Genomic DNA, 57,671 nt, shown 5'->3' with positions numbered 1-57,671 from the left:
TTGGGGTCCACCGGATTCGCCGTACCCCATTCCGCGGCGACCGGGGGCCGCCCGCCCGACGCCCCGACGCCCTCGCCGACGTCCGGCCGGCCGACGACCAGCGCGGTGACGGCGGCTCCCGCCACCGCGCCGCCGACGAGCAGCCAGACCGCGAGGCGTCCACCGCGACCGCCACGCCCGCCGCGCCGGTCACGGTCGTCCCGACCGGCCGGTGCGGCTACGGGTACGGGTACGGGTGCAGGAGCGGCGACCGAGGCGGCGGGAGCGGGGGCGGCGGAGGCGGCGGGGACCGTGCCCGCCCGGCCGCTCCAGGCGGCGTCGGACAGTTCCCAGAGGGCGAGCAACCGGTCGGCCGGCTCGCGCGCCAGCGCGCACAGCACCGTGACCGCCGTCCTCGGCACGGGCTTCGTACCGTTGAGGTAGCGCTGCCAGGACGACTTGCTGTACGGCGTCCGCGCGGCCAGCGCCGCCAGACTCAGCCCCGTACTCTCCCGTAACGCGCTCAACTCCGCGGCCAGCCGGGCACATTCGGCGGCCACCGGTCGTGCCCCGCTCATCGGCGCAGCTCCCCCCAGGTGTCGGGGCCGACGATGCCGTCGTCCACCAGTCCGCGCGAGGACTGGAACTTCCGTACCTCTTCCTTGGTGCCCACGCCGTACAGCCCGTCGATCTCTCCCGGGTCGAAGCCGTGCTTGCGCAGCAGACACTGCACCTCGACGACGTCGCGGCCGTTGCCGTTGAGATCGACCAGGGCCTCGCGGGTCACGCTGTGCCCGGCGTAGGCGGCGCCGTCCTTGCGGTCGTTGGTGCATTCGTACGTACGACCGGGGGCATAGGAGATGGCTGTGGGCGCGCGCGCCGGCTCGTCGTCGTCCGGCGCGAGCAGTAGCCCGGCGCCGAAGGAGGCGGCCATGGCGACGAGTGCGCCGACGACCGCCCACCACAGCGGAACCACGCGCCGGGGCCGGGAAAGGGACCGGGACGGCGGCTCGCCGGCCTCTCCGCCTTCCTCTTCCTCCGGCCCTGCTTCCGTCTTCTCGGTCTCCGCCGTCTCCGGCCCTGCTTCCGTCCCGGGCGCGGCCCGCCCGTTGGCCTCGGCGGCCACCTCGTGCAGGACGAGCAGCCGGGTCGGATCCGCCCCGCACGCCCTGGCCAGTTCTTCGACGGCCCCCCTGGGCACCGGCTGCTTCCCGTTGAGGTAGCGCTCCCAGGAGGAGCGGCTGTATCCGGTCTTCGCCGCCAGCCCGGTGAGTCCGAGACCGGATCGGTCCTTGAGCCGCCGTAGTTGCACGAGAAGCTGTAAGTCCTTCTCCGGTAACTCCGAAGGCAATTCCTTCCAACGCGGCATGTCCACCTCATGCGTTATCGGATGTCCGGGGTCCCTCCCCACACCCTGTCCTCCCCAGGGCGCCCCCCACCGAACGCGCGGTTCCCCGCCCCACCGCGTTCCGGCCACCTCCGTACCCCTCCCGGAGCACGCCGGACCGTCCCACAACGTCCCACCGCGTCCCACGGTGCGACGCGTCCCCGCAGGTCAACACGGCACCCGTCCCAGGAGGGCCCATTTCCCCGGATCGGTCTGGCGGCGGATCGACGTGACGCGGAACAGTCTGTGGTGCACACCGGGCGGCGCGGTCCACCCCGCGCCGCCCCCTTCACATCAACGGGGAGAACTCGAATGAACGTACGCAGGAACATCGCTCTCGCCGCCACCGTGGCAGCCTTCAGCGGCCTCGCCGTCGCCGGGCCGGCCACTGGCGCCTTCGCCTCCTCGCAGGGCGAGCGGGCGCAGACCGCCGTGAGCCAGGAGGCGGGCGTGCTGGCCGCCTGCCCGAAGGGCGAGTACGCACACAAGGCGCTCGCGGGCGGCGTCCGCGGCTGGACGGCGAACTACAGCAACACCATGACCGCCGTCATCGGCGTGGGCAACTCGGGCAACCATGTCACCGAGGCGCAGTGCATGCTCGTCGGCTGGGGCTTCGACCCGAAGGGCGTGGACGGCGTCTTCGGGGCCGGCACCGCGGCAGCCGTCAAGAAGTTCCAGAGCGACCAGAAGATCTCGGCCGACGGCGTCGTCGGCAAGAACACCTGGAGCCGACTGCGCAACCCCAAGTGATCCGCCTCATCGCGTGATCGCACCGCACACCACGGCGGCCCGTCCTCCTCGGGGGAGAGGACGGACCGCCGTCACGCGTGTACGGGGCCGATCGCCGGCCCGCGGCGACCTGCCACCGCCACTGCCACCGCTTGCGCTACCGCTACCGCACGGTGAAGTGCAGGGTGTCCTCCAGGAACGGGATCTCCAGCCACGGCTTCGGCTGTGTCATCAGCGAGAGCAGCACGATCGCCACGCCGAGCAGCCCGTACGTGAGCATGTCGGTGAAGCGCGAGCGCACGGCGAGCATGCCGACGGACGGCAGGACACGCCGCAGGACCGCGCCGCCGATGAGGGCGATACCGATCAGGATCGTGCCGATACGGAACGCTTCCGCGAAGGGGTGCAGGCCGACGATCAGCAGCCCGAGTCCGGTCGTCCCGAGCACGCTGAGCAGCGGCCACTGGCGGGCGGGCGCCGGGGCGTCCCGGGGCGCGGCACGGCCGCCGCCCTCGGGGGGCGCGGTGTCGCGGGTGAGCGAGAACCGCCTGCCGGGCTCGGCCTCGTCGGTCTCGCCGGCCTCGGCCGCCTCGCCGGGCGCGTCCGGGGTGTCGGCCGTATCGGAGCCGTCCGCGGCCTCGGGACGGTGCTCGTCGGCAGCCTCGGCCCGTTCCGTACCGCCCGTATCGCCCGTATCGCTTGTGCCGCTCGTACCGCTCGTACCGGTACGCGCACCGTTGCCCGTGTCCGCGTCCGGACCCGTGTCCCGGCTCGTGCCAGCACCCATCATTCGGCGTCCTTGAGCGTACGCTCCGCCGCCTCGACGACATTGACGAGAAGCTGCGCGCGGGTCATCGGCCCGACGCCGCCCGGGTTGGGCGAGATCCACGCCGCCACGTCCGCGACGCCCGGGTGGACATCGCCGACGATCTTGCCGTTCTCGTCCCGGCTGACGCCGACGTCGAGGACGACCGCGCCCTCCTTGACGTCCTCGGGGTTGATGATGTGCGGCACGCCCGCCGCCGCCACGATGATGTCGGCCTGCTTGAGCAGCGCCGGCAGGTCGCGGGTGCCGGTGTGGCACTGGGTGACGGTCGCGTTCTCGGTCTTACGGGTCAGCAGCAGGGGAATCGACCGGCCCACGGTGATCCCGCGCCCGACGACCACGACATGCGCGCCGTTGATCTCGACGCCGTGGTGGCGCAGGAGCTGGATGATGCCGTACGGGGTGCAGGGCAGCGGCCCCGTCTCGTTGAGCACCAGTCGGCCGAGGCTCATCGGGTGCAGCCCGTCGGCGTCCTTGGCCGGGTCCATCAGCTCCAGCACCCGGTGGGTGTCGATGCCCTTGGGCAACGGCAGTTGCACGATGTAACCCGTGCACTCGGGGTTGGCGTTCAGCTCAGCGACGACCGCCTCGATCTCCTCCTGCGTGGCGGTGTCGGGCAGCTCGCGCTGGATGGAGGCGATGCCGACCTGCGCGCAGTCGCGGTGCTTGCCGTTGACGTACCAGCGGCTGCCCGGGTCGTCCCCGACCAGCAGGGTCCCGAGTCCGGGCGTGACACCCCGCTCCTTGAGGGCCGCCACGCGGACGGTGAGATCGGACTTGATCACGGCTGCGGTGGCCTTGCCATCGAGAATCTGGGCGCTCATGCCCCCATCCTCGCGGAAGACCCCTCCCCGGTTCCAATCCGCGTCCTTGTGCGACCACGGTCCGGTCCCGATCCGACCGCGGTCCGGTCCCGATCCGACCGCGGTCCGGTCCCGATCCGACCACGGTCCGGTCCCGATCCGACCGCGGTCCGGCCGTGGTCCGACCGCGCTCGCACACGTACCCGCACGCTCGCCACGCGTAGCGCACACGCCCGCACACGCATCCGCACGAGACGTTGCACTTGCACAACACCTGTGAAGGCGACTGGACAAAACCGTGTGTTGATAACACGATTGCGTCGCAGTGCGGCCGGCGTCGGGGGGCAGACCGCTCAGACCGCTCAGACCTGAGATTTTCCTCCACGCGGGCCATTCCGTCCCCGCACCACCAACGGAGGAACCCCGTCATGAGCTTCGGCGACCCGAACAACCCCTACGGCCAGCAGGGCCAGCAGCCCGGTTACGGCCAGCCCCAGGGTCCGCCGCCGGGCCAGCAGCCGGGGTACGGCTACCCGCAGGGCCAGCCCCAGCAGCCTCCCGGCTACGGCTACCCGTCCCCGCCGCAGGCTCCCATGGGGTTCGGCTACCCCGGTGGCCAGATGGAGATGCCCGGTCTGATGAAGGCCGCGCGCGTCATGCTCTTCATCTTCGCCGGTTTCCAGATTCTCGCGGGGCTCATCATCGGCGTCGCCTTCGGTCTCCTCAGCGACGCCGCCGACTCGATGGACTCGTCGGGCGCCGGCGCCGGGGCCCTGGCGGGTATCGGCATAGGCGCCGGCGTGGCGCTCCTGGCCATCGGCGCCCTCTCGATCTTCCTGGGCGTCAAGTTCGCCACCGGCGGCACCGGTATCCGTGTGACGACGATCGTCTACGCCTCGCTCGCGCTCCTCGGCGGCCTCGGCAACCTGGCCAACGGCGGTTCCGGTGCCTTCGGCGGGATCATCTCGCTCGCGTGCAGCGGGGTCATCCTGGCCGCGATGGTCAACGGCCAGGCGTCCGCGTGGTTCAACCGCCCGCGCTACTGACGCGTCGCCAGTGCGCCGCTTAGGAACGCGCCGCTCAGGCACGCCACGTACAGCAGAACCGCCGAAGGCCGCGGTCTCCCGGAAGGGAGAACGCGGCCTTCGGCGTCGGCCGGTCCACGCGGGCCGCGGCGCCGCCCCGTGCCCGGTCATGGGTCGGTGCCCGGTCATGGGTCGGTGCCGGTGGGCAGGTCAGTGGAAGAAGTGGCGCGTCCCCGTGAAGTACATGGTCGCGCCCGCCTTCCGCGCCGCCTCGATCGTCAGCTCGTCGCGGACCGAGCCACCCGGCTGGACCACGGCCCTGACGCCCGCGTTCAGCAGGATCTCCAGCCCGTCGGGGAACGGGAAGAACGCGTCGGACGCGGCGTACGCGCCGCTCGCCCGCTCCTCCCCCGCCCGCTCCACCGCGAGCTTCGCGGAGTCGACGCGGTTGACCTGGCCCATGCCGACGCCCACCGAGGCGCCGCCCTTGGCGAGCAGGATCGCGTTGGACTTGACCGCGCGGCACGCCTTCCAGGCGAAGGACAGTTCGCGCAGCTCGGCCTCGGAGAGCGCCTCGCCGGTCGCCAGCGTCCAGTTCGCCGGGTCGTCACCGTCGGCCTGGAGCCGGTCGGTGACCTGGAGCAGCGTCCCGCCGTCGATCGGCTTGACCTCCACGGAGGCGGCCGGGGCCTCGGGGCAGCGCAGCACACGGATGTTCTTCTTGCGGGCCAGCACCTCGACGGCGCCGTCCTCGTACCCCGGCGCGACGATGACCTCGGTGAAGATCTCCGCGACCTGCTCGGCCATCGCGACGGAGACCGGGCGGTTGACGGCGATCACGCCGCCGAACGCGGAGAGCGGGTCGCACTCGTGCGCCTTGCGGTGCGCCTCCGCGACATCGTCGCCGATGGCGATCCCGCACGGGTTGGCGTGCTTGATGATCGCGACGCAGGGCTCGGAGTGGTCGTACGCGGCACGGCGCGCGGCGTCCGTGTCCGTGTAGTTGTTGTACGACATCTCCTTGCCGTGAAGCTGCTCCGCCTCCGCGAGCCCGCCCTCACCGGCGGTGTAGAGCGCGGCCGGCTGGTGCGGGTTCTCGCCGTAGCGCAGCACGTTCTTGCGCGCGTACGTGGAGCCCAGGAAGTCGGGGAAACCGGAGTCGTCGGCCGCGGCGTAGTCGTCCGCGAACCAGGAGGCCACGGCCACGTCGTACGCCGCGGTGTGCTGGAACGCCTCCGCCGCGAGCCGCTTGCGCGTCGTCAGGTCGAAGCCGCCGTCGCGTACGGCGCCGAGGACGTCCGCGTACCGCTCGGGGCTGGTGACGACCGCGACCGAGGGGTGGTTCTTGGCGGCGGCGCGGACCATCGAGGGGCCGCCGATGTCGATCTGCTCGACGCACTCGTCGGGGGTGGCGCCGGAGGCGACCGTCTCGCGGAACGGGTACAGGTTCACGACGACCAGGTCGAACGGCTCGACCCCCAGCTCGGCGAGCTGCTCGCGGTGGGAGTCGAGGCGCAGGTCGGCGAGGATCCCGGCGTGGACGCGCGGGTGCAGCGTCTTGACGCGGCCGTCGAGGCACTCGGGGAAGCCGGTCAGCTCCTCGACCTTGGTCACCGGCACACCGGCGGCGGCGATCCTCCCGGCGGTGGAGCCGGTCGAGACGAGGGTGACGCCCGCCTCGTGCAGACCGCGTGCCAGCTCCTCCAGGCCCGTCTTGTCGTAGACGCTGACCAGTGCGCGGCGGATGGGCCGCTTCGTGCCCTGATTATTCACCGACGTATACCTTTCGTCCCTCGATGCGATAGCCGTGCCGGGCCAGTGTCCCCACGGCCTCGACGAGCAGGCGTCGCTCGACTTCCTTGATGCGCTCATGGAGAGCGTCTTCGTCGTCCTCGTCCCGGACCTCGACCACGCCCTGCGCGATGATCGGGCCGGTGTCGACACCGTCGTCGACGAAGTGGACCGTGCAGCCGGTGACCTTCACGCCGTGGGCGAGCGCGTCGCGTACGCCGTGGGCACCGGGAAAGCTGGGGAGCAGCGCGGGATGCGTGTTGACGCACCGGCCGCCGAAGCGGGCCAGGAACTCCTTCCCCAGGATCTTCATGAAGCCCGCCGAGACCACGAGGTCCGGCTCGTACGCCGCTGTCGCCTCCGCGAACGCCGCGTCCCACGCCTCGCGTGTCCCGTACTCCTTCACCCGGTGCACGAAGGTCGGCAGCCCGGCGCGCTCGGCGCGCTCCAGACCGGCGATGTCCCCGCGGTCGGCCCCGACCGCGACGATCCGGGCGCCGAAGCCCTCGGGGTCGTCGCCGATGGCGTCGAGCAGGGCCTGCAGATTCGTACCGGATCCGGAGACCAGGACCACGAGCCGGGCCGGGGCGGCGGAGGACCGGGGGGCGGGGGGCGGGGAGGCCACAGCGGGCGCCTTTCTCGGAGCGAGCACAGCCTCGCGGGGCGTGCGGCGTTGTACGGACGGCGACTTGGCGTGGTCGTACGGCTTTGTGTGGTCGTACGAACGAGTCACGTTCCCCGATACGGGGAACTCTACGAAGGAGCCGACCGTCAGCAACGATACCGGCACACCGAGCGGCCCCCACGGGACGGGGGCCCGGCCGGGAGGTAGCGTCTGGGGACAGGGTTCGTCTCCGGGACGGGCCCGTACAGGACAAGACCCCCGCGCGACGGGTCTGAGGGGAAGACGTTCACCACATGCAGGACCGACGCCGCCGCACGGCACTCCACCTCCCGCCGCCCTCTGGGCCGGTGCTGCTGCCGCGGGAACGCCAGTCCTCCTCCACCGGCCCTTCGTCGGGCTCCCAGGAGCCCCAGGGATCGTCCGGTACGTCCGGTACCTCCGGCGCGCCCGGCTCCAACGGCGCGTCCGGTGCCTCCGGGGCCGGCGGTTCCTCCGACGACAATCCGTTCGCACCGCCGCCCGAGGGCAGGCCCGACCAGCCGTGGCAGCCCCGGCGCCCCGAGAACGGCGACGGACAGGACGGGCAGGACGGCGACTCCGGCGGCTCCGGCCGCGGCGGCTGGGGCAGCCAGTGGAGCAGCCGCCAGCCCGGCCGCTCCTCGGGAGGCTTCGGCAGCCGCCCCAGCGGTCAGGGCAACGGACAGAACGGGCCGAACGGAGCGGCCAACGGCCAGGACGGCTCCGAGACCGGCCGCGGCGGTGGACCGCGCTGGGACCCGACGGACCCGGCCCAGCGCCGCGCCCGCTACGCCCTGCTCGGCGGGATGTGGGCCTTCTTCTTCGCGCTGTTCGACCTCCCCGAGATCGCCCTCCTCCTCGGCGCACTCGCGGTCTACTGGGGCGCCAGCGCCCTGCGGGCCAAGGCCAAGAAGCCGTCGGACGGCACCTCCGCCCCCGGCGCCGGACAGCCGGCCCCGACGGACGGCCCCGACCAGGCGGGGCAGCCCGCCCCGTCCGGTCAGATCGCGACCAGGTCGCTGACCACGGCGGCGGTGAGCGGACTGGTGACGGCCGGACTCGCCCTGGCGATCGTGGCGACGACCTTCACCGTGCAGCTCGTCTACCGCGACTACTACACCTGCGTGAACGACGCGCTGACGAAGACGGGGCAGCTCTCCTGCAACGATCTGCTGCCGCGTTCCCTGGAGCCCGTCTTCGGCGTCAAGGAGTAAGGGCAGAGGAGCAAGGGGGTACGGGAGTACGGGGCAGGAGGTCAGGAGGCACCCTCCTGGGTGTGGTCGATCCGCGGCTGATCGGTCCCGGTCCGGTCGGTCCGGGGCGGGTGTGCCTCGGTCCGGGGCGGGTGTGCCGCCGTCCGGTCGGTCCGGGGCGGGACCGGTGGCGCCGCCGGGAAGTCGGCCATCAGTCCGCCCGACGCCTCCTTGAACGCGGCCCACCGCACCTCCCGCGCCCCACGCTCGTGCCAGGCGTCGGCCGCCAGGAAGTCGTACGGCTCGTCGTCCGGGCCTGCCCCCTCCGCCTCGTGCGCCGTCCTCGCGTCCCCGGTCTCCGGACCACCGCCCGCCCAGGGTGCGGCGCCGGGCGCGGCCGGTACGGCGTCCTGACCACGCGCCGCGGCGGTCTCCCCCGTACCGCTCCGCAGCCCCAGCCACCACAGCGGCGCCCGCCACCACGGCGGAAGCGCCGGCTCCGCGACGCCCGGAGCCACCAGCGTCGCGGCCTTCTTCCCCGCTCTTCTCCCCGTCTGCTTTCCCGTCCTCTCCCCCGCCTTCTTCCCGGCTCTCCTCGCCGCCTTGCCCGCTTCCTTCTCCGCCCTCCGCCGGGCCTTCCTCTCCGCTCGGCTCATCCGCCCCGTTTCCCGTACGTCCTTCGCCCGCCGCTTCCTGAGCCGCCAGGCCCGGAGCAGCAGCGCCGTCGGTACGCCGAGGGCCACCGTCCACACCAGCGCGGCGGCGCCCGTCAGCCACCAGACCGGGCCGAACGCGGCCAGCCGCCCGTTGCCCAGCGGCCCGCCCGCCATCGCCGCCAGGAACGCCGTCAGAACGGCACAGGCCGCACCCCCGAGTGCCGTTCCCAGCGCCGTGCTCCGCGCGCTCCACGCCTCCTCCCGTACGGCGAAGGGCGGCGCGGCCACCCGGAGGGTGAACCAGGCGATCACCGGCCCCACGACGGCGGGTACGGCCGCCACGGCCCAGTTCAGCGGCGTGCCCGGCCCCTCGGGCACCGCCGCGAGGAGCGGGAAGGACGGGAGCGCGGGGCTGCCCAGCACGCCGAACGGCGTGACCGTCGCGCCCGTACCGAGCACGAAGCCGGGGCCCAGCGCGTACGCCACTCCCCAGATCGCGGCGTTGGGCACCAGCGCCAGCCCCAGCAGCAGGAGCGCGAACCGCCCGGACCAGTCAGCGGCGAGCTGGACGAAGGACGCGTGCGCCGGGGCGCTGTGCCAGCCGAGCGAGACCCCGGCCAGCAGCGCACCACCTCCCGTCAGCAGCAAAGCGCCCGCCGCGCCGGAGCGCAGGGCGACCCGCGTCCTGGTGCGCGCCAGCGCCGTCCGGGCGCCCCGGGGCAGCCACATGGGCAGCGGTCCGAGCGGGCGCCCGCTCGCCGTCCACGCCCCCGCGGTCGCTGACAGGAGCGTCAGGACGGGCAGGGTGAGCAGCGCGCGCAGCGGATGCGCGGTGAGCGGCCCGCCCGCCGCGTAGAACACGGCGGCCCCGCCGACGAGCAGATATCCGCAGCTCACCGTGGACACGGCACCGAGCGCGGTGAGTTGCGGACGTCCCTCCTCCGGTTCGAGGGTGTCCCGCGCCGCGCGGTGGACGAGCCAGACCGGCAGGGCCACGAGCAGCAGTGGCATGACGCCGAGCGGGGCGGGGACGCCGGAGAGGGTCTCGGGGCGTACCAGCTCGATGCCGTGCGCCAGCAGCCAGAGCCCTGCCGCCACATGGAGGGCAGCGCCCGCTCCGCCGTCCGGGTACGGCGAGGCGATCCACATCGTCGTCAGAAGTACGGCGAGCGCGCCGAGTCCGAGGCCCGCGGCGATGGCTCCACGGAGGAAAGAGGCGGTCAGCGCGGCGGCGCGGCCGCGGTCGACGGCCGAGGCCGAGGACAACGGTGTGCCGCGATCGGTCAATTGGGTCACAACGCAATGTTGCCCACGACACGCGCTTTATCTGCGTAACAGGCGAATACTCGCCATGTCGCTCAATATACGCTTATGTGCTTTTTCGCCCATTACCGTGCTGCGGGGAGTCCCTCATGACCCAGAACACCACGCAGAGCACCCCGCAGCCCGCCCCGGACGGCGCTTCCGACGCGGCGCTCCCCGCCCCGAAGGAGCGGCGCCGGCTGCGCGAGGCGAAGGCGATGACCGAGAAGCAGGCGGCCACCGCCGTGGGCGTCACCCGCGCCACGATCCGGTCCTGGGAGACCGGCCGTACGACGCCACGCGGGCGCAAGGGGGAGGTCTACGCCAAGCTGCTGGCGGGCATCGCGGCCGAACTGCGGCAGACGGAGGAACGGGCGCGGCGCATCGAGAGGGCGGCGGTACGGGCGGCGCAGGAACGGTCGGCCGCGCGGCACCACCACAGCACCTCAGCGGCGGCGCCCCAGGACCGTACGGGAGCGGCACCGGCCCAGGAAGCCGAGCCCGTCGCGTCGGCAGCCGTATCCGCGTCCGCGCCGGCGCCTGTATCCGCGCCGACACCCGTATCCGAGGCCACGCCCGCGCCCATGCCCGCGACGCCGGCCGAGGCCACGCCCGCCGTGGAGCCCGGCGTGGTCCCCGTCGCGTTCAGCGGTGCGGCCGTCGCCTCGCTCACGCCCGACCAGGCGTTCGACGCGCTGTACGCGTGCACCGCGCCCGCCCTCGTACGCCAGGCGTATCTGCTCACCGGACGGCGCGCCCTCTCCCAGGAGTCCGTCGAGCGCGCCTTCCACTGCGCGTGGGAGAGCTGGCCCCGGGTCGCGGTCGACCGGGACCCGGTGGGCTGGGTGCGGGCCACCGCGCACGAGTACGCGATGTCGCCCTGGCACCGGCTGCGCCGCGCGCACCGCCGCCCCGACCCGGTCCGCGGCGAGCAGGAGAGCCCCGACGGCCGGACGCTGCGGGAGGCGCTGCTGGCCCTGCCGCCCTCGTACCGCCGCACGCTGCTGCTCTACGACGGGCTCGGGCTCGACCTGCCGGAGACCGCCGCCGAGACGGAGGCATCCACCCCGGCCACCGCGCACCGGCTGATGCGCGCCCGTAAAGCGGTCTCCGTACGCGTGCCCGAACTGGCCGACACGGATCTGCTGCACGAGCGGCTGGGCGCGCTGGTGCGCGCGGTGACCGTTCCGGAGATCGCGTCGGCGCGGGCCGTACGGGACGGCAGCGAGCGGCGGGCCAAGATCTGGACGCGCGCGGCGATCGCCTTCACGGTGCTGATCATCGGGGCCACGAGTTTCACGCTGGCCACCGCTCCGCGGCAGTACGACCCGCCGCAGTCGCCGGGCGAGCAGGTCGGCGGTGTCCCCACGCCGAGCGGTCCCGAACGGCTCAGCCCGCAGGATCTGCGCCTGCGCAATATGCTCCGCGCCGCGCCGATGAACGGTCCGCACCGGCTCGTACCCCTGGCACGCTGACCGGTCGGGCGTACCGGAGACGTCCCCCACGCGCGTGGGCCCGCACCCGGAAAGGGGTGCGGGCCCACGCGCGTGGTGGTCCGTGCGGAGGTGACGGATCAGCCGGCGAGGATGGCGCGGGCGAGCCCGGCCGTCTCGGTCGGCGTCTTGCCGACCTTCACACCGGCGGCCTCCAGGGCCTCCTTCTTCGCCTGGGCCGTGCCGGAGGAGCCGGAGACGATGGCGCCGGCGTGGCCCATGGTCTTGCCCTCGGGCGCGGTGAAGCCCGCGACGTAGCCGACGACCGGCTTCGTGACGTTCTTCGCGATGAAGTCGGCCGCACGCTCCTCGGCGTCGCCGCCGATCTCACCGATCATGACGATGAGGTCGGTCTCGGGGTCGGCCTCGAACGCGGCGAGCGCGTCGATGTGCGTCGTGCCGATGACCGGGTCGCCACCGATGCCGACGGCGGACGAGAAGCCGATGTCGCGCAGCTCGTACATCATCTGGTAGGTCAGCGTGCCGGACTTGGACACGAGGCCGATGCGGCCGGGCTTGGTGATGTCGCCCGGGATGATGCCGGCGTTGGACTGGCCGGGGGTGATCAGGCCGGGGCAGTTCGGGCCGATGATCCGGGTCTTGTTGCCCTTGCTGCCCGCGTACGCCCAGAAGGCGGCCGAGTCGTGGACCGCGATGCCCTCGGTGATCACGACGGCCAGGCCGATCCCGGCGTCGATCGCCTCGATGACGGCGGCCTTGGCGAAGGCCGGCGGCACGAAGACGACGGAGACGTCGGCACCGGTCTTCTCCATGGCCTCGGCCACGGAGCCGAAGACGGGTACGTCGGTGCCGTCGAAGTCGACGGACGTACCGGCCTTGCGCGGGTTGACACCGCCGACGATGTTGGTGCCGTCGGCGAGCATGAGCTTGGTGTGCTTCATGCCGGTGGCGCCGGTCATGCCTTGGACGATGACCTTGCTTTCCTTGGTCAGGAAAATAGCCATGGTTGTGGTTTCCCTCGTCCCTTACTTGGCCGCGGCCAGCTCGGCGGCCTTGTCGGCCGCGCCGTCCATGGTGTCCACGCGCTGCACGAGCGGGTGGTTGGCGTCGGACAGGATCTTGCGACCCAGCTCCGCGTTGTTGCCGTCGAGCCGCACGACCAGCGGCTTCGTGACGTCCTCGCCCTTGGTCTTCAGCAGTTCGAGGGCCTGGACGATGCCGTTGGCGACCTCGTCGCACGCGGTGATGCCACCGAAGACGTTGACGAACACGGACTTGACGTCCGGGTCGCCGAGGATGATCTCCAGGCCGTTGGCCATGACCTCGGCGGACGCGCCACCGCCGATGTCGAGGAAGTTGGCGGGCTTGACGCCGCCGTGGTTCTCACCGGCGTACGCGACGACGTCGAGGGTCGACATGACCAGACCCGCGCCGTTGCCGATGATGCCGACCTCGCCGTCGAGCTTGACGTAGTTGAGGTTCTTGGCCTTGGCGGCGGCCTCAAGAGGGTTGGCCGCGGCCTTGTCCTCCAGCGCGTCGTGCTCGGGCTGACGGAAGTCCGCGTTCTCGTCGAGCGAGACCTTGCCGTCGAGCGCGATGATCTTGCCGTCGCCGGACTTGATCAGCGGGTTGACCTCGACAAGGAGGGCGTCCTCCTTGATGAAGACGGTCCACAGCTTCTGCAGAACGTCGGCGACCTGGTCCGCGATCTCGGCCGGGAACTTCGCGGCGGCGACGATCTCGGCGGCCTTCTCGGGCGTGCAGCCCTCGTTGGCGTCGACCGGGATCTTGGCGAGCGCGTCGGGGTTCTCCTCCGCGACGACCTCGATCTCCACGCCGCCCTCGACGGACGCCATCGCGAGGAAGGTGCGGTTGGTGCGGTCCAGCAGGAAGGAGACGTAGTACTCCTCCGCGATGTCCGCGGTCTGGGCCAGCATCACCTTGTGGACCGTGTGGCCCTTGATGTCCATGCCCAGAATCTGACCGGCCTTCTCGACGGCGTCGGCCGGGTCGGAGGCCAGCTTCACGCCGCCCGCCTTACCGCGTCCGCCGACCTTGACCTGCGCCTTGACGACGGCCTTGCCGCCGAGACGCTCGGTCACCTCGTGGGCGGCCTCGGGCGTTTCGATGACTTCACCGGCCAGCACCGGTACGCCGTGCTTGGCGAAGAGGTCCCTCGCCTGGTACTCGAACAGGTCCACGCGTGTCCGTCCCTTTGTCTTTTAACCGCAGCCTGGTGATCGCGGGTTCGTTGTCTGCGTGGGCGTGCCGCGAAGGGCAACGTGACTGCGCTGTCACTGAGGAAGGCGTACGCGGTGTCCGGTACGCGGCATGTCCGCCTCGCAGGTTATCCCCGTGGGACGTGGGTCCCTAAATCACAGATCACAGATGAGCGGTGATACCTGTCACAGAGCGGTGATACCCGTCACAACCCGCACGGCTGCCCGCATGCCCGGACCGTTGGTCTGTACACGTTCACCCGGCCGGCAGGTCGGTGTCCGGTACGGGCAAGGGGCGCTTCTCGATCGCCGCGGCCATCACCTCGGGGAAGAGGTCGGGCGTGCAGGCGAAGGCCGGAGCGCCCAGCTCGGCGAGGGCCGCCGCGTGCTCCTGGTCGTACGCCGGGGCCCCCTCGTCCGAGAGCGCGAGCAGCGCCACGAACTGCACCCCGGACGCCTTCATCGCGGCGACCCGCTTCAGCATCTCGTCCCGTATCCCGCCCTCGTAGAGGTCGCTGATCAGGACGACCACGGTGTCGGCGGGGCGGGTGATCCGCGACTGGCAGTAGGCGAGCGCGCGGTTGATGTCCGTGCCCCCACCGAGCTGGGTGCCGAACAGGACATCCACCGGGTCGTCGAGCTGGTCGGTGAGGTCGACCACCGCCGTGTCGAAGACGACGAGACGGGTGTCGAGGGAGCGCATGGAGGCCAGGACGGCACCGAAGACGGAGGCGTGGACGACGGACGCGGCCATCGACCCCGACTGGTCGATGCACAGGACGACGTCCTTCTTCACCGACCGCGCGGCCCTGCCGTACCCGATCAGCCGCTCGGGCACGATCGTGCCCTGCTCCGGGAGGTAGTTCTTCAGGTTCGCCCGGATCGTACGGTCCCAGTCGATGTCCCGGTGGCGTGGCCGGCTGATCCGCGCTGAGCGGTCGAGCGCGCCGGTCAGGGTGGCCCTGGTGCGGGTGGCGAGCCGCTTCTCCAGGTCCTCCACCACCTTGCGGACGACGGCGCGCGCGGTCTCCTTGGTCGTCTCCGGCATCGCCTTGTTCAGCGAGAGCAGGGTGCCGACGAGATGGACGTCCGCCTCGACGGCCTCCAGCATCTCCGGTTCGAGCAGCAGCGCGGCGAGCCCGAGCCGGTCGATGGCGTCCCGCTGCATGATCTGGACGACGGAGGTGGGGAAGTACGTACGGATGTCGCCCAGCCAGCGGGCGACGGACGGCGCGGAGCCGCCCAGACCGGCGGACCGGCCGGCGCTCCCGCCGCTTCCGCCTCCTCCGCTCCTGTCGCTGCCCCGGCCGCCGTACAGCGCGGTCAGGGCGCCGTCCATCGCCGCGTCCTGACCGGCGAGCGCCCGCCCCGTGCCGTCGGCCCCCTCCCCGCCGAGCACCATCCGCCAGCGGCGCAGCCGCTCGTCGGCCGCCGTGTCGTCCCGTGTCGTGTCGTCCCGTGCCGCGCCGTCCGGTGCCGTGTCCTTCGCCTCGTGCGTCGCCGCGCTCATGGTCGTGTTCGATGTCATGTCCCCGCCCCCACCAGGTCGTTGTCGTCGCGGTCGGCGCCCAGCAGCAGGCGGAGCACCGGCAGTACGGCGTCGGCGCGCGCCGTGTCCAGCCCGGGGCCGAAGCCCGGCGCGGTGGCCTCGGCCGCCGTCGGCCCCGGGGCGGCAGGACCGCGCCGGACCAGCTCGCCCAGGGTGCGGCGGACGCCCGGTTCGTACGCCGAGAAGGTGCGGCGCAGCAGCGGCAGCACATCGGTGAACGCGTCGGGCGCCACCCCGGTCAGCCAGGCGTCGACCAGGCCGAGGAGGCGTTCGTCATGGATCAGCAGCATCCCCCCACCGGACCCGGCCCCCGGTGATCTCCCGGGCGCACCGCCGACGAAGCCCTCCACCCAGGCGGCGGCGTCGGCGGGCGGGGTGCCGGGCGACAGGGCGAGCCCCATCAACCGGGCCGCCTCGTCCTCCGCGAGCCGTCCGTCGTCCAGCAGCAGCCGGGCGGCCCGCCCCCGGATCCCGCCGGGCACGCTGTCCCGCCCGGCGAGCCTGACCAGCACGGCCTCCCAGCGTCCGGCGAGGCCCCGTCCCCCGGGCTCCTCTTCGGGGCGCCCGGATTCCGCTGCGGGGCGCCCGGAGCCCGCCGTCAGCAGCGCTATCGCGGTGTGGACGCTGTCGAGATGGCCGCGCATCTGCGCGGCGCCGTCCGCGTCGAGCCCCGCGCACGCGGGCGGCAGGCCGACGCAGATCCGCTCCGCGAGGCCGGCCGCGACCTCGCCGAGGGCGCCGGTGTCGGTGGACCGTACGTCGCCGTACCGCAGCGAGCGGGCCAGCGCGGGCAGCGCCTCGGCGAGCCGGCCGATGTCGGCGTCGAGCGCGGCGCGGTCGGCGAGGGCGCGCATCACCACGGGCAGGGCGTCGGGCAGCGCGGCCCGCAGACAGCGCTCCGCGAGGGCCGTGACCTCGCTGAGCGCGGTCGCCGCCAGGGCGCGCGCCTCGGCCCTGGCGGTGGCGGCGGCGAGCACCGTCGTGCCCCAGACACCGGCTTCCGCGACCCGTACGTACAGCTCCGGCTCCCAGCTCAGCCGCCAGCTCTCGCGGAACGTGCCCGTGCTCCCCCGTCCCGCGGCCGCCTCGCCCCAGGGGATGTCCAGCAGCCGCAGCCGGTGCAGCAGGGCGCTCTTCGCCGTGTCGGTCTCCTTGCGGAGGTCGAGGTCCAGCTCGCGCTCCGAGGCTTCCGGCTTGAGCCGCAGCGAGCGCTGGAGCCGGGTGAGGTCGCGCTGGAGCGGGACGGCGGGCGCCGTGTCGGGGACCTCGCCGAGCGTGTCGCCGACGATCAGCCGGTCCTGGATGAGGCCGAGCGGCACCGCGGAGCCCTCGCACATCACGGCCTGCACGGAGTCGACGGTCTCCGTGAGCCCGGCCAGCGGACGGCCGCGCAGCACGGCGAGGGTCCGCGCCAGCCGTACCGCCTCGATGACATGGGCGGAGGAGACGACGCGGTCCTCCTCCCGCAGCAGCCCGGCGACCTTGGTGAGCCAGCGTTCGACGGGCCGGTCGGGCGCGCTGAAGAGGTGTCCGTACCAGCCGGGCGAGTCGATGCCCGCTCCGTACCCGCTGTGGCGGGCGAGCCTGCGGTGGGTCCAGGGCACCCAGGTGATGTCGGTCCTGACCTTGGGCAGGCCCTTGAGCAGCGCGCGGTCGGCGGCGAGGGTGGTCTTCGCGCGCAGCGCCGGTACGTGCCAGGCGCCGCAGACGACGGCGACCGCTCCGTCCCCGAACTCCTTGCGGGCGGCACGGAGCTGGATGCGCATATGGGCCTCGCGGACGAGATCCCGCCGGTGTCCGCCGGAGCCGTACGCCTCGCGCAGCTCGCCCATGGCCTCCGCGACCGCCTCGAACGGCGCGAAGGGGTCGTCCGTACGCCCGGGGGCCCGGTGCTCGACCACGTCCTCCCACCAGCGCTCGGGGTCGTCGTACCCGGCGGTCCTGGCGAGTACGGCGAGCGGGTCGATCCGCACCCCCTCGCCCCCGTCGCCCCCGTCATCCCCCTTGCCCCCGTCGTCCCTGTCGTCCCCCGCATTCGCCGTACCGTCGTCGGACGCCAGCGAGTGGGCCGCCGGCAGATCGATGAAGCGGACCGGCACGTCGTGCGCGAGCGCCCAGCGGATCGCCACCCACTCCGGGGAGAACTCCGCCAGCGGCCAGAACGCGGCGCGTCCCGGGTCGTCCACGGCGTGCGCGAGGAGCGCCACGGGTGGCCGCATCGCCTCGTCGGCGGCGAGCGGCAGCAACGCGTCGCCCTCGGGCGGGCCTTCGATCAGTACGACGCCCGGCGCCGCCGCGTCGAGAGCACCTCGTACCGCCCGCGCGGATCCGGGCCCGTGGTGCCGGACCCCGAGCAGCAGCGGCCCCGCCGCGCGCGGGACGGCCGTGGTCACGCGCTCACCTCGCGGCAGGCGCGGTAGAAGTCCTTCCAGCCGTCGCGCTCGCGGACGACCGTCTCCACGTACTCCTGCCAGATCACCCGGTCCGCCGCGGGGTCGCGGACGACCGCGCCGAGGATCCCGGCCGCCACGTCGCCCGGCCGCAGCACCCCGTCGCCGAAGTGGGCGGCGAGCGCGAGGCCGCCTGTGACGACGGAGATCGCCTCGGCCGTGGAGAGCGTCCCGGAGGGGGACTTGAGCTTCGTACGGCCGTCGGTCGTGACGCCGTCGCGCAGTTCGCGGAAGACCGTGACGACCCGGCGGATCTCGTGGATGCCCTCGGGGCCGGCCGGCAGGTCGAGGGAGCGGCCCATCTCCCCGACGCGCCGGGAGACGATGTCGACCTCGGCCTCCGGGGTGGCGGGCAGCGGCAGGACGACCGTGTTGAAGCGGCGGCGCAGCGCGCTGGAGAGGTCGTTGACGCCCCGGTCGCGGTCGTTGGCCGTGGCGATCAGGTTGAAGCCGCGGACGGCCTGGACCTCCTCGCCCAGCTCGGGGATCGGGAGCGTCTTCTCGGACAGGATCGTGATGAGCGAGTCCTGTACGTCGGCGGGGATACGGGTCAGCTCCTCGACCCGCGCGGTCATGCCGTCGGACATGGCCCGCATCACGGGGCTGGGCACCAGCGCGTCGCGGCTGGGGCCGTTGGCGAGGAGCTGGGCGTAGTTCCAGCCGTAGCGGATCGCCTCTTCGGGCGTCCCCGCCGTGCCCTGCACCAGCAGGGTCGAGTCGCCGCTGACGGCCGCCGCGAGATGTTCGGAGACCCAGGTCTTGGCGGTGCCGGGCACGCCGAGGAGGAGCAGCGCGCGGTCGGTGGCGAGCGTGGTGACCGCGACCTCGACGATCCGGCGCGGCCCCACGTACTTCGGCGTGATCACCGTCCCGTCGGGCAGCGTGCCGCCGAGGAGATAGGTGGCCACGGCCCAGGGCGAGAGGCGCCAGCGGGCGGGCCGCTGCCGGTCGTCGGCCGCGGCCAGCGCCGCCAGTTCCTGGGCGAACGCGTCCTCCGCGTGCGGGCGCAGGGCCGTGTCGCCGGTGGCCCCGGCCGTGGTCGCGGCGGTTTCGGGCATGGTCATGGATCCCCCTCCAGATCGGTCGACCTGTTGTGGATCCCACGGTGCACCACGCCACTGACAATCGGCCGTCTGCGCAGGTCAGAGCCGATCTGCCCGCCGCCACGACCGGAGTTGGCCGACGGCGGCGGGGGGGGTGCCGGGCGCCGGGCGGGAGCGCCCCGGCGCCGGGCGGGGGTCACCCCGCGATCGGGGAGACCGCGACGCAGCCGCCGGCCGCGGCCTTGCCCGCGTCCGTCTCCTCCTTGATGACCTCGCCCTTGTAAAGGATCTTGCAGGTGACCTCGGCCTCGGCGCCCAGCGCGACCGGCATGACGGCGGGCGGCATGATGCCGCGGAGCGTCACCGTCTTCTTCCAGGGCAGCGTGGGCTTCTCGACCGTCTCGATCTTCGGCTCCATGGCCTCGCCCCCGCCGCCGTGGAAGTCGATCGTGTCGATGTTCTTGCCCGTGACCTCGTAGGTGACCTCGTACGTCTCGTTGACGGCCTTGTCGACCTCGTCGGTCACGGCCTTGTCGACCCGCTCCGTGGCCTCGGAGCAGGCGCCGAGGCCCAGCGCGAGGCCGGTGACGGCGAGGGTCGAGACGGCGGCGCGGACGGTACGGCCGGTGCGGGTGAGGCGTGAGGTGCGGGCGATGCGGTTCATTGGTGATTCCCCCGGGATGTGGCACAGAAACTGCCCGAGTATAGCAAGGGCAACGCACGGTCACATGCCGTGGGAACGGTCGAATTCGCAGGTCAGGGCGATTGTCAGTGGGGCCGTCTAGCGTCGTGGGCATGAATCAGACGGGGGTGCGCTGGACGTCGGAACAGGTGCTTGCTCTGGCTCCTGACGAGGCGTCACGCAGGGCGGGCGACAAGCTGGGCACGGCGGGGCCGTGGTCGGACACGGGGTGCGACGCCGCGGGCGCCGTGTGGGGGCTGTGCAAGGGCAGCGGCAGCAAGCCGTACCGGACGGTGGTGGACACGACGGGCCCGGCCTGCAACTGCTCCTGCCCGAGCCGGAAGTTCCCGTGCAAGCACGCGCTGGGCCTGCTGCTGCTCTGGGCGGTGGACGGAGCGACCGTGGCGCGGAGTGCCGAGGCGCCGCCCGGCTGGGCCGGGGAATGGCTCGACGCGCGCCGGACGCGGCAGGCGGAGAAGACGGCCCCACCGGCGAGGACCGCCGACCCGGAGGCCGCCCGGCGCAGGGCGGAGCGGCGGGCCGCGCGGATCACCTCGGGGGCCACGGAGTTGGAGCAGCGGCTGACGGATCTGCTGCGCGGTGGCCTCGCGGCGGCCGAGCAGTCGGGTTACGGGCTGTGGGAGGAGACGGCGGCGCGGATGGTCGACGCACAGGCGCCGGGGCTGGCGGGCCGGGTGCGGGAGTTGGGGGCGATACCGGGCTCGGGTCCCGGCTGGCCGGTGCGGCTGCTGGAGGAGTCCGCGCTGCTGCATCTGCTGAACACGGCGTGGCTCGGGCTCGACCGGCTGCCCGAACCGCTGGCGACGACGGTCCGTACCCGCGTCGGCCTCCCCTCGCCCGCCGGAGGACCACCGGTCCGGGACCACTGGCTGGTCCTGGCGCAGTACGACGCGTCGGACGGCAAACTCGTCACCCGCCGGATCCGGTTGTACGGACGGGACTCGGGGCGCTCGGCGCTGCTGCTCTCCTTCGGCGCGGCCGGCCGCGCGCCGGAACTGGCGCTGCCGGTGGGGACGATGATCGACGCCGAGATCGTTCCGCATCCGGGCGCCGGGCAGCTCCGGGCGGACTGGGGCGAGCGGTTCGGCGCCCCGGTCCTCGTCGGGGAACCGCCGCCGGGCGGTTCCGTGGCGGCGGCGATCGAGGCGTACGGGGCGGCGCTGCGCGTCGATCCCTGGCTGGAGGCGTGTCCGGTGACGCTGCGCGATGTCATACCCGTCCCCGGGGCGGGCGGCGGCTGGCAACTGGCCGACGCCGACGGCGGATCCGCGCTGCCGGTCGCGCCCGTCTCCCTCGGGCACCCCGGGCTGTGGAGGCTGGCCGCGCTCTCCGGCGGCGGCCCGGTCACGGTCTTCGGCGAGTGCGGCCACCGCGGCTTCCGGCCGCTCACGGCCTGGTCGGCGGAGATACCGGGGACGGTTCCGCTCACCTGAAGGTGTCCACGCCCCGGAGGCCCGACGCGACGTACGGACGGAGTATCCCGATGACCAAGACGCCCGACACGCCCCGCACACCGCCCACGACCCGCACCCCAACGGCAACGACAACCCCAACGGCAACGGCAACGACGACAACGGCGCCCTGGGAGTCCTCCTGGGAAGGGCTCGTCACCTCGGCGCTGCTCGGCACCGACCGCCGTATGCCGCCCGCGGAGGCCCTGGCCCCCGGCAAGGACGCCCCGGTCGCCCTGCTGGACGCCGCCGCGCTGCACACCGTACGGCGTAGGGCGGGGCTGCTGCCCGCGACCGCCGCCGCGCCCCCGCCCCGCGCGCCCCACGACGGCCGCGCGCGGCTGCCCACGGCGGCGGAGCGGCGCCTCATGCGGCTGCTGGCCGACCGGGCGGCGCCCACGGGCGGCGGGGGCCGTCGCGGTACGGCGCCCGACCTCACGGAGCTGCTGCCGCAGTGGCTCGCCGCGGCCAACGCGCACGGTTACGCCGTGCCCGCGCCGCTGCTGCCCGCGCTGCTGGACGCGGCCCGCGCGCGGACCGATCTGCGGCCGCAGGCCCTGGCGTTCGCCGGGCCGCGTGCGCTCTGGCTCGCCCGGCTCAATCCGGAGTGGAAGTTCGCGCTGCGCGGGGCGTCCGGCGGCGCCGTACTGCCCGCCGCACAGGACCCGGAGGCGATGCGGCGGCTCTGGGAGGAGGGCCTGTTCGCCGAGCGGATCGCGCTGCTCTCCGCCGTACGGGCCAGGGACGCGGAGACGGCGCGCGCGCTGCTCGCCTCGACCTGGCCGACCGAGCGCGCCGAGGACCGGCTGATGTTCCTCGACTCCCTGCGTGACGGGCTGACCGAGGCGGACGAGCCCTTCCTGGAACAGGCGTTGTCGGACCGCAGCCGCACTGTGCGCTCCACCGCGGCCGAGCTGCTCTCCGCGCTCCCCGGTTCCGCGCTCGCGGGCCGAATGGCGTCCCGCGCGGCCACCTGCGTCGGCATGGACCGTACGGGCGGCGGACAGGTCATCACGGTCGAGGCGCCCCACGAATGTGACGCGGACATGCAGCACGACGGAGTGGTCCCCGCGCCGCCCGGCGGCCGGGGCGAACGGTCCTGGTGGCTGGGTCAGTTGGTGGAGGCGGCCCCGCTGTCGGGGTGGCCGGCCAGGCTCGGCGGCCGGACCCCCGAGGAGATCGTCGCCCTGCCCGTCCTGGACGGCTGGGCGGACGAACTGCACGCCGCGTGGTGCCGGGCGGCCGTACGGCAGGGGGACGCGCGCTGGTCGGCCGCGCTGCTGGGGTCACCCACCGCCCCGCCCGACGCCGGCCCCGGCACGACATCGCTCGCCGAGCGCGCGAAGCTGCTCGCCACCCTGCCCGAGGCCGAACGGGCCGACTGGGTGGCCGCGTTCATCGCCGCGCACGGCCTGCCGGAGGCGTTCCAGTTGCTCGGGGGCTGCGCGGTGCCCTGGTCGGGCGCGCTCGGCCGGTCGGTCGTGGACGCGCTCGACATCGCGAGGGACGCGGGCAGCTACCCCTGGAGCTTCAGCGGCGTCATGGGCCTCGCGGAACGCTGCCTGGACCCGGCGGAGGTGAGCAGGCTGGAACTGCTCACGGCGACCCCCGACGAACCGGAAGGCGCCTCACCGGGCGCGGGCGGCTACTGGTCGGAGGCGTTCCAGCGCCTGGTGTCCACCCTGCGTCTGCGCGCCCTGATGCTCGCCGAACTGGAACCCGTACAAGGGCCCACCCAGCCGGTGCCGGCGAAGGAAGCGATACGGGAGCCGATACGCGACCACGAGGCGCTGGAGGTGTAGGGCCCCGTCACGCGCCCGCGGGCTGGCGGACATTGTCCTTGACCCAGGTGACGATCGACGTCGTCGTCGCCCCCGGGGTGAAGATCTCCGCGACGCCCTTCTCCTTCAGCGGGGCGATGTCCGCGTCCGGGATGATGCCGCCGCCGAAGACCTTGATGTCCGCCGCGTCCCGCTCCTTCAGCAGGTCGATCACCTTCGCGAAGAGCGTGTTGTGGGCGCCGGAGAGGATGGACAGGCCGATCGCGTCGGCGTCCTCCTGGATCGCGGTGTCCACGATCTGCTCGGGCGTCTGGTGGAGCCCGGTGTAGATGACCTCCATCCCCGCGTCGCGCAGGGCCCGGGCGATCACCTTGGCCCCCCGGTCGTGCCCGTCGAGCCCCGGCTTGGCGACCACCACACGGATCGGACCTGTCACACCCATCGCTGCCTCCACATACCGACTGCGCCGTCATTGGCACGGGCCCCGCGCCCGCCAAGGCTCGGAGTAGTGAACGAACGTTATCCACAGCATCCCGCAACCAGCCGTTTCGCGGAGGCCGCCGAGGGGGAAATCACACATGGGACATGTTCGCTTTGCGCCGTTCCGTCACCACCCGGCCCACCCGACCGGGCAGGAACGGGCGCAAGGGGAGCCGCGGACGGAGCCGTCTCGACCCGGCGGCTCCCGGCATGTCGCCGTGGCGCCCCATGAGGGCATACGGGGGACAGAGCCGCCTCCCGTATGCCGTTCGGAGGTCGGCCAATGAAGGTCACGCCGTTCGCGCCGTTCGCACCCCTCCTGACGCCCTTTCTGCGCCAACTGAGCCGCGTACGCCCGGCGAATCCGGCCGCCGCACCCCTGCGCCTCACCGCACCCCTGCGCCTCACCGCCCCGCTGCGTGCGGGCGCGCTCGACCTGGCCATCTTCACCGGGCATCTCTTCCTCTATCCGGCCGGAATCGTCCAGGAGCGCCGCGCCGCCCCCCTGCCGCCCGAGGCGTCCCCGCTGCCCACCGAGGGCCGCTCCCACCCGCCGGTCGTCCTGCTGCACGGCTTCGTGGACAACCGGTCCGTCTTCGTCCTGCTGCGCCGCTCCCTGGCCCGGCACGGCTGGCAGCATCTCGTCTCGCTCAACTACTCGCCGCTGACCTGCGACATCCGTACGGCCGCCGAGCTGCTGGACCGCCACATCGAGGAGATCTGCGCCCGCACCGGCCACCGGCGGGTCGATGTCGTCGGGCACAGCCTGGGCGGCCTGATCGCCCGGTACTACGTACAGCGCATGGGCGGTGACAGCCGGGTACGTACGCTGATCACGCTGGGCACGCCCCACGAGGGCACGACGGCCGTACCGCTCGCCGACGCCCATCCCGTCGTACGGCAGATGCGCCCCGGATCGCCGGTCATCGAGGAGTTGCGGCAGCCCGCGCCCGGCTGCCGGACGCGGTTCGTGAGCTTCTGGAGCGATGCCGACCCCCTGATGGCGCCGGTCGCCACGGCCAGAATCGAACATCCGGACCTCCTCGTGGAGAACGTCCTGGTGAGCGGTGTCGGTCATCTCGCCCTGCCGATTCATCCGGGGGTGGCCGCCGGGATCCGGCACGCGCTCGAAGAAGCCGCGCCCATGGGCGGTTCCGGTGAAGGTTCCGTGCCGACACCCCCGGCCGAGGGGTCCGGATCCGCCTCCGTCGCCTGATCCGGACCGCCTCGCCCCACCCTCGCACTCGAACGTATTTCGAACGTATGGCCAAGCCTGCGCCCACAGTTCGCCGAAACACGGCCGAATGCCCGTTTCCGCAAAGCACGAAACTCGCGGAAGATTGTCGCCGTCGCATACCGCCGGGTACAGTCGCGGCCACTGCTTTCCCTCTGGGGCCCTTTCCACAAAGGACCGGATTTCCCAGAGCCTGGTTCTGCTGCCGAGGCGAGAGAGAAGTTGGTGAACGACCAGCACGCCCACGCCGGGTACCCCTCTTACGACGGTTACCAGAACGGCAGCTTCGAGACAGATCCCCTCTTCGGCTCCCTGCCGGACGGTTCGGGTGGCGCGAGTGGCTACGGCGACGCTTCCGCCGCCACCGGCCAGTACGCGACCGTGCAGGTCGACCAAGTGCAGGGCGACCACCTCCAGGTGGGACACCCGCAGGCCGGGCACTCCGGCCAGTACGACAGCGGCCAGTGGGACACCGGCGCCCACCACCAGGCCACCGGGTACGACGCGTACGGCACGCAGGCGTACGACACCAGCGGCCAGTGGCCCACCGTCACCCCCGACGCCCCCGCCGACAGCGGCTATCCCCAGGACGCCACGGGCGAGTGGGGTTCGGGCGCCTGGCACCAGGTCGTCCAGCCGAACAACAGCCCTGGCGACACGGGCCAGTTCGACAACACGCCGTTCGACGGCACCCCGTACGGCGGCTACGACACGCCCGGGGCGACAGCGACGGCCACGTTCGACCCCGCACAACTCGCCGCACTCGAAACCGCACAGTTCGAAGCGGCCCAGTTCGAAGCGGCACCGTTCGCCTACGAGGCGACCGCTCAGTGGTCGGCTTCGACCTTCGACACCGGTTCGTACGACGCCACCGCCTGGAACGGATCGGGTACGGCGCACGAGGACACCTCGTACGCGTACGGCGCCCCCGGCCCCGAGCCTGAACGGGCCTTCGACGCGGAGCCCGGTTACGAGGCGGACCCCGGCTACACCGCGGAGCCGGGCTACGGCGCGGACCCGGCCTACGAGACCGAGCACGGCTACGAGACCGTGGCCACCGAGACGGACGCCGCGTCGGAGACCGGCTCCGGCCCCGGCCCCGAGGCGGAACACCGCACGGGCGCCGATGACTTCGCCCCGGAGTCCGAGAGCCCCGTGGAACCGGCCGCTCCGGACGACGACCCCGACGCGCTGCACACGGCGGCCACGATGGCCACACCCGCGGTGACGATCACCCCCCGTCCCGTCCGCCGGGCCGGCGGCGCCGGCAACGGCAGCCGAGGCCGGCGCCGTACCCCCGCCAAGCGCTCGGCCCTCCTCACCGTCGCCGTGCCCTCCGCCTGTGTGATGGGCGTCGCCGGCATCGCCGCCGCCTCCGTCGGCGGACTCACCGGCGAGGACACCAAGGACGACTCCACGACGACGGCCTCCGCCGAGGACACCGCCTCCGCCAAGCCCGTCGCCGCGGCGGCCAACAACAAGCTGGACACGCAGCTCGCCGCGCTCAGCGCCGACGCCCGCGACTTCGGCGACCGTGCCAGCCGCACGCAGGAGCGGATCGACCTCCAGGAACGGAAAGCGGAGGAGCGGAAGCGGGCCGCGCAAGAGGCGGCGCGCAAGGAGGCGGCCCGCCCCAAGTTCGCCCTCCCCGTCTCGCAGAACGGACTCAGCGCGTACTACGGCCAGGCCGGCGTCAACTGGATGTCCATGCACACCGGGATCGACTTCCCCGTGTCGTACGGCACGCCCGTCATGGCCGCGACCGACGGCACCGTACGCACGCAGTACAACAGCGCCTACGGCAACATGGCCATCGTGACCGCCGCAGACGGCACGGAGACCTGGTACTGCCACCTCAGCAGCACGAAGATCCGTTCCGGTTCGGTCAAGGCCGGTGATGTGATCGCCTACTCGGGCAACTCCGGCAACTCCACCGGACCGCACCTGCACTTCGAGGTACGGCCCGGCGGCGGCTCCGCGATCGACCCGCTGTCCTGGCTCCGCAGCCACGGCCTCGACCCGACGTAGCCTCGACCCGGCCCAGCTTCAACCCGACGTAACGGAGCGGGCGAGGGCGCGCCGACGGCCGAAGTCGTCGGCGCCGTGCCGCACCAACCCGGAACGGCCGCCGTGCCTACAACTTCTCGACCGGCGCGTACCGCAGCAGCAGCCGCTTGGGCTTGACGTCCCCGAAGTCGACCGTCGCCTGCGCGTCCGCGCCCACGCCCGTCACCTCCATGACCGTGCCGAGGCCGAACTGGTCGTGCGTGACCCGGTCCCCCACCGCCAGCGCGATCACCGGCTTGTCGCTCGCACGCCGCGTGGCGAAGCCCGAGGGACCGCCGCCCGACCGCGAGCGGGACGCGGAGGAGGAGAGCGACGAGGTGATCCCGGACGTCGGACCCGCCGGGATCTGCGCGCCGGTCCGCTTCCACTCCAGGTGGTGTCCCGGGATCTCCTCCAGGAACCGCGACGCCGGGTTGTACGAGGGCTGTCCCCAGGCGCTGCGCATCGACGACCGCGTCAGATAGAGCCGTTCGCGGGCGCGCGTGATGCCGACGTACGCGAGGCGGCGCTCCTCCTCCAGCTCCTTCGTCTGCCCGAGGGCGCGCATGTGCGGGAAGACGCCGTCCTCCATGCCCGACAGGAACACCACCGGGAATTCGAGGCCCTTGGCGGTGTGCAGCGTCATCAGGGTGATGACACCGGAGCCGTCCTCGTCCTCGTCGGGGATCTGGTCGGAGTCGGCGACGAGCGCGACCTTCTCCAGGAACTCGGCGAGGGTCGGGGTCGCGGCCGGGGCGGCGGCAGCGTCCGTACCGTCCCCGTCGCCCTCTCCCTCCGTGCCGTCGTCGTCGGCACGCGCGGCGGCCTGGCTGCGCTCCTGTTCGAACTCCAGCGCCACCGAGGCCAGTTCCTGCAAGTTCTCGATCCGCGTCTCGTCCTGCGGGTCGGTCGACGCCTGAAGCTCCGCCAGATAGCCGGTCCGTTCGAGCACGGCCTCCAGGACCGTGGCGGGCCCCGCGCCCGACTCGACGATGGTGCGCAACTCCTCCATCAGCGTGTTGAAGCGCTTGACGGCGTTGGCGGAGCGGGCCGCCATGCCGTACGCCTCGTCCACGCGCCGCAGCGCCTGCGGGAAGGTGATCTTCTCCCGGAGCGCGAGGGCGTCGATCATGGCCTCCGCGCGGTCCCCGATACCGCGCTTGGGCACATTGAGGATCCGGCGCAGCGGTACGTTGTCCTCCGGATTGGCGAGGACCCGCAGATAGGCCAGGACGTCGCGGACCTCCTTGCGCTCGTAGAAGCGCACTCCGCCGACGACCTTGTACGGCAGGCCGACCCGGATGAAGATCTCCTCGAAGACGCGGGACTGCGCGTTCGTCCGGTAGAAGACGGCGACATCGCCCGCCTTGGCCTCGCCCGCGTCCGTCAGCCGGTCGATCTCGTCGGCGACGAACTGCGCCTCGTCGTGCTCCGTGTCCGCGACGTAGCCGGTGATCTGGGCGCCGGCGCCGGCCTTGGTCCACAGGTTCTTCGGGCGGCGGCTCTCGTTGCGCTCGATGACCGCGTTGGCGGCGCTGAGGATCGTCTGGGTGGAGCGGTAGTTCTGCTCCAGCAGGATCGTCGTCGCGTCCGGGTAGTCCTCCTCGAACTGGAGGATGTTGCGGATGGTGGCGCCGCGGAAGGCGTAGATCGACTGGTCGGCGTCGCCGACGACGCACAGCTCGGCCGGGTCCTCGCCCTCGCCGGAGGGGCCCACCAGCTCGCGTACGAGGGTGTACTGCGCGTGGTTCGTGTCCTGGTACTCGTCCACCAGGACGTGCCGGAAGCGGCGCCGGTAGTGCTCGGCGACGTCGGGGAACGCCTGGAGCAGGTGGACGGTGGTCATGATGATGTCGTCGAAGTCCAGGGCATTGGCCTCGCGCAGCCGCGCCTGGTACATCCGGTACGCCTCGGCGAGCGTTTTCTCGAAGCCGTCGACGGCCTGCCCCGCGAAGGTCTCCTCGTCGATCAGCTCGTTCTTCAGATTGGAGATCTTGGCGCTGAAGGACTTCGGCGGATAGCGCTTGGGGTCGAGATCCAGATCGCGGCAGACCAGCGCCATCAGCCGCTTCGAGTCGGCGGCGTCGTAGATCGAGAACGACGAGGTGAACCCGAGCCGCTTCGACTCGCGCCGCAGGATCCGCACGCAGGCGCTGTGGAAGGTCAGCACCCACATCGCCTGGGCGCGGGGGCCGACGAGCTGCCCGACGCGCTCCTTCATCTCGCCCGCGGCCTTGTTGGTGAAGGTGATCGCCAGTATCTGGCCGGGGTGGACGCTGCGGGTGCCGAGCAGATGCGCGATCCGGTGGGTCAGCACCCGGGTCTTGCCGGATCCGGCCCCGGCGACGATGAGCAGCGGCGATCCCGTGTGCACGACGGCCGCGCTCTGCTCCTCGTTCAGCCCTTCGAGGAGCGCGGCGGGGTCGATGACCGTACGGGGAGCGCCGTCGCGGTGGTACGGATCCCGGGCCGGGGGCACGTCGTAAGCGCCCTGGAACAGGTCGTCGGGCACCTGCTCCGGGGCGTGCTCGTCCTGGTCCTCGGGCGGCGGGGGGTGCTCGTCACCGGAGGGCTGGAGGTCGGCCAGGAAACTGTCGTCAAAGAGGCTGCTCATCGCTTAACGAGTCTAGGCCGCCGCACTGACAGTCGGCGCCGGACCGGGAAAGCCGGCCGGGGAAGTCGGCCCGGTGAGCCGTACCGGCGCGCCGGACGGTCCCGACTCACATACGCAGCGTAACGCTATACCCCGCATTGGGGCTCCTTGCACTCCACACGAGGAAATGGTCACAGAAATGTATCGGGCATATCGGCCATCCACCTTCACATCAGCGCCACATCTTGGCTAGCGTGCTCGATCAGGCAGCCCGTACCTCTGACGGCGATCCGCGCCGAGCGGGCGGCCCACGCCGAATCCGGGCTTTCCGCAAGGAAGTTCGGAACCGGGGACCCACTCTGCACGACCGGGGTGAATCGGGCCGTACGTTCGCCGTACGTTCAAGGCCCGTAGGGCAGCCTTCCGTTCCGCCCGAACCCGACAGCTAACCCGGTAGGCGGTCCACGGAAGGAGATGCCGAACTTGGCGTCGCATCGCAAGTCGCGCAGCCGTAGCGGAGAACACGTCAGCTCCCCCGCGGTCGGAGTGACGACGGCCGCCATCGCCTCGGTCACGCTGCTGTCGACGCAAAGCGCGGACGCCGCGCCCGCGGAACCCAAACCGTCCGTCGAAGAGGTGCAGAAGAAGGTCGACGCCCTGTACCGCCAGGCCGGTGGGGAGACGCAGACCTTCACCAAGGCCACCAAGGCGAAGGAGACGACGGCCAAGCAGAAGCGCGCGGTCGACCGGGTCATCGACGGCGTCGCCAGGAGCATCGACGGTGTCGCCAAGAGTGCGGACAAGCTGAACGAGGCCCGCCGTACGCTCGGTTCCTCCGTGGCCGCGCAGTCCAGGGAAGGCGCGGGCACCCCCGCGGCCGCCGTGCTGTTCGCGGACACCCCGCAGGCGCGCGTCGCGCCGGAGGGGACGACGGACCGGCTGACCGGCCGTCAGCAGGGCGCCGTCACCGCCTACCCGGCGCGGCCGACCGAGCCGCCGAAGGTACCGGGCCCGGCGGTCACGCGCCCGGAGTCGCCGGACGAGTCGCCGGAGTACCTGCGGACCAGTAAGGAGAGCATCCAGAGGAAGCTCGCCGAGGCCCGCTCGCTGCTGGCGCGGCTCACCGCTGAGGAGCAGGCGCGGCTGGCCGCCCTGGAGCGCAAGAGGGAAGAAGAGACCCGGCGCGCGGCGGAGGCGCAGGCCAAGGCGGAGGCCCGCGACAAGGCGGAGGCCGAAGCGGAGGCGGAGCGCCGGCGCGAGGCGGAACAGACTCAGGCCCAGGCCCGTCCCCGGTCGCACGCCCGGCCCTCGTCGGCCGACACGGACGCGGGCGCGAACACGATCGCGAACACGATCGCGGGCACGGACGCGGGCACGGCCGTCGGCACCGGTGCGGAGGCCGGGACGGGCGGCGACACCGCCGGTACGTACGCGGCCAAGGCGGCGAAGGTGCTCACCTTCGCCGACGCCCAGATCGGCAAGCCGTACGTCTGGGGCGCCTCGGGGCCGAGTTCGTACGACTCCTCGGGCCTGACCCAGGCGGCGTGGCGGGCGGCGGGCGTCGAACTGCCGCGCTCCACCGGCGAGCAGGTGAACGCCGGCACGCGCGTCGTCACCGATGACCTGCTCCCCGGCGACCTGGTCTTCTTCTACGACGACGCCAGCCACGCCGGCATCTACATCGGCGACGGCATGATGGTCCACGCGCCCAAGCCGGGCGCGAACGTGCGCGAGGAATCGATCTACTACATGCCGATCTACGGCAGCGTCCGCCCTGCGTGACCCTCTAGTGGCCCTCTGAGCCCGCCGGCCCTCCAGCCCGCTATAACCGGCCGGTGGCCTTCAGTGGTCCTCAGGGGCCCCTGGGCCCCCGTGAGGCGGCCGTCTCCGGCCCCGGCTTTCCGTGTCACCGGCGTCACCGGTGGTGTCCGCGCCTCGGCGCTCACCGCCGGTCGTCAGGTCCGCGCGGGAAGCCGGGGGTCAGGTCCAGAGCGTGGCGATGAGGATGTTGGCCACGGTCAGCCCGCCCACCGCGCCGAACAGCGGCTTCTCGGCGGCCTCGTCGTCCCGCTTCACGTACACGATGCCCAGGATCACGACCAGGACGGCCAGCTTGACGCCGATCTTGATGTTGTTGAGCGGCTGGTCGTCGGCCTGGTTGAGGCCCACCAGCACCATCCCCGTGATCAGCATCGTCAGCGCGCCGTGCAGCATCGGTGGGGTGAAGCGCGCCGCGCCGGCGCTCATCGCCTTCGTCTGGGTCAGAAAACCGCCGAGCAGGGCGGCTATGCCGATGATGTGCAGGGCGACGAAGACATTGATGAGTACGTCCATGCCGGGAGCGTAGCCGGGCCCTTATCACCCCGGTTCGGTGAGGTGCGGCTTACTTCCGCGATCGGTCGGGACCGTCCGGAAGGGCGCACTCCGTACAGACGATCGTGATCACGAAACGCCCCGGAACCTTCACCTCCCGCCAATACCCGCCATGCCGAGGCCATGTCGTGACCTGCGCCCTAACCTCTCGCGTACGGCCCCCTCCCCGGGCCGTACCGCGCGGCCGTACCGCACGGAATCGACGGAACCGAAGGAAACGGACCCCGCCCCCGTGGCAGCGCACCGGAACCACCGAAAACCCAGACAGCGCCCGTTCTCCCGGCAGGCCGGCCGCACCGCTGCGACGCTCGCGCTCGCCGGTGCGGCGACCGCCACAGCGGCGGGACCCGCGCACACCGAGCCCCGGCTCACCCCCGCGCAGATCAAGGCCGAGGTCGACGTGTTGTACACGCAGGCGGAGACCGCCACCGAGCAGTACAACGGCGCGAAGGCCAAGGCCGACGAGGCCCGCGCCTCGCTCGACGCGCTGCGCGACGAGGCCACGCGCAGGACGGACCGGCTCAACACCTCGCGCGGCGAACTCGGCTCGATCGCCACCGCGCAGTACCGCAGCGGCGGCCTCGACCCCGCCGTGCAGCTCGCCCTCAGCTCCCGGCCCGAGGACTACCTGGAGCGGGCCGGTCTCGCCGAGCGGGCGGGCAGTCGGCAGGCCGCCGCCGTCTCCGGGATCCGCAGGGATCTGTCGCGGATCGCCGGACTGCGCTCCCGGGCGGACACCCAGCTCGCTGATCTCACGGCCCGCCGAGCCGAGCTGGCCCGGCACAAGTCCACCATCCAGGGGAAGATCGCCTCCGCCCGGCGGCTCCTGGACGGGCTCACCGCCGAGCAGCGCGGCCAGTACCAGGGGCAGGACGGCGGGTACGCGGAGCGCGCGGACCGGGGGACGCCACGCGGTGCGGTACGGGCGCCGAACGCGCGGGCCGAGGCCGCCGTCGCCTTCGCGTACGGGGCGATCGGCAAGCCGTACGTCTGGGGCGCGACCGGCCCCGGCTCCTTCGACTGCTCGGGGCTGACGCAGGCCGCCTGGCGCGCCGCCGGGGTTGCCCTGCCCCGTACCACCTACACGCAGGTCAACACGGGCCGGCGCGTGGCGCGCTCCGAACTGGCCCCCGGTGACCTGGTGTTCTTCTACTCCGGCATCAGCCATGTCGGGATCTATGTGGGCGGCGGGCAGATGATCCACGCGCCACGGCCGGGTACGGCGGTCCGGCTCGCGTCGGTCGACGAGATGCCGTTCACGGGCGCCGCGCGCCCCGCCTGACGCCCCGGGGTGCCCTGGCGTCGCACCCCGGTCTCCGGACCGCTGTCTCCGACGGCCCATGCCGGGGTGCCCCGTCCCCTTCTCCGGTTCACGATGAGCAGCAGTAGGCCATCGGCCGGTAAAAGTGGACAGGAAAGGGGCGGTCGTGAGCCGAGCCACCGCTGTCAGTGCGACGTTCCTCGTCGTCGGCGCGCTGTTCGTCCTGGCGCCCGTGGGCGTCACCCCGAAGGGCTGCGGGGATCTGTCCGGCGGCCGGCTCTGCGTCGAGGGGCCGATCGGCGGCGCGGGCCCGTTCACCACCCGGTACGTGCGTACCGGGGTCGGGCCCGAGATCCCCGTACGCCTCGGGTACCAGCGCAAGGACGCCCGGATCACGGCCTTCCCCGGCTGGTTCGGCACCCGGCTCACCCGGCACGGCCGCGCCGAGCTGACCGGCGTCATCGACACCCGCCCCGGTGAGTGCATCCGCGGCGTACTGGACCATCAGGGGCGGCTGTACGTCACCCGCTGGCACTGCTCGTGAGCTGCGGGCGGGCGGGCCGGGCGGTCTGGGGCCGACGGCCTGTCAGACCAGTCGGCGGGCCGTCGCCCAGCGGGTCAGTTCGTGCCGGTTGGAGAGCTGGAGCTTGCGCAGGACCGCCGAGACATGGGACTCCACGGTCTTCACCGAGATGAAGAGCTGCTTGGCGATCTCCTTGTAGGCGTACCCGCGCGCGATGAGCCGGAGCACCTCGCGCTCGCGCTGGGTGAGCCGGTCCATGTCCTCGTCCACCGGGGGCGCGTCCGTCGACGCGAAGGCGTCCAGGACGAAGCCGGCCAGCCGGGGCGAGAAGACCGCGTCGCCCTCCTGGACCCGGAAGATCGAGTTGACCAGGTCCGTGCCGGTGATCGTCTTGGTGACATAGCCGCGGGCGCCGCCCCGGATCACGCCGATGACATCCTCGGCCGCGTCCGAGACCGACAGGGCCAGGAAGCGCACCGGATTCTCGGACGCCGCCATCATGGGGGCGCTGCGGCGCAGCACCTCGACCCCGCCGCCGCCCGGCAGATGGACGTCGAGCAGGACGACCTCGGGGCGGGTCGCGGTGATCACGGTGACCGCCTGGTCGACGTCGGCCGCCTCGCCGACGACCTCGACGCCCGTCTCCTCCGTACGGCCGATCTCGGCCTGGACGCCCGTACGGAACATCCGGTGGTCGTCGACGAGCACGACGCGGACGCGGCGGCCGTCCCCCGCCGGGTCACCGCTCGCCGCGGGAGTGGATTCGGCGTGTACGCCCTCGCTCATGGTCTGTGCCCCTCGCCCTTGTCGCTCCGTCGCCGTCTGCGCGGCTCTCGTACCGTACGGTCCCCTCCCGGCGACCGGTCCATCCGCGGTCAGTCGACGCGCTCCATCTCCAGCTCGACCTCCGTGCCGCCGTCGGGCACCGCGCGCAGCCGGGCCGTGCCTCCGTTGCGCTGCATGCGGCCGATGATCGACTCGCGGACGCCCATCCGGTCGTCCGGCACGGCGTCCAGGTCGAACCCGGGGCCGCGGTCGCGTACGGAGAGGAAGACCGTACGCCCGTCGACCTCCGCGAACACCTGCACGGCGCCGCCCTCGCCACCGTACTTGGCGGCGTTGACCATCGCCTCGCGCGCGGCCTGCATCTGTGCGGACAGCTTCTCGTCGAGCGGGCAGTCGCCGACGACCACGACTTCGATCGGCACTCCGTGGTAGTCCTCCACCTCGGCCGCCGTCCGCTTCACCGCGTCGGCGAGCGTGGTGGGCTCGTCCTCCTCGTCCTTGCCCGTGCCCTCCGGCTTGTAGAGCCAGGCGCGCAGCTCGCGCTCCTGGGCGCGGGCGAGCCTGCGGACCTCGCCCCCGTCGTCCGCGTTGCGCTGGATGAGGGTCAGGGTGTGGAGGACGGAGTCGTGGACATGTGCGGCGACCTCGGCACGCTCCTGCGCACGGATCCGCATCAGGCGTTCCTCGGAGAGGTCCTGGGTCATCCGGACGAGCCAGGGCCCGGCGAGCAGCGCGACCCCGGCGACGACGGCGATCGCGCCCGTCAGCACACTGCCGAACTGGGCCGCCGCGCCGCGGACCACCATGAAGACGGCGAGGCCGAGGCCGACCAGGGCGACGCCGGAGAGGCCGCGGGCGAGCTGGAGTATGCGGCGGCGGCGGCCGACCTCGGTCCAGCGGGCGCGGCGCGCGTTGTCCGCCTGCCGCCAGACGAGGACGACGCCGATGCCGATCAGCAGCATCGGCCATATGTAGCGGTCGGCGTGGCTACGGCCCAGGCTGACGTTGCCGATGAAGGTGGCCGCGCTGACGACCAGGGCGAGCAGGGCGAAGACCTGTCCCTTGTCGGGCTTGCGCAGCCGGCGTCTGCCGTCCGGGCCGGTCTCGAAGAAGGGGCGCGACTCGACGGCTCTGCCGCCGACGCCGAGCGGGACGACGATCCAGAACACGGCGTAGAGCACGGCGCCCAGGCCCTGCGAGAAGAAGAAGATGAGGAAGACGAGCCGCACCCAGGCCACCGGCAGTCCGAGATGGCCGGCGAGTCCGCGCGCGACGCCGCCGAGCATCCGGCCGTCCGCGCTGCGGTACAGCTTGCGCGGCGGCAGCTCCTCGGGCCCTGGGGCGCGGGAGTGCGGCGACGCGACGGTGCGAGGCGGTGCGGCTGGCATGCACCGATGGTCACACGGCGGGGTGTGGCAGGGCATCAGGGTCGTACCCCTGACGCGACCCTGATCCGACCCGAGGGGCCCTGGGGGGCCAATATCAGGGTCAGACCGGGGTCGTCGCCGCTGGAGACCGGGCTCGCGCACCGTCACCATGGACGTATGACCCAGCCGCCGACTCCGCCGCCGTCCTCGCCGACCGCGCCGTCCGCCGCGTCGCCCCCGCCGTCGGGCGCGACCGCGGTCACGGGCGCGCCCGTACAACTGCAGCGCAGCCCCCGGCAGAAGCTCTTCGCGGGCGTGTGCGGCGGGCTCGGGCGGTACTGCGACGTCGACCCGGTCATCTTCCGGATCGTGCTCGGTGTGCTCGCGGCCGCCGGCGGGCTCGGGCTGATCTTCTACGGCTTCGCCTGGCTGCTGATCCCGCTGGAGGGCGAGGAGGAGAACGAGGCGCGCAGGCTGCTGTCGGGGCGGGTGGACGGCGCGTCGCTGATCGCCGTGCTGCTCGCGCTGGCGGGGTGCGGGCTGTTCCTGTCGATGCTGGGCGACGGGGACACGCTGAGCTTCGCCGGGATGCTGTCGATCACGGTCGCGGGGGCGGCGGTCTGGTCCCAGCGCCGCCGCGGCACGCTGCCGGACGGCGGGCCGCTCGATCCGGTGACGGCGCATGTGGTGGCGGATGCTCCGCCGGAGACGAAGGCGCCCCCGCCGACGTCCGGCGCCCCGTCCTGGTGGCGGGACCCGATCGTGAAGGACGGCACCACGGGACCGGTGGGCACGGACTACCTGTGGGGCCCGGAGGGCTCGCCTGTGGAGGCGCGGCCCTGGAGCTGGCACAAGGGCGGGAAGGGCGGAGCGGACGGCAGGGACCGGGCCGCGTCGCGTATACGGGAGCCCCGCCCGCGGGGCCCGCGCGGGATCGCCGGGGTGGTCTTCCTGTTGGCGCTGCTGGCGGGCGGGCTCGGTACGGGGCTGTCCTGGGAGAGCCACCCGCTGAGTACGAGCCTGGAGATCGGGCTGGCCGCCGCGCTCGCGGTGTTCGGTCTGGGGATCGCGGCCAGCAGCTTCCTGGGCCGTACGGGGGTCGGCACCATCTTCCTGACGGTGGTCACGGCCGGGCTGCTCGCCGGGAGCGCCGCCCTGCCGAAGAACATCACGACGGAGTTCGCGCGCCAGGAGTGGATACCGGCGTCGGTGGCCGACGTACGGCCGCACTACGAGTTGGGGTCGGGCACCGGCGTTCTCGATCTGAGCGGGCTGTCCGTTCCGGAGGGGCGGACGGTCAGTTCGTCGGCCGAGGTGGGCGCGGGGCAGCTCAAGGTCGTCGTACCGAAGGGAGTGACGGTGAAGGTGACGGCGAAGACCGGTCTCGGGGACATCCGGCTTCCCGGCGAGCCACCGAACGACGTGGACATCTCGCCGGACCAGTCGCGGGGGCTCACCCTGGCTCCGGCCGCGGGCAGCGCCCCGGCGGGGACGCTGCGGTTGAGTCTTGAGGTCGGGCTCGGACAGGTGGAGGTGACCCGTGCTGCTTCATGAGTTCCGGCCGGGCCGGTTGATCGTGGGGCTGACGGCGCTGGCGGTGTCCGCCGCGTACGTGGGCGACGCGGCGGACGCCGGGTCGACCCCGTGGTTCGTGGCGTTCCCCATGTTGTTCTGCGGGTTGTTCCTGGCGGCCGTGGTGACCTGGTGCCACTACCGCATACGGCGCCGGCGGTCGGTGAGGAGGGCGTCCAAGGAGAACGAGGGCGCCCCGGCGAGCACGAGCGGCAGCCAGGCCATGAGATAGGGGAGGTCGTTGCCGTAGTAGTACGGCGTGGCCTGCCAGCTCACGGTGAGCCAGAGGCTGAGCGAGATCAGGGCGCCGCCGAGTGCGGCGATCCGGGTGAGGAGGCCGAACAGGGCGCCGAGGCCGACGGCGAGTTCGCCGAGGGCGATGGCGTATCCGAAGCCGGCGGGGCTCTTGAGGGCCAGGTCGACGAGGGCGGGTATCGCGGAGCTGTCGCGGACGCTCCGCATCATCTCGCCGACGGAGCCGGTGCCGGTGGCCGCGAAGAAGCCGCCCTGGGTCAGTTTGTCGACGCCCGCGTAGATGAAGGTGACGCCGAGGAAGATCCTCAGGGGCAGGAGTGCGTGGCGCGCGGCGTTCTCACGCCGGCCGAGGCGCTCGCCGCCGAGCCCTCCGTAGCCGCCCATCCGGTAGCCGTGTGTCATCGCCGGGTCCGCCTCTCCCTGTCCCGCACCACTGCCGCGAGGGCTGCTGCCCCCGCGTGCCCTGTCCCTGCATACGCAGTGAACACATCCGGCGCTCAGTGAACCAGCCGTTCGGCCGGGCGGGACGGGCCTCCTCGGAAAAGACGTGAAAACTCTTCATCAGAACAGGAGCAACAATCGGCCGGATTCGCTCAGTCCATGACTTCAATGATCACGCGACTGGTTTCGATCCCCGCCGCGGTGACGACCTGGACCTCGACGGCCCCGGGCTCCACCTCCACCGGTACGGACACGGTGAGTGAGGTGTCCGCCGGGTTGGCGAACCCTCCGGGGACGGGCACCAGCGGCACATGGACATGGACCGCGCCGATCCGGACGACCATCCGGGCCAGCCGGTCCGGGGTGCCTGCGCCGGGCGGGACGAATCCGGCGCCGCGGATCTCGATGTCGTCGCCGGTCCGGATGGGGGCATCGAGATCGCCCGCCTCCCTGGCCCGTACGACGGAGAGCACGACGGGGCGCCCGCCCTCCGCGTACTTCCCGGCGAAGTAGGTGGCGGCGGAGACACCGACGAGCAGAGCCAGCGCCCAGGGCAGATCGGGCAGTTGCTCGGGGCGCCGGGCGAGCCGTACGGCGGCGAAGACGACGGCGACGGCGTTCACCAGCGTGTACTGGATATCGGTGAAGCTGCCGCGCCCGGCGTCGTCGCAGAGCAGATCGGCGAGCCGGGGCCGGTCGGCGCGTACCTTCTGCAGCCGCTGGCCCAGGACCCGTACGGACACCACACGGCGGACGACGACGGCGATGGCGCACACGACGGCGAGCACGGTGACGAGGCCGGCGCCCCGGGCCAGTTCGAGCCCGGCGATCAGTTCGTCGCGGTGGTCGGGACCGGAGGCGCCCGCGAGCTGGAGGGCGAGGAAGAGCACGGCGAAGACGACGAGCAGCACCCAGGCGGAGGCGACGGTCCGCGAGGTCGAGAGCCGGTTGTCCTCGCCGATCAGCGGTGCGAGCAGCCCGCCGCGGGCGCGGTGCAGCCACGCGGACGCGGTCAGCAGTCCCGCGCAGACGAGGGCGGAGATCAGCCCGGCCGTCCGCGCCAGGGTCCAGCCGGCACCGATCGCGGTCACCGTCTGGGCCAGCAGGAGCAGCACGACGCAGCCCCAGGCGCCGAACAGCGTGTGCCGCCAGACGGTGTGCAGCCAGGCGTCCCCCGCCTCGCGGCTGCGGTCCGCCACGGCGCGGGCGGACTGGGTGAGTTCGTCGGAGACCCACTGGCGGGAGGCGCCCACGGAGTGCGCGACGGCGGCGGGCAGCCCCTGCCCGGCGGCCAGTTCGTCGCGCTTCGCCAGAAACGCGGCCACGGCCCGCCGGTGCCCTTCCCGAGCCCCGTGCGGACAGTCCCCACACGCACAGCCACCGCCGTGCGCGCCCTGCCGCACCTCTTGCACCGCCACGCCGATTGCCGCCTTCCCCGCCCCGAGTCCCGCCTCAGTGAACTTCCTTGCACCGCAGGGAAATTGTCCCGTACGAAGGGAGGGATACGCAGAGTTTGCCGGGTCGGTGAGGGTGACAACATCGTTACGGTGTTGACCCGCGAGGCTCAGTCCTCGACGGAGCGACGCCTGTTGATCGCGGTCAGGTCGATCGTGATCGGGAACGACAACGCCGCCACCCAAACGAATGAGCGACGGCATCGGCGTTGACCTGCGGGAGTTCCTGATCGGGATCAGAAGACTCGGTCAGAGGACCCGACCCGGAGACCCGACCCGGAGACCTGACCCGGAGACCTGACCCGGAGACCTGATCAGGGGACCTGGGGGATCACTCCCATTCGATGGTGCCCGGGGGCTTGCTCGTCACGTCGAGGACGACGCGGTTGACGTCCCGGACCTCGTTGGTGATGCGGGTGGAGATCTTCGCCAGTACGTCGTACGGCATCCGCGTCCAGTCCGCGGTCATCGCGTCCTCCGAGGAGACCGGCCGCAGCACGATCGGGTGGCCGTAGGTCCGGCCGTCGCCCTGGACGCCCACGGAGCGTACGTCGGCGAGAAGGACCACCGGGCACTGCCAGATGTCGCGGTCCAGGCCCGCCGCCGTCAGCTCCTCGCGGGCGATCGCGTCCGCGTCGCGCAGCAGGTCGAGGCGGTCGCGCGTGACCTCGCCGACGATACGGATGCCCAGGCCGGGGCCCGGGAACGGCTGGCGCTGGACGATCTCGTCCGGCAGGCCGAGCTGCTGGCCGACCATCCGGACCTCGTCCTTGAACAGCTTGCGCAGCGGCTCGATGAGCTGGAACTCGATGTCGTCGGGGAGCCCGCCGACATTGTGGTGCGACTTGATGTTGGCGGTGCCGGTGCCGCCGCCGGACTCCACGACGTCCGGGTAGAGCGTGCCCTGCACGAGGAACGCGACGTCCTCGCCCTCCGCGCCCGCCTCCGCGACGATCTCCGCCTGGGCCTGCTCGAAGACCCGGATGAACTCCCGGCCGATGATCTTCCGCTTCTGCTCGGGGTCGGAGACCCCGGCCAGCGCCGTGAGGAAGCGCTCCTCGGCGTCGACCACCTGGAGCTGTACGCCCGTCGCGGCGACGAAGTCCTTCTCGACCTGCTCGGTCTCGCCCTTGCGCATCAGGCCGTGGTCGACGTACACGCAGGTGAGCTGCGACCCGATGGCCTTCTGCACCAGCGCGGCGGCCACGGCCGAGTCCACGCCGCCGGACAGCCCGCAGATGGCGCGCTTGGTGCCGACCTGCTCACGGATGAGCGCGACCTGCTCGTCCACCACGTTGGCGGTGGTCCAGTTCGGCTCGATGCCGGCGCCCCGGTAGAGGAAGTGCTCCAGGACCTGCTGTCCGTACGTGGAGTGCATCACCTCGGGGTGGTGCTGCACCCCGTACAGCTTCTTCTCGTCGTTCTCGAACGCGGCGACCGGTACGACGTCCGTGGACGCGGTGACGGTGAACCCCTCGGGCGCGGCCGAGCAGGCGTCGCCGTGCGACATCCAGACGGACTGCTCGGCGGGGGTGCCCGCGAAGAGCGTGGAGTCGGTCCGGGAGACGCTCAGGGCGGTACGGCCGTACTCACGCGCGCCCGTGTTGTCGACGGTCCCGCCGAGCGTGGTCGCCATGAGCTGGAAGCCGTAGCACATGCCGAAGACGGGGACACCGGCCTCGAAGAGCGCGCGGTCGACGCTCGGCGCGTTCTCCGCGTACACGGAGGACGGGCCTCCGGAGAGGATGATCGCCTTGGGGTTCCTGGCCAGCATCTCGGCCACGGGCATCGTGGACGGGACGATCTCGCTGTAGACCCGGGCCTCGCGGACGCGGCGGGCGATGAGCTGGGCGTACTGCGCGCCGAAGTCGACGACGAGTACGACGTCGGGGGCGGCGGGGGGTGCTGCTGGCACGGGGCGGCCTTCCGGCGGAGGTGTGACGAGAGCTCGATGCTGTTCTCCCGATTCTAACGGGGGGCGGTGAGGGGTCGGGGACGGATCGCCCCCGGGCCGATGACAGGCACACCCAGGGCACACCCGGCCTGCCCCTCACCCGGCCCGTCCCCTCACCCGGCCTCGTCTCACCATCCGGCCCCGCTTTGCCGTCCGCCGGGGCACCGGGTCCATACTGTGCGCATGCGGAAGCAGCTCACCTTCGTCTTTACCTATGGCACCGGCCCGTCCGGCTGCCATGGTCGTGCTGCTTGAGCTGACAAGCGACTTCCCAGGCGCCCCGGGCCGACAAGGCCCGGGGCGCCTGTCGCGTTCGGGGCCGTACGGCTCAGGGCCCCCGAACCGACAAGGACCCCGTCATGACCTCCGACACGACCACCACCGCCCCTGACGCAACCACCGCCCCGGACACGACCGCCGCCCACGAGAACACCGGTGCCCGCACCACCGAGGCCGCCTCGCTCATCGGCGGCGCACGCGAACGTATCGACGCGCTGGACGACCGCATCATCGGCCTCGTCCAGGAACGGATGGCGATCTCGGCCGTGATCCAGGACGCCCGGATCACCTCAGGGGGCCGCCGCGTCAATCTCTCCCGGGAGATGGAGATCCTCGCCCGCTACCGGGACGCCCTCGGCAAACCGGGCACGGCGCTGGCGATGACGCTGCTGGAACTGAGCCGCGGCCGCGTCTGACCGCCTCCCCTCCGGCCGGCGCCCGGGTGCGTATCTGCGTTCGGGCACCGCTCTCACCCGTACGGCGCGTGACCGCCCCCGGCGCCCTTCGTTGGGCCGTACGGGCACGCAGCGCACTTCATCGCAATCGGGAGAAGGACCGCGTGGCTCCGCCGGGGCGTGCGACGTGTGTACGTCGTGGGACCTCGTCCCGGCGCCCGTGACCGGAGGGCAGGGGACAGCCACCCGGTCGCCAGAGGAACGGCCGGTTCCGGGGACGCCCGGAGCCGGCCGTCGTGCGTCGGGCCGCCGGGCATCGGAACGCCGCGTACAGCGCACAGAGCGTGACGCAGACCACTTAAGGATTCTGTGAAGATCGCTGCAACCATTCCCCCGGGTCACAGGTCTTGCATGCGAAACCACCGGCCTCACCCGTGCCCCCAGATCATGGGGGAGGGCGCTGAAGCCGGAGAGGGCGCTGCACTCGGAGGGGGGTGCAGCGCCTTTCTGTGTTCGCGGCGGCCCGAGCTCAGGAATTCCTTCTGCGCGGGACCGTCGGCATCCCCAGGAACGGCAGCTTCAGCTCGCCGAACGCGCCCTCCGGAACCACCGGTGACCGCGGCTCCACGGGCGCGAGCCGTACGTACGCCGTCCCCTCGCTCCCCTCTGCTCCCTCAGCGACCTGGTCCGGGCGCGGGTCACGCTCGCCCTTGTTCGGCCAGAAGGACATGGCGCGCTCCGCCTGCGCCGTGATCGTCAGCGACGGGTTCACCCCCAGGTTGGCCGAGACCGCCGAGCCGTCGACCACCGAGATCCCGGGGTGTCCGTACAGCCGGTGGTACGGGTCGATCACGCCTTCCCGTGCCGATGCCCCGATGACACATCCGCCCAGGAAGTGCGCGGTCAGCGGTGTGCCCATCAGCTCGCCCACGTTGCTGCCCGCGAAGCCGTTGATCTCCTCGGCCACGAGGGTCGCGGCACGCGTCGCCTCGGGTATCTGCTTCGGGTTGGGGGCGCCGTGGCCCTGGCGGGCGGTGAGCAGTCCTTTGCCCACCCCGCCGGGCTTGCGGTACGTGGTGAGGGAGTTGTCCAGCGACTGCATGACCAGTCCGATGATCGTCCGTTCCGACCATTTGCGGTACCAGAGCGACCGGAGCAGCAGCACCGGATGGCGCGCGGCGTGCCCGAGCCAGCCCCGTACCCGGTGGTCGCCGTACGGCACCTGGAGCACGCAGAGCGCGCCCATCGCGTTGGAGCCCTTCCCGTACCGCACGGGCTCGATGTGGGTGGTGGCGTTCGGGTGGATGGAGGACGTGATGGCGACGCCCCGGGTGAAGTCCGCCTTCGGCGCGCCGTGGCGTGCGCGGTAGCGCCGGTCCAGGGTCTGCGCGCCCACCAGCGCCTCGGAGTTGGTACGGGTCAGCTCCCCCAGCCGGGGTGAGAGGCGCGGCAGCAGGCCCCGGTCGCGCATCGTGTGCAGGAGGGTCTGGGTGCCGTACGTACCGGCCGCGATCACGACGTGACGGGCCCGGAGCACTTTCCCGGGTCCGCCGGTACTTCCTTTTGTACGGCTTGTGCTGCCTTTACTGCTTGTACGGCCCTTGCGCCGTTGGTCCGTCGGCACGGTGGTGACGCGGAGACCGTGCCCCTCGTCCTCCGTGACAGCGGTCACCGAGGTCATGGGGTGGATGATCGCTCCGGCCCGCTCCGCCAGGTGCAGGTAGTTCTCGGTGAGGGTGTTCTTCGCGCCGTGCCGGCAGCCCGTCATGCACTCGCCGCACTCGGTGCAGGCGCGCCGCGCCGGTCCCGCGCCGCCGAAGTACGGGTCGTCCACCGTCGCCCCGGGCCGGGCCGCGACCGTATCGGCACCGCCTTCGGCGTCCTTGCCGTCACCGAAGAAGACGCCGACCGGGGCGAGGTGGAAGCTGTCGCCCACGCCCATCGCCTCGGCCGCCGCCTTGAGGTGGACGTCCGAGGGGGTCGTCGTCGGATTGAGCCGTACGCCGAGCATGCGCCGCGCCTGGTCGTAGTACGGCTTCAGCTCCTGCTCCCAGTCGGTGATGGCCGACCACTGCGGGTCCTCGAAGAAGGCGGCGGGCGGCACGTAGAGCGTGTTGGCGTAGTTGAGCGAGCCGCCGCCGACCCCGGCGCCCGCCAGCACCATCACGTTGCCGAGCAGATGGACGCGCTGGATGCCGTACAGGCCGAGGGCCGGGGCCCAGAGGTAGTTCCTGATGTCCCAGGAGTTCTTGGGGAGCGTCTCACGGGTGAAACGGCGGCCGGCCTCCAGGACGCCGACCCGGTACCCCTTCTCGGTCAGCCGCAGCGCGGAGACCGAGCCGCCGAAACCGGAGCCGACCACGATCACGTCGTAGTCGTACGCGTCGTCATACGCGTCGTAGTCATGCGCGTTGCCGTCGTGCGCGTTGCCGTACGCGTCGTGGTCGTCCGTCTGTGACATCGGCTCTCCTCGTTGAGAACTCCCGCGTCCGCGGGGCCTACCGCAGCCGCAACGCCTTCATGACCCGCAGGCTCCCGCTCATGAAGGCCGCGTACTTCTCGTCGGCCATGCCGAGGAACGGCGCCATCGGCATGATCCGCTGCTCCGCCACCGTCTGGGCCTCGGTGTACTTGAGGATGCCCTCGGAGCCATGCCGCCGGCCCAGACCGGACTGCTTCATTCCGCCCATCGGCGCCTGGGCGCTGCCGTACGCCGACGCATACCCCTCGTTGATGTTGACGGTGCCCGTGAGCAGCCGGGCCGCGATCGCGTGGCCGCGGCGGGAGTCCCGCGTCCAGACGCTCGCGTTGAGGCCGTACGGCGTGTCGTTGGCGCGGTCGACCACGTCGTCCTCGTCGCTGAAGCGGTAGAGCGAGACGACCGGGCCGAAGGTCTCCTCCGCGCACACCGCCATCGGCGCCTCGACGCCTTCGAGGATGGTCGGCTCGTGGAAGAAGGGCCCGATGTCGGGGCGCGCGACGCCGCCAGCGACGACCGTGGCGCCCTTGGCGACGGCCTCCTCCACGTGGCTGACGGTGGCCGTCAACTGCCGCTCCCCCACGAGGGATCCCATGTCGGCGCCGTACGCGAGCGCGCTGCCGAGCCGCATCGCCTTCGTACGGGCGACGAACCGCTCCACGAACGCGTCGGCGACCGATTCGTGCACGTACACCCGCTCGATGGAGATGCAGAGCTGGCCCGCCGAGGAGAAGCAGGCGCGCACCGCGCCCGCCGCGGCCTTCTCGATGTCCGCGTCGGCCAGCACCAGCATGGCGTTCTTGCCTCCCAGTTCGAGGGAGACGCCGACGAGCCGGTCCGCCGCGCCCCTGGCCACCTCGCGGCCGGTTCTGGTGGAGCCGGTGAACGAGACGTAGTCCGCGTGCCGGACCACCTCGGGGCCGACGACGGGCCCCTCCCCGAGGACGACCTGGAAGACCTCGGCGGGCAGCCCGGCCTCGACCAGCAGGTCACGGGCCCACAGCGCGGTGAGCGCGGTCTCCGTGTCGGGCTTCATGACGACGGCGTTCCCGGCGACGAACGCGGGCAGCGCGTCCCCGACGGACAGCTCCAGCGGATAGTTCCACGGCGCGATCTGGCCGACGACCCCGCGCGGCCGGCGCGCCTCGCTGACCTTGGTCAGCAGCGGTACGGCTCCGGTGTGGCGCCTGGTGTTCAGGTACGCGGCGGCCTGGCGCCCGTAGTGCCGGGCGGCCACCGCGACCGCCTGGACCTCCTCGTGGGCGTGCAGCCTGGCCTTGCCGGTCTCCAGTTGGATCAGGTCGAGCACCTCGGCCTGGCGCTCCAGGAGGAGATCGTGGAAGCGGAGCAGCACGGCCGCCCGCTGCCGTACGGGGAGGGCGGCCCAGACCGGCTGGGCGGCGCGGGCCCGCTCGTAGGCGGCTGCCACGTCCTCGGGGGTGGACTCGGGCAGGTCGGCCAGCTTCTCCCCGGTGAACGGGGTGTGGTTGGCGGTACGGCCGGAGCCGACGACGCCGCGCGTGAGCTGGGCGATCACCTCGGGCGTGACCACATCGGCCGCCGTGCGCACCCCGGTCGGGGTGGGGGCCACGGGGTTGGTGCCGGGGGCACTGCCGGAGCCGGAACCGGGTCCGGCGGGGGCGGAGGTGGGGGTGGAGACCTGCGAGTCCGTCATGGAGCCGAGCGTATTCCGTGGACGAGACTTTGAATACCCGGCAGTAACAGCCAATCAGCGCACGGGATCCGGTACGGATGTCCGCGCCGGTACGAAGGAATCGAGCGCGGCGTCGAACTGGCCGCGCGCGGTGTCCAGCTTGTTCAGCGGGGCCGAGACCCAGACGTCGTACATCCGCCCGGCCTCCTCCCAGCACAGGTCGAAGGTGTGGCGCTCCCCCTCGGCCGGGGTGAACCCGTCCCAGGTGAACTCCCAGAGCGCGGCCCGGAATCCGTTGTGCGTGGTCGGGGTGACGCCGCCGTCGTGATACCCGGGGTTGGTGTGGGCGCCCTTCTCGTCCGCCTGGCGCATGGACGCCACCGGGCCACCGGGGATCTGTTCCTGGACGCGGATGCCGATCCTGAGGGACTTGTCCCGCGACATGTAGTAGACGCGTTTGTCGTCGTGGGAGCGGATGTGTCCGTCGGGCACGGCGAGGGTGAAGCCCATGGGGTCGTGGACGGAGTGATAGCCCTCGGGCGCGGTGGGCCATGGGGAAGTGGTCAGGGAGGAGGGCGGGAGCGAGGGCGAAGGGGAATGCGGGGTTCCGGCCTGGTTGGCGGGCGTGGCGCTCGCGGTCGTCAGGCTCTCGGTCGTACGGCTCTCGGTCGTACGGCGGTCTCCCCTGTTGTCCTGGAGCAGGACCGTGGCCACGGCGCCACCACCGGCGAGCACGCAGGCCAGGGCGCCGGCGGCGAGCGCGGTGCGGTTACGGCGCGGGGTGCGGGCGGCATCCGGGGCGGGCTGCCGCGCCCCGGACACGGGAACGGGGCCGGGGGCAGGGACAGGGACGGGCAGCGGCCGGTCGGCGGTCGGCGCGTCCTCGGCTCCGGCGGCAGGAGCGGGAGCCGGCGCCGGAGTTGGAGCAGGAGCCCGAGGCGGAGGGGGAACGGGACCGGGAACAGGACCGGGAGGGGAAGGAGAAGGGGAAGGGGAAGGGAAAGCGGAAGGGAAAGCGGAAGGCGCCTGGAGCGGCGTGCCCGTCGTGACGTACTCCGTCAGCAGCCGTTCCGCCTCCGCCGCGTCCAGTCGGTCCTCCGGATCCCGCTCCAGCAGCCCCCGTACGAGCGGCAGCAGCGGTTCCGCCGCGGCGGGCGGTCTGATCTCGTCGGCCACCACCGCGTGCAGCACGCCGGGCAGCGAGTCGCGGCGGAAGGGCGACTCGCCGCTGAGCATCGCGCACAGCAGGACACCGAGCGACCAGAGGTCGGAGGCGGGGCCCGCCGCCTGGGCGTTCAATACCCGTTCCGGTGCCGTGTACTCGGGCGAGCCGACGAACACACCCGGATCAGTGATCGTCGTGGCGCCGACGAGACGTGCGATCCCGAAGTCGGTCAGCACGACCCGGCCCGTGGTCTCCTCCAACAGCACGTTGGCGGGCTTGAGATCGCGGTGCAGCACCCCGAGACCGTGCGCCGCGCGTAACGCGCTCAGCAGCGCGAGCGCGACCCGCGCCGCCTCACGCGGTGCGAGGGTGCCCGTCCTGAGCCGGTCGGCGAGCGAACCGCCCTCGACCAGTTCCATGACGATGTACGGACGGCCGTCCTCCTGGACGACGTCGTGGACGACCACGACATGCGGATGCTTGACGCGGGCCACCGCACGCGCCTCGCGCAGCGTCGTCGCGTTCGGGCCGCCCGGACCGTGGGGGCCGTCCCGGTGGTCGTGGCCGTCGTGCGTGGCGTGCAGTTCCTTGACGGCGACGGACCGGCCGAGCAGTTCGTCCTCCGCCCGCCACACGGTGCCCATGCCGCCGCGCCCCAGCCTCATCCCCAGCCGGTACCGTCCGGCGATCAGCCGGCCGTCGGGCGGACCGCCATCCCCTGCGGGCATGTCCCGCACCTCCCGTTCACCCCGTACGCCCCGTGCGCCGCGTGCGCCCCGTGCGCCCCGTGCGCCGCGCTCAGCCGCCGGAGCCCGCGGAATCGCCGGATCCGGCGGGCGGCTCCTGCCAGCTTCGCAGTACGGCGTCGAACTGCTTGCGCGTCTCGGTCCAGTCTTCCTCAGGACCGGACATGTAGATCGCGTATTCCGTGCCGCTGTCGTCCGAGTGGTAAATCTGGTCGATGGCGTGCCGCCTGCCCGGATGGGCACCCTTCTCCAACCAGGTGAACTCCCAGATCGCGGCCTTCTCCTTGTCCCGGTACCGATTGGCCTCAAGCTGTATCGAGTTGTACTCCAGCCGCTGCCGCAGGCTCTCCTGCATGTTCTGCATGTGCTGGGCCGGGGTCTCGAAGTCGGGCTTGGCGATGCTGATCCGCAGCAGGTGCAGCCCACCGTCCGGGCTGTAGTCGATCTGCTGGCTGTCCGTCAGCCGCGTCCAGTCCTCGGGCAGGCTGACGCTGAACCCCTCCGGCGCCTTGACGCGCTTCCACCCCTCTTCGGTGGAGCTGGTGGTGTCATCGGCGGACCCGCCGCCGTCCGACTGTCCGGCCGAGGCGTTCGTTCCCGCGGAGCCGCCCGTTCCGTCCGCGGTGTCCGAGCCGCCGCCGGAGAACTTCAGGGCGGCGAAGCCGGCGCCACCGCCGAGGACCGCCGCCGCCACGACGGCCACCACCGCCGTACGCCAACGACCACGCCGCCCCGGACCGCCCCGGGCGGTCGCGGACGCCGGTGACGGCCCCGACGGCGGTACGGGTACGGACGCGGTCACGACGGCGGGCATCGGCGCGGCCGGGGGCAGATGCCCCGTACCGAGGCCGCCGGAACTACCGAGGCCGCCGGAACTACCGGAGCCGCCGGAGCTACCGGAACGCCCGGCGTGCGCCGCGTACTCCTCGTTCCCTGCGTGCCCGGCGTGCGCCGGGGTGTCCTTCGGCAGGGGGCGGGTCGCGGCGTACGTCGGTGCCTCGCTCCGCGGGTCCGGTGCGCCCGGTGCGCCGGACCCGTCCGGTGTCCGGCCCTCGGCCACCTCGCGGAGCAGGCGCGCGCACTCGGCCATGTCCGGCCGTTCCGCCGGGTCCTTGCGGAGCAGCGCGGCGATGACGGGGGCGAGGGGGCCCGCGTGGTCGGGTGGGGCCGGCTCGTCCGCGACGACGGCCTGCATCGTGGTCAGCGGGGTGCCGCGGCGGAACGGCGAGATCCCCTGCACGGCCGTGTAGAGCGTGACGCCCAGCGACCAGAGGTCGGAGGCGGGGCCGGGGTCCTTGCCGCGTACCCGCTCGGGTGCCAGATAGTCGATGGAGCCGACCAGTTCGCCCGTTCTGGTGATCGTCGAGTCGCCCTCGATGGCCGCTATGCCGAAGTCGGTGATCAGGACGCGGCCGTTCCGCGCGAGCAGGACGTTGCCCGGCTTCACATCGCGGTGCAGCACCCCGGCGGAGTGCGCGGCGCGCAGCGCGTCGAGGACCGCGAGGCCGATCCTGGCCACCTCGCGGGGGTCGAGCCGGCCGGACTCCTTCACGGCGTCCGCGAGAGAGGGGCCGTCGACGTACTGCATGACGATCCACGGCCGGTCGTCGTGGTCGAGGACATCGTGGACGGTGACGACGCCGGGGTGGCTGATCCGGGCGGCGGCGCGCGCCTCCTTCTGCGTGCGCTGGTGCAGTACGGCGCGGTCCGCCTCGGAGGCGTAACGCCCCGCGGTCAGCTCCTTGATGGCGACCGTGCGGTGCAGCACCTCGTCATGGGCGCGCCACACCTTGCCCATGCCGCCACGGCCGATGGCCTCGCCCAGGCGGTAACGCCCGGCGAGCACCGGTCCGTTGCCGACGCCCTGTCCGGACATGCCGGTTCCGGCCCTTCCCGTCCCGGCCGTTCCCGTAGCCGCGCCTGAACCCGCGCCCGCGCCTGTGCTCGCGCCCGTACTCTGCGAATGCTCCACGTCCCAGCCCCGTTCCTTGGGATCACAGGGTACGGAGGGAACACAGTGACGGGAAACCTCGGGTCGTCTCAGCCGGTGACGCGGTAGGCGCCGGTGGCCTGTTGATAGATCTCGGACACCTGGTCGCGCTGGTCGTCCGGGCCGATGACCTGCACGATGTGGTACCTCCCTTCGATGATCATCGCGAGGTTCCTGACATAGACCTGGCGTCCGCTGCTGTCCTGCCAGGTGTACTGACCCTCCGCCATGGCCTGGCGGCCCACGTCGATCCGGCGCAGTCCGGTGGCGCTGGACCAGGAGGAGTCGCGGAAGGGCTGGAGCTCCCGCTCCTTGTCGCGCTGATAGGCCAGCGGATCGTCGCCGTTGTCGGCCACGCTGTCCCGGCCGGGGACCACGATCAGCGTGAAGTCGCCTCCGACGTAGCGGACTTGGCCGCTGTCGTTGATGGGGCGCCGCTGCCAGTCCTTGTCGACCGCCGTACGGAACCCCTCGGTGTCGTCCCGCAGCGCGTAACCGTCGGCGACATCGGCCGCGGGCCCGGAGGTCCCCGGCGCGGACGTGTTGGGCTCCTCCGCCGGGCTGTTGGAGGCGGGGGCGTCGTCCGTCGGGGACCGCGGCGCGGACGACACGCTCGGGGACGCCTCGCCGACGCTCTGCCCCTTCTGCTCGGTGGTGTCCGCCTTGGGCAGGAACACCACGGCGTATCCGACGGCCAGCACGAGGAGGAGCAGGATCAGCAACAGCAGGTTGCGGCCGAGGGAACGGGGGCCGCGCCCCTTGTCGTCGCGGTCCTGGCGATCGTCCCACCGGTCGGCGGACCTGCCGCCCGACCGGCCGCCCGGCCTGCCCACGGGGCCGTCGTCCAGCCTGCTGTCCGGGCGGTCGTCGAGACGGTCCTGCCGGTGGAACATCGCCTCGGTCTCGGGGCGCAGCGGGGCTTCGTACGCCTCGTACCGCCCCGGCTCCTCCACGCCGGCCCCGGCGGACTTCTGGACCTTCCCGGCCCGTCCCGCCTTCTCCTTGCGCTCGTTGCCCTTCTTCTGACGGTGCCGTCCGTGGCCCAGGTCCCGGCGGCGCCGCTTGCGGACCAGCTCGCCGCGGCGCCGCTTTATCGGCAGCTTCGTGGCGTCCTCGGACAGCAGCGGTACGACGTCCAGACCGGCCTCGGGCTCGGGCGCCGACCGTACGAGCGAGCGCAGCCAGCCGCGCAGCTCCTCGAAGTCCGGCCGCTCGGTCGGGTCCTGACGCAGCAGCGACTCGACGACGGGCCGCAGCGGGCCGCACTCCTCGGCGAACGCGGGCGGCTCGGCGCAGACGAGCTGCACCAGCTCTATGGCGCTCTCCTCGGGATACGGGGCATGGCCCTGCACCGCGCGGTAGAGCAGCGCGCCGAGCGCCCACAGGTCGGTGGCGGGGCCGATGGGCGGCGCGAGCTGCCAGTTCTCGTGTACGGGGCCGGCCTGCTCGGGCGACCAGCGCTCGGTGACCGCGCCGACGACGGCGATCCTGGCCTGCCGGGCGCGCTCGGCGGCGAGGGGGGTGGCCGGGCCGCGGTAGGCGGGCGAGGCGCTGCTCGCCATGACCTCGTCCCACCGGCCGCCGCCGCCTCCGCCCGCGACGGCGGGGAGCCGGAGCGACTGCCGCTGCGCGTCGGCGTGCAGGGCGTCGTGGGCGCCGAGGCTCTGCCGGCCGCCCCCGCCGTCGCTCCTGCCGCCGGACCCGGAACCGGGGCCCCTGTACGGGGTGTCACCGCCGCCCCGGGCCATGACCAGGTCGGTACCGGGCCGCTGGTCCGCATCGCCCTGCACGGGGATGCCGGACACGGGGATGCCGGAGGTGGTGCCGGAGGTGGCGCCGCCCCCGAGGGAGCCCCCGGAGTCGGAGCCGTACGGTCCCGAGCGGCCGTACGGCGCGGAGCCGCCGCCCGGGACGCCGCCGCCCGGGATGCCTCCGCCGCCCGCGGGGACGGAGCCGGAGGCGTCGTTCCAGGGCGCCGGGCCGTCGCGCCAGGTTCCGGCGAGCCGGGGGCGGTAGGGGGTGGGCGGGTCGTCGTCCTCGTCCGCGTCGGCGTCACCGTCCGGGTCGGCCGAGAAGCCGCGCGGCTGGGCCCACCAGTCCGGGTCGGGGCCGGTGTCGCGCGGCGCTTCCCGGGGCCCGTTCCCCGTACCGCTGCCCAGGTCGGAGGTGCTGGTGCCGGTGCTGGTACCGGTGCCGGTACCGGCACCGGTGCCCTGTTCCGGGAGCGGCGGCACCGGGGTCCTGCCGGAGTTCTGGTCCTCGCCGGCCAGGGCGGCGGCGCGGGCGCCCGCGCGGTACGCGGCGATGGCGCCGGCGCGCGCGGCGCGGATGTCTCCCGAGGCGTTCCCGCTGGGCAGCGCGGGCTGGCCGTCGAACGGGGCGGGCACGCCCGGGGTGGCGCCCTGCGGCCGGGGGAAGGCGCCGGACGTACCGGACGACGTGTCGTCCCCGTACGGGCTCTCCGGGCGCGCACGCTCCAGCTCCGCGTGGCCGGAGGCGCCGGGCACCCCCACGGTCGGGCCCGGGTCGTACGCCGGTCCCTGGCGCGCGGTGCCGGGCACTCCCCCGGACGGCGCGAACCCGTCGGGCAGTTCGGGCCGCCCCTGGGACCCGAGGGCGTCCTGCCGGTCCCCCGAACGGTCCTGATGGCCCTGGGGCCCCGACCGCCCTGTGTCATTGACCGGATCCGGCCCTTGACCCGGGTTCCGGCCCTGGCCCTCGCCCGGGTGGAAATCGGGCTCCGGGTCCGGGTCCGGTGGTTCCGGCACCGGCGCGTAGCCGCACAGGGCCTCCTCGGCCGCGCCCGCCGCGAGCCCGGTCAGCACGACCCGCCCGTCGTCACAGACGAGCACCGTACGGACGGTGATGTTCCGGTGGGTCCAGCCGTGCGCGTGCACCACCCGTACGGCCGTGAGCACGTCGGAGGCGATCTCGGCCGCCCGGAACGGGTTCAGCGGCTTCTCGGCGAGCAGCGCGGCCAGCGGTCTGGCGGCGACGAGTTCACTCACTATCCAGAGCGAACCGGCCTCCGCGAAGACGTCGAAGACCTGGTCGAGACGCGGATGATCGGGGATCTGGGCGGCGCTCTGCGCGGCCTCGATGGCCCGCCGCACCGCCGGATCCGTAGCCTTGCGTGCCGTACGCCCGTGGACGCGCCGCGACGCGCCGCCGTCGGCCTCCACGACCTCGGCCTCCACGACCTCCGGCAGCGGCACCTGCCTGACGAGGACTTCCTGTCCGCTGTACGTGTCGAACGCGCGCGTCTCGACGAGGTCGTACTCGTCGGAGGGCGGCAACGGCAGGCGATAGCGGTCTGCGAGCACTCGACCCGCGTATTCGTCCACGACGCCTCCCCACAAACAGGCCGTCTCCTGGTCACGGAGACCCGCGAAACCGCCAATTCCGGTCGTTTACCGGCTCATTGTGGATGCGTACGGTTCGCGAGTTCTCACGATACGTGGCGGCGGGGGAACATGCCGCAGGGTCGCGGCAACCCGCTGCGGAACGTTCGCATCCGGTATTCCGCATCCTTCCCGCCCGCGGCCGGAACTCACCAGTCCGGTCCGCCCGCTCAGTCCTTGGGCGCGAACGTGGCGTGCGCCGTCTCCCGGAGGGTCTTGCACTCGGTGTCGTCCCACTCGCTCGCCTTGCAGCTCACCATGATCGAGTAACCGTGGGTGCTGTCGATCTTGAAGCCCCGGTTGAGCACCCGTATCTGCTGGCCGCCCTGCTGACGCTCGAACTCCCAGTCGGCGGCGGTCGGGTAGCCGTTGAACTCGATCTCCTTGATACCGAGGAGCTTGTAGTTGCTGCTACTGCGCGCGACGGCCGGCTCGGCCCCTCGCCACGCCGCCGCGGCGTCGTCCGTGGGCTGGGCGTTGAAGTCGATCTGGACGCGCGGGAAGGAGCCGCTGGACTTGTTGTATATGCCGCCGGAGTTCACACCGGCTATGTCGGTCCGCCGGAAGCCCTCGGGCATCGCCATCGAGAAGCGGAACCGGCCGTCGCTGACGGTGGTGTACCCCTCGGGCAGCTCCCCCGCTTTCCCGCCGCCGCTGCCGCCACTGTCTCCGCCGCCCTCGCCGTCGTCGTCGGAGTCGCCCGACGAGCCCGCGTCGGAGCCCGAGTCGTCGTCCTCCTCGTCCGAACCGCCGGTGGCGGCGGCGCCCTTGCCGTCCGCGGCCGCGCTCTTGCCCGCGTCCGGGCTGCTCTTCACGCTGTCGGACTTGGGGACGACCGGTGCCTGACTACCGCCGGTGGCCTTGCCCGCGCCCGCGTCCTTCTCGTCGTCACCGGTCAGGGCGACGACCAGGACCGTGGAGATCAGGGCCACCGCGGCGACGACCGCGATGATCACCAGCGTGCGCCGGGGCACCACGTCGGTGAGCGACGCGCGCGGCGTGGCCGGCCGGTACGGAGCCGCCGCGGGCTCCGGCCGGGGCCCGGCCGCCGCGGAGGCGGACGCGGTGGCCGCCGGGCCGACGGAGGCCGACGCCGCCACGGGCACCGCGGTCCTGCGGGCGGAGCGCAGCGCGCCGCGCACCCGGTCGCTCCCCGACTCCCCGGCGGGCTTACGGCCCGTACGCTCGGCCGGTTCCTCGGGCAGCGGAGGCATCGGGACGACGCGGGTGGCGTCGAGCGGCGGCTCCGGCTCCGCCTCGGGCGCCTGGACGATGTCCTCCAGGAGGGCCCGCGCTCCCGCGTCGTCGAGCCGCTGCTCGGGGTCCTTGGCGAGCAGCCCGTAGATGACCTCGGTGAGCGCGCCCGCGTTCTTCGGCGGGTCGAGCGGCTCGGTCATCACGGCGGTCAGCGTGGCGATCGCCGAGCCCTTGTCGTACGGAGGACAGCCCTCGACCGACGCGTACAGCAGGCCGCCGAGCGACCAGAGGTCGGCGGCGGGCCCCGGCTTGTGGCCGCGGGCGCGCTCCGGCGAGATGTAGGAGGGGGCACCGACGAGCATGCCGGTCGAGGTGACCGACGGGTCTCCCTCGACCTGGGCGATGCCGAAGTCGGTGAGCACGACGCGGCCGTCCTCGGCGATCAGTACGTTGGACGGCTTCACATCGCGGTGCAGGATGCCCTCGCGGTGCGCCGAGCGCAGCACGTCGAGGATGGCGAGCCCGACCTCGGCGGCCCGTCGCGGCGTCAGGAGACCGTCCTCGCGCACGGCTTCGGCCAGGGACTTGCCCTCGACCAGCTCCATGACGATCCACGGCCGGTCGTCCTCGTCCACGACGTCGAAGACCGTCACCGCGCCGCTGTTGCGGATCCGGGCGATCGCCTTGGCCTCGCGCAGCGTGCGCGTGATGAGCCGGCGCTTCTCGTCCTCGTCGATGCTGGAGGGGAAGCGGAGTTCCTTCACCGCGACCGTACGGCCCAGCGTCTCGTCGAGGGCGCGCCACACCGTGCCCATGCCACCGCGCCCGAGCACCCCGCCGAGCCGGTACCTGCCCGCGAGCAGACGCCCTTCCGGGCTGCCGTCGGCGCTCTTCCCCGCGTCCTGCCGAGGTTCCTTCGCCGTGTCCCGCGACTGCTCCGACTCCGACATGCGTCCCCTCTGCGATCCCTGATCCTGGCCCGCGACTGCCCTCACCGCGCGGTGCCGTAACGCGCCCTGGCAGAGCCTTCATTGTCCCTCATTCCGGGACAGCCACTGCTCCCGGGTCCGGCGTCCGCCACGGCGGGGCCCGACGAAGGAACCCCCACCCTGCCACTACCCCGGGCCCGGCCCAGCACCCCGCCGGTCAGGCACCCGTTCGAAAACGGAACGGATACCCGGTAACGGGTGAGCCTGCTGTGACGTGTGGTGTCAGAGAGGGAGTTACGGGAGTATCCCCCACGCGGGCGCCCCCGCCTGCACCGAGGCCGAGTTGACGCTCCCGAACGCCCTCGGCCCCGCCCTCCGGCCACCACCGGCGCACGCTGCCCACGCGCGCCTGTGATCAGTACGGCACACAGCCGCCGATGACTCAACTCCCCGGGGCGACCGGCCCGTGCCCGTCTGAGCCCGACTCACTTGAGCCCGGCTCAGACGGGCCCGGCTAAGACGAGCTCGGATCGGACGGGCCCGGGTCGGACGGGCCCGAGTCGGACGGGCACGGGTCGGACGGGCCCGGCTCAGCTCGGCACGATGTCCGGAGCCCCCAGCCGTGCCGCGTCCGCCGTCTGGTCGTCCGGCTGACGCTGCGACTCGCGCTCCGCCTCCACCCGCTTCTCGTAGTGCTCCACCTCCCGTTCGATCTGGCCCTTGTCCCACCCCAGCACCGGCGCCATCAGCTCCGCGCACTCCCGGGCGCTGCGCGTCCCCCGGTCGAAGGTCTCGATCGAGATCCGCGTCCGCCGCGTCAGTACGTCGTCGAGGTGGCGCGCCCCTTCGTGCGACGCCGCGTACACCACCTCCGCGCGCAGATAGTCCTCCGCGCCGCCCAGCGGCTCGCCGAGCCCCGGATCGGCGGCGATCAGCTCCAGCAACTCCTCGACCAGCGTGCCGTAGCGGTTCAGGAGGTGCTCCACGCGCGCCACATGGATGCCCGTACGCTCCGCCATCCTGGCCCGCGCGTTCCACAGCGCGTGGTACCCCTCGGCGCCGAGCAGCGGCACGTCTTCCGTGACGCACTCGGCCACCCGCTGATCGAGGCCGTGCACCGCCTCGTCCACCGCGTCCTTGGCCATCACCCGGTACGTCGTGTACTTGCCGCCGGCCACGACGACCATGCCGGGCACCGGATGGGCGACCGTGTGCTCGCGCGAGAGCTTGCTCGTCGCGTCGGACTCCCCGGCGAGCAGCGGGCGCAGCCCCGCGTACACCCCCTGGACGTCATCCCTGGTCAGCGGCGTGTGCAGCACCGCGTTGACATGTTCGAGCAGGTAGTCGATATCGGCGCTGGAGGCCGCGGGATGGGCCTTGTCCAGGTCCCAGTCGGTGTCCGTGGTCCCCACGATCCAGTGGCGGCCCCAGGGGATGACGAAGAGCACGGACTTCTCCGTCCGCAGGATCAGTCCCGTGGTCGAGTGGATCCGGTCCTTGGGAACGACGAGGTGGATGCCCTTGGAGGCGCGGACGTGGAACTGTCCGCGCTCGGCGATCAGCGCCTGGGTGTCGTCCGTCCACACCCCGGTCGCGTTGACGACCTGCTTCGCCCGGATCTCGTACTCCGCGGCCCCGCCCCGCGTCGAGCTCTCCACGTCCCGCACCCGGGCGCCGACGACCCGCTCGCCCTCCCGCAGGAAGCCGACGACGCGCGCCCGGCCGGCGACGTGCGCACCGTACGTGGCGGCCGTGCGGACCAGGGTGGCCACGTAGCGCGCGTCGTCCATCTGGGCGTCGTAGTACTGGAGGGCGCCGACCAGGGCGCCCTTCTTCAGGCAGGGCGCCACCTGGAGGGCGTGCCGCCGGGAGAGGTGGCGGTGGACCGGCAGGCCCCTGCCGTGCCCGGACGAGACGGACATCGCGTCGTACAGCGCGACGCCCGAGCCCGCGTAGAACCGCTCCCAGCCCTTGTGCTTCAGCGGGTACAGGAACGGCACGGGCTTCACGAGGTGGGGCGCCAGCTTCTCCAGCAGCAGCCCCCGCTCCTTGAGGGCTTCCCGCACGAGCGTGAAGTCGAGCATCTCCAGGTAGCGCAGACCTCCGTGGATCA

At 72.6% G+C, this 57,671-nt stretch carries 41 protein-coding genes and 1 riboswitch (2 of these 42 cut by a window edge); of the genes, 13 read left to right on the top strand and 28 right to left on the bottom strand.

Annotated features, from left to right (window positions below; translation table 11 throughout):
- Together ACIO3P_RS16915 and ACIO3P_RS16910 are read right to left on the bottom strand one after the other, a co-directional pair.
- Positions 1 to 557, bottom strand: partial view of a helix-turn-helix domain-containing protein gene (locus ACIO3P_RS16915; RefSeq protein ID WP_329828753.1) — the 5' portion only. Its footprint begins 415 nt before the window's first position; the window shows 557 of its 972 coding nt (coding positions 1–557); it begins with the start codon at positions 555 to 557; the stop codon falls past the left edge of the window.
- A complete protein-coding gene (locus ACIO3P_RS16910; RefSeq protein WP_401854568.1) occupies positions 554 to 1,291 on the bottom strand; it encodes a helix-turn-helix domain-containing protein in 738 nt (245 codons plus the stop codon). Before ACIO3P_RS16910 ends, ACIO3P_RS16915 begins: the two co-directional genes overlap by 4 nt.
- A gap of 387 nt (positions 1,292 to 1,678) precedes the next feature.
- On the opposite strand from ACIO3P_RS16910, the gene ACIO3P_RS16905 reads away from it, so the two are divergent.
- A complete protein-coding gene (locus tag ACIO3P_RS16905; RefSeq protein WP_329828751.1) occupies positions 1,679 to 2,116 on the top strand; it encodes a peptidoglycan-binding domain-containing protein in 438 nt (145 codons plus the stop codon).
- A 142-nt stretch (positions 2,117 to 2,258) separates the two neighbouring features.
- On the opposite strand, the gene ACIO3P_RS16900 is transcribed toward ACIO3P_RS16905, so the two are convergent.
- Complete coding sequence (locus ACIO3P_RS16900) at positions 2,259 to 2,882, bottom strand: DUF3017 domain-containing protein (RefSeq protein ID WP_401854571.1); 624 nt, start codon at positions 2,880 to 2,882, stop codon at positions 2,259 to 2,261.
- On the bottom strand, positions 2,882 to 3,745 hold the full coding sequence (locus ACIO3P_RS16895) for a bifunctional methylenetetrahydrofolate dehydrogenase/methenyltetrahydrofolate cyclohydrolase (protein WP_401854577.1): 864 nt from the start codon (positions 3,743 to 3,745) through the stop codon (positions 2,882 to 2,884). Before ACIO3P_RS16895 ends, ACIO3P_RS16900 begins: the two co-directional genes overlap by 1 nt.
- 407 nt (positions 3,746 to 4,152) lie before the next feature.
- On the opposite strand from ACIO3P_RS16895, the gene ACIO3P_RS16890 reads away from it, so the two are divergent.
- Positions 4,153 to 4,770, top strand: a complete 618-nt coding sequence (locus tag ACIO3P_RS16890) for a hypothetical protein (RefSeq protein WP_329828748.1) — start codon at positions 4,153 to 4,155, stop codon at positions 4,768 to 4,770.
- A gap of 189 nt (positions 4,771 to 4,959) precedes the next feature.
- Here the strand turns inward: ACIO3P_RS16890 and purH are convergent, their stop codons facing one another.
- Together purH and purN are read right to left on the bottom strand one after the other, a co-directional pair.
- The gene (gene purH / locus ACIO3P_RS16885; protein WP_401792274.1) at positions 4,960 to 6,522 is read right to left on the bottom strand and encodes a bifunctional phosphoribosylaminoimidazolecarboxamide formyltransferase/IMP cyclohydrolase; all 1,563 of its coding nucleotides are present in this window, start codon (positions 6,520 to 6,522) and stop codon (positions 4,960 to 4,962) included.
- Positions 6,515 to 7,165 carry a phosphoribosylglycinamide formyltransferase gene (gene purN, locus ACIO3P_RS16880; RefSeq protein ID WP_329828746.1) on the bottom strand — a complete coding sequence of 217 codons (651 nt, stop codon included), beginning with the start codon at positions 7,163 to 7,165 and terminating at the stop codon, positions 6,515 to 6,517. Before purN ends, purH begins: the two co-directional genes overlap by 8 nt.
- 293 nt (positions 7,166 to 7,458) lie before the next feature.
- On the opposite strand from purN, the gene ACIO3P_RS16875 reads away from it, so the two are divergent.
- On the top strand, positions 7,459 to 8,397 hold the full coding sequence (locus ACIO3P_RS16875; protein ID WP_401854579.1) for a hypothetical protein: 939 nt from the start codon (positions 7,459 to 7,461) through the stop codon (positions 8,395 to 8,397).
- A gap of 41 nt (positions 8,398 to 8,438) precedes the next feature.
- Here the strand turns inward: ACIO3P_RS16875 and ACIO3P_RS16870 are convergent, their stop codons facing one another.
- Positions 8,439 to 10,328 carry a DUF6350 family protein gene (locus ACIO3P_RS16870; RefSeq protein ID WP_401854581.1) on the bottom strand — a complete coding sequence of 630 codons (1,890 nt, stop codon included), beginning with the start codon at positions 10,326 to 10,328 and terminating at the stop codon, positions 8,439 to 8,441.
- 116 nt (positions 10,329 to 10,444) lie between these two features.
- Between ACIO3P_RS16870 and ACIO3P_RS16865 the strand changes: the two genes are divergently transcribed.
- The gene (locus ACIO3P_RS16865) at positions 10,445 to 11,809 is read left to right on the top strand and encodes a sigma factor-like helix-turn-helix DNA-binding protein (RefSeq protein WP_401854582.1); all 1,365 of its coding nucleotides are present in this window, start codon (positions 10,445 to 10,447) and stop codon (positions 11,807 to 11,809) included.
- Positions 11,810 to 11,907: 98 nt separating this feature from the next.
- Here ACIO3P_RS16865 and sucD read toward each other — a convergent pair whose 3' ends face one another.
- From sucD to ACIO3P_RS16835, 6 genes are all read right to left on the bottom strand, one after another.
- The gene (gene sucD / locus ACIO3P_RS16860) at positions 11,908 to 12,792 is read right to left on the bottom strand and encodes a succinate--CoA ligase subunit alpha (protein WP_329828741.1); all 885 of its coding nucleotides are present in this window, start codon (positions 12,790 to 12,792) and stop codon (positions 11,908 to 11,910) included.
- A gap of 21 nt (positions 12,793 to 12,813) precedes the next feature.
- Positions 12,814 to 13,989, bottom strand: a complete 1,176-nt coding sequence (sucC, locus tag ACIO3P_RS16855) for an ADP-forming succinate--CoA ligase subunit beta (protein WP_329828740.1) — start codon at positions 13,987 to 13,989, stop codon at positions 12,814 to 12,816.
- Between the two features lie 274 nt (positions 13,990 to 14,263).
- Complete coding sequence (locus ACIO3P_RS16850) at positions 14,264 to 15,535, bottom strand: vWA domain-containing protein (RefSeq protein ID WP_401854585.1); 1,272 nt, start codon at positions 15,533 to 15,535, stop codon at positions 14,264 to 14,266.
- Entirely contained in the window at positions 15,532 to 17,949 is a 2,418-nt protein-coding gene (locus tag ACIO3P_RS16845) for a DUF5682 family protein (RefSeq protein WP_401854587.1), read from the bottom strand. The genes ACIO3P_RS16850 and ACIO3P_RS16845 overlap by 4 nt, the downstream gene beginning before the upstream one ends.
- On the bottom strand, positions 17,946 to 19,070 hold the full coding sequence (locus ACIO3P_RS16840) for an AAA family ATPase (protein ID WP_329828738.1): 1,125 nt from the start codon (positions 19,068 to 19,070) through the stop codon (positions 17,946 to 17,948). Before ACIO3P_RS16840 ends, ACIO3P_RS16845 begins: the two co-directional genes overlap by 4 nt.
- A 175-nt stretch (positions 19,071 to 19,245) precedes the next feature.
- On the bottom strand, positions 19,246 to 19,713 hold the full coding sequence (locus ACIO3P_RS16835; RefSeq protein ID WP_329828737.1) for an MmpS family transport accessory protein: 468 nt from the start codon (positions 19,711 to 19,713) through the stop codon (positions 19,246 to 19,248).
- Between the two features lie 131 nt (positions 19,714 to 19,844).
- Here ACIO3P_RS16835 and ACIO3P_RS16830 point away from each other — a divergent pair, with 131 nt between their 5' ends.
- Positions 19,845 to 21,185, top strand: coding sequence for an SWIM zinc finger family protein (locus ACIO3P_RS16830; protein WP_329828736.1), 1,341 nt, complete (start codon positions 19,845 to 19,847; stop codon positions 21,183 to 21,185).
- A gap of 50 nt (positions 21,186 to 21,235) precedes the next feature.
- Complete coding sequence (locus ACIO3P_RS16825; protein WP_401854590.1) at positions 21,236 to 23,005, top strand: DUF5691 domain-containing protein; 1,770 nt, start codon at positions 21,236 to 21,238, stop codon at positions 23,003 to 23,005.
- Between the two features lie 7 nt (positions 23,006 to 23,012).
- Here ACIO3P_RS16825 and ACIO3P_RS16820 read toward each other — a convergent pair whose 3' ends face one another.
- Positions 23,013 to 23,426 carry a cobalamin B12-binding domain-containing protein gene (locus tag ACIO3P_RS16820; protein ID WP_329828733.1) on the bottom strand — a complete coding sequence of 138 codons (414 nt, stop codon included), beginning with the start codon at positions 23,424 to 23,426 and terminating at the stop codon, positions 23,013 to 23,015.
- Positions 23,427 to 23,747: 321 nt separating this feature from the next.
- Between ACIO3P_RS16820 and ACIO3P_RS16815 the strand changes: the two genes are divergently transcribed.
- The gene (locus ACIO3P_RS16815; RefSeq protein WP_401854591.1) at positions 23,748 to 24,680 is read left to right on the top strand and encodes an esterase/lipase family protein; all 933 of its coding nucleotides are present in this window, start codon (positions 23,748 to 23,750) and stop codon (positions 24,678 to 24,680) included.
- A gap of 243 nt (positions 24,681 to 24,923) precedes the next feature.
- Complete coding sequence (locus ACIO3P_RS16810) at positions 24,924 to 26,726, top strand: peptidoglycan DD-metalloendopeptidase family protein (protein WP_401854594.1); 1,803 nt, start codon at positions 24,924 to 24,926, stop codon at positions 26,724 to 26,726.
- A gap of 106 nt (positions 26,727 to 26,832) precedes the next feature.
- Here ACIO3P_RS16810 and pcrA read toward each other — a convergent pair whose 3' ends face one another.
- The gene (pcrA, locus tag ACIO3P_RS16805; RefSeq protein ID WP_401854596.1) at positions 26,833 to 29,358 is read right to left on the bottom strand and encodes a DNA helicase PcrA; all 2,526 of its coding nucleotides are present in this window, start codon (positions 29,356 to 29,358) and stop codon (positions 26,833 to 26,835) included.
- A 280-nt stretch (positions 29,359 to 29,638) separates the two neighbouring features.
- A riboswitch (cyclic di-AMP (ydaO/yuaA leader) is annotated at positions 29,639 to 29,813 on the top strand.
- Between pcrA and ACIO3P_RS16800 the strand changes: the two genes are divergently transcribed.
- The gene (locus ACIO3P_RS16800; RefSeq protein WP_401854597.1) at positions 29,812 to 31,119 is read left to right on the top strand and encodes a C40 family peptidase; all 1,308 of its coding nucleotides are present in this window, start codon (positions 29,812 to 29,814) and stop codon (positions 31,117 to 31,119) included. (Overlaps the previous riboswitch by 2 nt.)
- A 198-nt stretch (positions 31,120 to 31,317) precedes the next feature.
- Here the strand turns inward: ACIO3P_RS16800 and ACIO3P_RS16795 are convergent, their stop codons facing one another.
- Entirely contained in the window at positions 31,318 to 31,671 is a 354-nt protein-coding gene (locus tag ACIO3P_RS16795) for a hypothetical protein (RefSeq protein ID WP_329828726.1), read from the bottom strand.
- Between the two features lie 271 nt (positions 31,672 to 31,942).
- Between ACIO3P_RS16795 and ACIO3P_RS16790 the strand changes: the two genes are divergently transcribed.
- Both ACIO3P_RS16790 and ACIO3P_RS16785 read left to right on the top strand, forming a co-directional pair.
- Positions 31,943 to 32,992, top strand: a complete 1,050-nt coding sequence (locus ACIO3P_RS16790) for an NlpC/P60 family protein (protein ID WP_401854599.1) — start codon at positions 31,943 to 31,945, stop codon at positions 32,990 to 32,992.
- A gap of 145 nt (positions 32,993 to 33,137) precedes the next feature.
- The gene (locus ACIO3P_RS16785; RefSeq protein WP_401854602.1) at positions 33,138 to 33,515 is read left to right on the top strand and encodes a hypothetical protein; all 378 of its coding nucleotides are present in this window, start codon (positions 33,138 to 33,140) and stop codon (positions 33,513 to 33,515) included.
- A gap of 42 nt (positions 33,516 to 33,557) precedes the next feature.
- Here ACIO3P_RS16785 and ACIO3P_RS16780 read toward each other — a convergent pair whose 3' ends face one another.
- A complete protein-coding gene (locus ACIO3P_RS16780; RefSeq protein WP_329828722.1) occupies positions 33,558 to 34,280 on the bottom strand; it encodes a response regulator transcription factor in 723 nt (240 codons plus the stop codon).
- 89 nt (positions 34,281 to 34,369) lie between these two features.
- Positions 34,370 to 35,668: a PspC domain-containing protein gene (locus tag ACIO3P_RS16775; protein ID WP_401854605.1), complete on the bottom strand. Its 1,299-nt coding sequence runs from the start codon at positions 35,666 to 35,668 to the stop codon at positions 34,370 to 34,372.
- A gap of 156 nt (positions 35,669 to 35,824) precedes the next feature.
- Between ACIO3P_RS16775 and ACIO3P_RS16770 the strand changes: the two genes are divergently transcribed.
- Positions 35,825 to 37,201: a PspC domain-containing protein gene (locus tag ACIO3P_RS16770; RefSeq protein WP_401854607.1), complete on the top strand. Its 1,377-nt coding sequence runs from the start codon at positions 35,825 to 35,827 to the stop codon at positions 37,199 to 37,201.
- Between the two features lie 156 nt (positions 37,202 to 37,357).
- Here ACIO3P_RS16770 and ACIO3P_RS16765 read toward each other — a convergent pair whose 3' ends face one another.
- The 3 genes from ACIO3P_RS16765 to guaA form a co-directional block, all read right to left on the bottom strand.
- Entirely contained in the window at positions 37,358 to 37,876 is a 519-nt protein-coding gene (locus tag ACIO3P_RS16765; RefSeq protein WP_329828719.1) for a DoxX family protein, read from the bottom strand.
- Between the two features lie 191 nt (positions 37,877 to 38,067).
- Positions 38,068 to 39,333, bottom strand: coding sequence for a hypothetical protein (locus ACIO3P_RS16760; protein WP_401854609.1), 1,266 nt, complete (start codon positions 39,331 to 39,333; stop codon positions 38,068 to 38,070).
- Positions 39,334 to 39,700: 367 nt separating this feature from the next.
- Positions 39,701 to 41,284 carry a glutamine-hydrolyzing GMP synthase gene (gene guaA, locus ACIO3P_RS16755; protein WP_401854612.1) on the bottom strand — a complete coding sequence of 528 codons (1,584 nt, stop codon included), beginning with the start codon at positions 41,282 to 41,284 and terminating at the stop codon, positions 39,701 to 39,703.
- A 398-nt stretch (positions 41,285 to 41,682) separates the two neighbouring features.
- Between guaA and ACIO3P_RS16750 the strand changes: the two genes are divergently transcribed.
- Complete coding sequence (locus tag ACIO3P_RS16750; protein WP_401854614.1) at positions 41,683 to 42,018, top strand: chorismate mutase; 336 nt, start codon at positions 41,683 to 41,685, stop codon at positions 42,016 to 42,018.
- Positions 42,019 to 42,526: 508 nt separating this feature from the next.
- Here ACIO3P_RS16750 and ACIO3P_RS16745 read toward each other — a convergent pair.
- The 7 genes from ACIO3P_RS16745 to ACIO3P_RS16715 all read right to left on the bottom strand — a co-directional run.
- A complete protein-coding gene (locus ACIO3P_RS16745; RefSeq protein ID WP_401854616.1) occupies positions 42,527 to 44,458 on the bottom strand; it encodes a GMC oxidoreductase in 1,932 nt (643 codons plus the stop codon).
- A gap of 37 nt (positions 44,459 to 44,495) precedes the next feature.
- Positions 44,496 to 46,151, bottom strand: coding sequence for a succinic semialdehyde dehydrogenase (locus ACIO3P_RS16740; RefSeq protein WP_401854619.1), 1,656 nt, complete (start codon positions 46,149 to 46,151; stop codon positions 44,496 to 44,498).
- Positions 46,152 to 46,205: 54 nt separating this feature from the next.
- Positions 46,206 to 48,023 (bottom strand): serine/threonine-protein kinase, encoded by a 1,818-nt coding sequence (locus ACIO3P_RS16735; protein WP_401854621.1) that lies wholly within the window; start codon positions 48,021 to 48,023, stop codon positions 46,206 to 46,208.
- 70 nt (positions 48,024 to 48,093) lie between these two features.
- Complete coding sequence (locus ACIO3P_RS16730; RefSeq protein WP_401854623.1) at positions 48,094 to 49,917, bottom strand: serine/threonine-protein kinase; 1,824 nt, start codon at positions 49,915 to 49,917, stop codon at positions 48,094 to 48,096.
- 164 nt (positions 49,918 to 50,081) lie between these two features.
- Positions 50,082 to 53,375 (bottom strand): protein kinase, encoded by a 3,294-nt coding sequence (locus ACIO3P_RS16725; protein WP_401854626.1) that lies wholly within the window; start codon positions 53,373 to 53,375, stop codon positions 50,082 to 50,084.
- Positions 53,376 to 53,602: 227 nt separating this feature from the next.
- Positions 53,603 to 55,579 (bottom strand): protein kinase, encoded by a 1,977-nt coding sequence (locus tag ACIO3P_RS16720; RefSeq protein WP_401854628.1) that lies wholly within the window; start codon positions 55,577 to 55,579, stop codon positions 53,603 to 53,605.
- A gap of 569 nt (positions 55,580 to 56,148) precedes the next feature.
- Positions 56,149 to 57,671, bottom strand: the 3' portion of a protein-coding gene (locus ACIO3P_RS16715) for a glycerol-3-phosphate dehydrogenase/oxidase (protein WP_329828706.1). The gene runs 199 nt beyond the window's last position; only the last 1,523 of its 1,722 coding nucleotides appear in the window; its start codon lies off the right edge, out of view — the gene reads right to left on this strand; it ends in the stop codon at positions 56,149 to 56,151.

The organism is Streptomyces sp. NPDC087310 (genome assembly GCF_044744405.1).
In the GTDB taxonomy this organism is placed as follows: domain Bacteria; phylum Actinomycetota; class Actinomycetes; order Streptomycetales; family Streptomycetaceae; genus Streptomyces.
Note: the sequence above shows the minus strand (reverse complement) of the source record. Positions and strands in the feature narration are given on the sequence as shown.

What these genes read in the sequence shown, in the direction of transcription:
- ACIO3P_RS16905 (WP_329828751.1), top strand. Translation starts at nt 1,679, where the DNA reads ATGAACGTACGCAGGAACATCGCTCTCGCCGCCACCGTGGCAGCCTTC.
- ACIO3P_RS16900 (WP_401854571.1), bottom strand. Translation starts at nt 2,882, where the DNA reads ATGGGTGCTGGCACGAGCCGGGACACGGGTCCGGACGCGGACACGGGC.
- ACIO3P_RS16895 (WP_401854577.1), bottom strand. Translation starts at nt 3,745, where the DNA reads ATGAGCGCCCAGATTCTCGATGGCAAGGCCACCGCAGCCGTGATCAAG.
- ACIO3P_RS16890 (WP_329828748.1), top strand. Translation starts at nt 4,153, where the DNA reads ATGAGCTTCGGCGACCCGAACAACCCCTACGGCCAGCAGGGCCAGCAG.
- ACIO3P_RS16875 (WP_401854579.1), top strand. Translation starts at nt 7,459, where the DNA reads ATGCAGGACCGACGCCGCCGCACGGCACTCCACCTCCCGCCGCCCTCT.
- ACIO3P_RS16865 (WP_401854582.1), top strand. Translation starts at nt 10,445, where the DNA reads ATGACCCAGAACACCACGCAGAGCACCCCGCAGCCCGCCCCGGACGGC.
- sucD (WP_329828741.1), bottom strand. Translation starts at nt 12,792, where the DNA reads ATGGCTATTTTCCTGACCAAGGAAAGCAAGGTCATCGTCCAAGGCATG.
- ACIO3P_RS16850 (WP_401854585.1), bottom strand. Translation starts at nt 15,535, where the DNA reads ATGACATCGAACACGACCATGAGCGCGGCGACGCACGAGGCGAAGGAC.
- ACIO3P_RS16840 (WP_329828738.1), bottom strand. Translation starts at nt 19,070, where the DNA reads ATGACCATGCCCGAAACCGCCGCGACCACGGCCGGGGCCACCGGCGAC.
- ACIO3P_RS16835 (WP_329828737.1), bottom strand. Translation starts at nt 19,713, where the DNA reads ATGAACCGCATCGCCCGCACCTCACGCCTCACCCGCACCGGCCGTACC.
- ACIO3P_RS16830 (WP_329828736.1), top strand. Translation starts at nt 19,845, where the DNA reads ATGAATCAGACGGGGGTGCGCTGGACGTCGGAACAGGTGCTTGCTCTG.
- ACIO3P_RS16825 (WP_401854590.1), top strand. Translation starts at nt 21,236, where the DNA reads ATGACCAAGACGCCCGACACGCCCCGCACACCGCCCACGACCCGCACC.
- ACIO3P_RS16820 (WP_329828733.1), bottom strand. Translation starts at nt 23,426, where the DNA reads ATGGGTGTGACAGGTCCGATCCGTGTGGTGGTCGCCAAGCCGGGGCTC.
- ACIO3P_RS16815 (WP_401854591.1), top strand. Translation starts at nt 23,748, where the DNA reads ATGAAGGTCACGCCGTTCGCGCCGTTCGCACCCCTCCTGACGCCCTTT.
- pcrA (WP_401854596.1), bottom strand. Translation starts at nt 29,358, where the DNA reads ATGAGCAGCCTCTTTGACGACAGTTTCCTGGCCGACCTCCAGCCCTCC.
- ACIO3P_RS16800 (WP_401854597.1), top strand. Translation starts at nt 29,812, where the DNA reads ATGCCGAACTTGGCGTCGCATCGCAAGTCGCGCAGCCGTAGCGGAGAA.
- ACIO3P_RS16795 (WP_329828726.1), bottom strand. Translation starts at nt 31,671, where the DNA reads ATGGACGTACTCATCAATGTCTTCGTCGCCCTGCACATCATCGGCATA.
- ACIO3P_RS16780 (WP_329828722.1), bottom strand. Translation starts at nt 34,280, where the DNA reads ATGAGCGAGGGCGTACACGCCGAATCCACTCCCGCGGCGAGCGGTGAC.
- ACIO3P_RS16775 (WP_401854605.1), bottom strand. Translation starts at nt 35,668, where the DNA reads ATGCCAGCCGCACCGCCTCGCACCGTCGCGTCGCCGCACTCCCGCGCC.
- ACIO3P_RS16770 (WP_401854607.1), top strand. Translation starts at nt 35,825, where the DNA reads ATGACCCAGCCGCCGACTCCGCCGCCGTCCTCGCCGACCGCGCCGTCC.
- ACIO3P_RS16765 (WP_329828719.1), bottom strand. Translation starts at nt 37,876, where the DNA reads ATGACACACGGCTACCGGATGGGCGGCTACGGAGGGCTCGGCGGCGAG.
- ACIO3P_RS16750 (WP_401854614.1), top strand. Translation starts at nt 41,683, where the DNA reads ATGACCTCCGACACGACCACCACCGCCCCTGACGCAACCACCGCCCCG.
- ACIO3P_RS16745 (WP_401854616.1), bottom strand. Translation starts at nt 44,458, where the DNA reads ATGTCACAGACGGACGACCACGACGCGTACGGCAACGCGCACGACGGC.
- ACIO3P_RS16740 (WP_401854619.1), bottom strand. Translation starts at nt 46,151, where the DNA reads ATGACGGACTCGCAGGTCTCCACCCCCACCTCCGCCCCCGCCGGACCC.
- ACIO3P_RS16735 (WP_401854621.1), bottom strand. Translation starts at nt 48,023, where the DNA reads ATGCCCGCAGGGGATGGCGGTCCGCCCGACGGCCGGCTGATCGCCGGA.
- ACIO3P_RS16730 (WP_401854623.1), bottom strand. Translation starts at nt 49,917, where the DNA reads ATGTCCGGACAGGGCGTCGGCAACGGACCGGTGCTCGCCGGGCGTTAC.
- ACIO3P_RS16720 (WP_401854628.1), bottom strand. Translation starts at nt 55,579, where the DNA reads ATGTCGGAGTCGGAGCAGTCGCGGGACACGGCGAAGGAACCTCGGCAG.